Source organism: Corynebacterium sputi DSM 45148 (assembly GCF_000427865.1).
Taxonomy (GTDB): domain Bacteria; phylum Actinomycetota; class Actinomycetes; order Mycobacteriales; family Mycobacteriaceae; genus Corynebacterium; species Corynebacterium sputi.
This window is the reverse complement of the sequence record NZ_ATYV01000015.1, coordinates 1-56,517: the sequence shown is the minus strand read 5'-3', so window position 1 is coordinate 56,517 and position 56,517 is coordinate 1. Positions and strand designations below refer to the sequence as shown.

Genomic DNA, 56,517 nt, shown 5'->3' with positions numbered 1-56,517 from the left:
CTCCCACGTGCCGATCCGAAGAATCGCGCGATCGACGGCCGGCAGGCGGCGCAGGGGCCACTCCTCCGACAGGTATGACGCAATCGTGGAATCGATGCCGTGCTGCTCAGCTACGACACCGCGGACGATCTCCTCCGCGTATTCAGCCACCGGCGCAACACCCGACTGCTGATCGCGGGCAAGTTCGATGCGCTCTTCGACGACGTCGATCGCCGAAACATTGCGCTGTTCTGCCTCGAAGAGCAGGTCCACTGCTCGACGGCGGGCGCGATAACGGGCACCGCGCCGCTTGTAGTTGTTGTCCTTCATCGTCTCCCCGTGACTAGGAGTTGACGCGCGACAGGTAGGAGCCGTCGCGGGTATCGATCTTGAGGACTTCACCGGTCTCGATGAAGAGCGGAACCTGGACCTCGGCGCCCGTCTCGAGCGTCGCCGGCTTGGTGCCACCGGAGGAACGGTCACCCTGCAGACCCGGGTCGGTGTGCTGAACGACGAGCTCAACGGCAACCGGAAGCTCAGCGAAGAGCGCCTCGCCCTCGTGGAACGACACCTGCACTGGGCCGTTCTCGAGGAGGAAGCGGGCGGATTCGCCCATGATTTCGGGAGCGACGTTGATCTGGTCGTAGTCCTTGTCGTCCATGAGGACGTATTCCTCACCGTCCTTGTAAAGGAAGGTCATGTCACGGCGGTCCACGGTTGCGGTCTCGACCTTGACGCCAGCGTTGAAGGTCTTCTCAACGGTCTTACCGGAGACGACGTCCTTCAGCTTGGTGCGGACGAAAGCAGGGCCCTTGCCCGGCTTGACGTGCTGGAATTCGACGATCTGCTGAAGCTTGTTGTCGATCTTCAGAACGAGACCGTTCTTGAAGTCTGAGGTGTTTGCCACGAAACTCTCCTGGGTTGTGAAAATGGGCAGCACAGCCGCCGTCCGACGGTCACACGTTACCCCGTATGTACCGTCGGTAAAAAGCGGACTACAGTGTCTTGGTCAGCGGAACCAGGTTCTCTGGTTCTGCGTCAGTAATGATGACGGTGTCCTCGATGCGGACTCCACCGACTCCTGGGACGTAGATCCCAGGCTCGATGGTCAACGTCATACCTGCTCTGAGAGAGCCTTCCGAGCGGGTCGAGGCAAACGGCGCCTCGTGCACATCGATGCCGATGCCGTGCCCGGTTGAGTGCACGAAATACTCGCCGTAACCTGCGGCCACGATGATGTCACGGCACGCAGCGTCAACCACAGCCAGGTCGATTCCCGGGCGCGCAGCCTCCAGGCCGGCGAGCTGTGCCTGCAGTACAACCGAGTAAATCTTCCGGCGCTCCTCCCCTACGTCACCGATTCCGAGGGTGCGTGTCATGTCGGAGCAGTACCCGTCGACAAGCGCGCCGAAGTCGATTGTGACGAGGTCGCCATCCTCCAGGACGCGGTCGCCTGCTCCGTGGTGCGGACGTGCTGAGTTCGGACCCGAAGCGACGATTGTGTCGAAGCTGGGGCGTTCTGCTCCCCCAATCCTCATGCGGTATTCGAGGTCCGCCGCGATCTGGCGTTCAGTCCGACCGGCGCTGACACATCCATCGTCAATAAGCGACTGGAACGCATCAACGGCGACCTGAGCTGCTCGACGCAGTGCATCGAGCTCCTCGGCGTCCTTCTCCTCACGGAGATTCTCGATGACCTTGACCATCGGAACCGGGGCAATGTCGCCGTTATCGAGACTGGTGTACGCGGCGTAAGAGGTGTGCTCAGCCTCGAAACCGACCGTCTCGACCTCCACCTCGCCAAGGAGGGCCTGCACACACTGACGTGCGATAACACACCTCAGGTCAGGAACTTCGTTGGCCACCTGCGTGGTGTAGCGGCCATCTGTCGAGATCAACGCTTCACCGTCAGCGCTTACGAGCACGGCACCGTTAGACCCGGTGAATCCGGTAAGCCACTGCACGTGCTCCGGACGATCAATGACCGCCACATCGCACTCCAGCGTCCGCAGTTGTTCTGCTAGGGCTTCCCGACGTTCCTGGTACCGCATTTACCTCTCCTCAATAATGGAACGCAGAGCTAATTCATAGCCCTTCGTGCCACAACCGACAATGATGCCGGCGGCAATTGGAGACAGGTACGAATGGCCGCGGAACTCTTCGCGTCCGTGGACGTTCGAGATATGAACCTCGTGGAAGCCAGCGCCGTCAGCAACCTCTGCGAGCGCGTCGCGAAGAGCAATCGACGTGTGTGTCAACCCACCAGGGTTGATAATCACCGGCCAGTTGTTGTCAGCAGCCTCGTGAACCCACGTGATGAGTTCACCTTCATAGTTAGACTGGCGGAACTCCACGGTCTCACCGAACTCATCGGCGACAGCCTGGACCTTGCGAGCGACATCTCCAAGCGTCGTCGAGCCGTACACGTCCGGCTGTCGTCGGCCGAGGCGATTCAGGTTAGGTCCGTTCAACACCAGGATCATCGTGCCGAGTCCTCTTCTGCTGGATATCCGTTTTCATGGGTGAGGGCGTACGCGGCCCTAAGCGTCTCATCCGAAGGTCCGTCAATTCGCGTACAGGACCCCGGCGCTGTCAACGCGACAAAGCGTACCGTGCCCTTGCGGTTCTTCTTGTCACGGGTCATGGCATCGAAGAGCTCGTCGTAGAGTCCCTCATCATACGTCGTGGGAAGCCCAATGGACTCCATGATCGTACGGTGGCGATCCACCAAGTCCTGATCGATGAGCCCTTCAAGCTTCGCCAGCTCCGCTTCATAGACCATCCCGACCGCCACTGCGTGCCCGTGGCGCCACCGGTACTGCTCGTGCAGTTCCACAGCGTGAGCGAATGTGTGGCCGTAGTTGAGGTTCTCGCGAAGGCCGGACTCCTTGAGGTCCTCGGACACCACGTCAGCCTTGACCTGGACTGCTCGTCGGATCAGTTCCGGAAGCGTTCCATCGACGTCGACTGCCGCTTTTGGGTCGCTCTCATAGATGTCCAGAATCGCTGTGTCGGAGATGAAACCAGCCTTGATGATCTCAGCGGATCCTGCGACGAGTTCCGCATGCGGCAAAGTACGCAGGAAATCGAGGTCGACGAAGACTGCGCGCGGCTCATGGAAAGCGCCGACCAGGTTCTTACCAGCGGCGGTATTCACACCAGTCTTGCCACCCACGGCGGCGTCAACCATCGCCAGCAGGGTCGTCGGCACCTGAACCACGTCGATGCCGCGCATCCACGCAGCAGCTACGTATCCACCGAGATCAGTGGCGGCTCCACCGCCAACTGCAACAACAGCATCCCGACGTCCCAGTCCATGTTCACCGAGCTTCTCCCAGCAATCACCGGCGACAGCAAGGGTTTTTCCTGCTTCCGCATCCGGTACCTGGAGTCCGAATGCGTCAACGCCTCGATCGCGAAGCTTCGCAACGATTGTGTCGGCGGCATCAGCCACGCTGCCCTGATGGATCACCGCGACGACTCCCGCGTGCGCGGCGGCGTCGACAATGCCATCAGTCAGACCAGAACCGATCGTGACGGTGTACGGGGTCGGTCCACTCACCCTGATATCCGTGGTGTCGGTCGCGATCACGTTAGGGTCCTCTCCTCAAGGTTGGCTGCCTCCAGGAAGGACAGCACTTCAGCGACGACACGTTGCGGTGATCGCTCATCGGAACTAACCCGGTAGGTCGCTACTTCCTCGAACTGAGGATGACGTATGACCATTAGCCCTCGGTAGTGCTCGACGGGATCGTCTGCAGCTAGCACAGGGCGGTCCTGCTCACGCAAGGTGCGTCGGATTCCCTCTTCCAGGGAAATCTCTAAGTACACGACGGTGTGGCTCTGCAGTCGCTTCCGAGTGGCTTCGCTCATCACGGAGCCGCCTCCCAGGGACACGATGCCTTCTCTTTCCAAGGCGGAGGCGACTACGTCAGCCTCGAGCTCTCGGAATCGAGTCTCGCCGAGGTCGGTGAACACCTGGCCGCAGGGCTTACCCGCGAGTTCTTCGATGAGGTGATCGGAATCCGTCAGAGGCTCGTTCAAAGCGCGTGACAAGCGGCGTCCAATGGTGGACTTTCCGGCACCGGGCATGCCCACGAGCACCACGGTTGGGGTGGTCACATTCTACTCCCAATTCATACGGTCAGATATCTGCGCGAGGTATCCCTCAACGTTGCGCCGGGTCTCCCCGATGCTGTCTCCCCCGAACTTTTCCAGAACCGAGCGTGCAAGCACCAGGGCAACCATTGCTTCTGCGACGACGCCGCCGGCAGGAACTGCACAGACGTCGGAGCGCTGGTGGATGGCGGTCGCAGCCTCACCGGTCGCCATGTCCAAGGTCTTCAGCGCGCGGGGCACGGTGGAGATCGGCTTCATAGCGGCGCGCACGACTAGGGGCTGACCGTTGGTCATGCCGCCTTCGAGTCCGCCGGCACGGTTGGTGAGTCGGTCAACTTCGCCGTCGATGCGAACCATCTCGTCGTGTGCTTCGGTGCCACGGCGACGTGCTTCGAGGAAGCCGTCTCCGATTTCGACGCCCTTGACGGACTGGATACCCATGATCGCACCAGCAAGCTGAGCGTCCAGACGTTCTTCACCGGAGATGTGCGAGCCAAGTCCAACCGGCAAGCCGTGGACGATAACCTCAACGACACCACCGAGAGTGTCGCCCTGGCGCTTTGCCTTCTCAATCTCACCGATCATGGAGTCTTCTGCGTTCTTGGTGAAGGCGCGCACCGGCGATGCGTCAATGGCCTCCTGGTCCGAGAATTCCGGCATCTTGCCTTCATCCGGGGTGGAACCGCCAATGGAGACGACATGCGAGACGATCTCGACGCCGAGGGTTTCGCGCAGAATCGAGCGGGCAATGGTAGCCGCGGCGACACGGGCAGCGGTCTCTCGGGCAGAGGAGCGCTCGAGGATATTGCGGGCATCGTCGTGGTCGTACTTCAGCATTCCGTTGAAGTCGGCGTGCCCTGGGCGAGGGCGGGTGAGCTTTGCACCACGGGCGGTTCCCTCGGTGTCATCTTCAATCGGGTCAGCGGACATAACTTCAGTCCACTTTGGCCACTCGGTGTTACCGACCATGATGGCAATCGGGGAACCCAGGGCACTTCCGTGACGAACTCCTGAGAGAAGCGTGACCTCATCGGCCTCAAACTTCATTCGCGCGCCGCGCCCATATCCGAGACGGCGGCGAGCCAATTGGCGCGACACTTCCGCACTGGTTAGTGGCACGCCGGCCGGAGTGCCTTCCATCATGGCGATAAGCGCCTGGCCGTGAGATTCCCCTGCTGTGGTCCATCGAAGCATGCTGACTATTCAATCATGCAAACACTTCCCAGGGGATTCCGGGGCCAAAGAAATATGCCGCGACAACAGTTCCTGCCAGCATCGAGGGACCGTGGGCTACGGTCCGGCTGCGGGCCAAAACGCCGATTATTGCACTGACCAGCGCAGCAACAGTGATCGCGATCACAACCGCCCACACGGTATGTTCAGCGCACATCCAGCCAATCCACGCGCCGAGCCCGATGGAAAACTTCACATCGCCGCCCCCGATGACCCCGCCAATACCCATTACGAGGTACAAGGAGAACCACAGCGCTGCACCAAGCAGCGCCCAGGGCGCTCCACCCATTGCCATGGAGACAATCAGCGTGACGACGCCCCCACCCATCGTCCACACGTCCGGTAACCGACGCCGCCGGACGTCATGGACACTAAGTGCACCACTCCACACTAGAAAAACCGCCGTCCCCCACCCCATAGTCGGAGCGTAGAACGGCGGTCTTAGGAGTGCAGCGTAAAGTTCACGGAATTCAGAGGAGTTCGAAGAGCTTCTCTCGCATTTCCTTCTCCGGAGCGGTACGACCAGTGAACTGCTCAAACTGACCGAGGGCCTGGTGCAGGAGCATCGTCAGACCACCGACGGCCGGAGTGTCGGTACGTCGGGCTGCTTCAACCAGCGGAGTGGGCCACGGATCGTAGATGACATCCACAATCCGTTTGGCTCGAGCCAACTGGCCGTTGTATCCGACGAGCCCTTCCGACGGAACAGTCGACACCAGTACCTCAGCAGTGCCTGCGACATCCGCCAGGTTCTGGTCTGTGAAAGGGACCCAGTGGAAGGTCATCCCGAGTTCGGTGGCCAGCGGCTCAAGGTTATAGGCGCGTTCGGACCTTGCCACAACGATCAAATGCGTGATGCCGGCCTGCGCAAGTGCCCACACCGCTGGGCGGGCAGTGCCGCCAGCGCCCACGACGATCGCTGTACCTCCGGCGACTGATTCGACACCAACCTCACGAAGTGCGCCTGCAACTCCGTCGGCATCGGTGTTGTCGGCGAGCCAACCGGTCTCAGTGCGGACGAGAGTGTTGGCGGATCCGACCAGCCTGGCCCTCTCCGTAACTTCGTCGGCGAAGTTCAGTGCGTCGAACTTTCCGGGCATCGTGACCGAAAAACCGGCGACGGAGTCGTCAGCCGCAGACACAATTGAGGGAAGGTCACCTTCGGGACACTGGATTGCTGTGTACTCCCAGTCATCCATGCCCAGTGCTTGATAGCCGGTGTTGTGGATCAACGGTGACTTCGAGTGCTCGATGGGATCGCCCAGTACGGACGCGCGGTGGGTAATCATCGGTTCGAGTCCAAGACGCCGCCCTCAATGGACTGCTGGATGGCTGCATTGTGGTCGTCAAAGTTGTCGGTGAAGATGGTCGTACCCTCCTGGTCGATCGTGACGAAGTACAGCCACGCGCCTTCTTCTGGGTTCTCCACCGCTTGGATAGCTTCGATGGAGGGCGAGGCAATCGGGGTGGCTGGCAGCCCATCCATGGCGTAGGTGTTCCAGGCCGTTTCACGGGCGCGGTCCTCGTCGGTGGTCGCTACCTCTTGGTCCTCAAGGTCGTAGTTGACAGTGGAGTCGAACTGCATCCGCATCGGCTCTTCCAGGCGGTTGAGAATGACTCGGGAGACCTTTGCGAAGTCCTGCTGATGGGCCTCCATCTGGATCATCGACGCGGAGACGATGATCTCGTAGGGGCTCAGGCCAATCCTCTCGGAGGCCTGGAGAATTCCGGTCTCCTCGTACTGCATAGCCGAGTCAGACACGAGGCTATTGAGGATCTCAACAGCCTCTGCAGAGGGATCAAAGCTGTGGATGCCTGGTGTGATCAGCCCCTCCAAGCGACGCGGGTCATCACCGCGCGCGCCAACTTCACCCCGGGCCCATTCCGGAACACCGAGGGCATTGAGGTCAGCGGTGCCTGCAGTCGAACGCAGATCTTCGACGGTGATGCAATCCTCTTCAGAGGTGCACGACGCCTCGGAAATCATCGTGAAGATGCCCTTGCGGACATCATCCGAGCCGACCACATAGGTGTCCTCGAAACGGATTCCGGTAGGAAAGTCAACCGTTCCGGCCTGACGGGTCGGATCCAGGAGGGCATTGACGGCAGCCTCCGCGGACATGCGCTTTTCCAAGCGGTACCAGCCCGGCTGGAGCTGGTTGGCGCGCGGGTGGCCCGACGCAGCACCGGAGAATGCGGATGTGGACGCGACCACTCCGTCCCCTGCGAGCTGGTCGGCCAAGGACGAGAGAGATTCCCCGGCAGCAACATTGACCATGACGACGTCGCCATTGCCCTCGCCGGTGTAGTCACGGTCCGCACCGCCGGTAGCCCAGACGAAGCCTACGACCACAACAACCATCAGGCTGAGAATGATGGAAGTTACGTTGATCGCGACCGACGTCTGGCGGTTACGCACGCGGGTAGATCCACTCAATGGGACTCCTTGGACCGAAAACTGGACTAACTAATTCTGTACTAACTTGGTTGCTTTGTCACGTTTCGGTTACATCCTGCTTCCGCATGTCCAACCAGTTCTGCAAAATAGCAACCGCTGCAGCCTGGTCGATACGGCTGCGACCACCGCGGGAATCGATACCGGCTTCGGTCAACTGACGGGATGCGGTAACCGTCGTCATGCGCTCATCGCACAGTCGTGAAGGAACACCGAGACGGCGGCTTAACCGAAATGCAACGTCTGCAGCCTTCCGAGCGGAGGTTCCGGCAGTGCCGTCAAGCATGAGGGGAAGTCCGACGACGATCTCGACGACGTCATTCTCTTCAGCGATCTCAACCATCCGGTCAATGTCGGGGCCGTCTGGCCCGCGGCGACCGGTGGCACGAGCCACGGTCTCAACCGGCGTTGCGAGCAACCCGTCCGGATCAGAGATTGCAACACCTACCCGGACATCGCCGACGTCCACTCCGAGGCGGCGGCCACGGCCCGGATCATCGGCGCCTGGCCGCTCTGGGATGAGCTTAGCCATTGGCCAGGTGAGCCTCGACGGCCGCGAGAGCGGCATCCAGTCCGTCCGGGTTCGAACCCGAACCCTGCGCCAGCTCCGGCTTTCCGCCACCGCGTCCGCCGATGAGCGGACCCATCGTGGAGACAATGTCACCGGAGCGCAGACCGGCTGCGACACCAGCGTCGCTGACTGCGACGGCGAAGGGAACCTTGCCGCCATCGGTGCTGAGCAGCACGATGACAGCCTTACGATCACCAAAGCGTGCTCGCAGGTCATTAGCCAGAGTTCGCATGTCCTTCGCCTGGGTGCCGCTCGGGAGGGTCAAGCCGAGGAAGATGGTATCTCCCACCTCGCGGGCCTGGTCCAGATGGGCCGACACATTGTTGAGGAGCTGCTGTGCCTTGAGATCTGCGAGCTGCTTCTCGGTTGCCTTGAGCTTGTCGGCCAAGGCTGCGATGCGGTCCGGGACCTCAGCAGAGGGGGTCTTGAACTCGGTCGCCAGACGCTCAGCGAGCAGACGCTCGGTGCTGAGGTATCGGAAGGAGTCCATGCCCGAATATGCCTCAATACGGCGGGCACCTGAGCCGACGGACGATTCACCAAGCACTGAGATCGGACCGATCTGGGCGGTGCGATCGACATGAGTGCCGCCACACAGCTCCATGGAGAACGGTCCACCCATCTCCACTACGCGAACTCGGTCACCGTAATTCTCGCCGAACAGTGCCATCGCGCCCATTGCGCGGGCCTCATCCAGGGAGGTTTCGGTGGTGTTGACTGCCCAATCGGAGTCGACGGCCTCGTTGGCCATCTCCTCGATGCGTCGGACCTGATCGGCAGACAGCGGGTCAGTGTAGCGGAAGTCGAATCGGAGGTAACCCGGGCGGTTCAAGGAACCTGCCTGGACGGTCTCCGGCCCAAGGACCTCACGCAATGCACCGTGGATGAGGTGAGTGGCAGAGTGCGCCTGGCGTGCCTGGTGGCGCCACGCGTGGTCGACCGATGCCTCAGCGCGGTCGCCAACACGGACTTCGCCAACCTCGACGCGACCCTTGTGCAGCCAGACCTTCTTGCCGGCCTTCTGCACGTCGGTCACCAGGATGGTCGCACCGGACTCAGTGGTGATGACACCGTGGTCAGCCATCTGTCCACCGGACTCCGCGTACATCGGCGTGCGATCGAGGATCAGCTCGATCTCATCACCTTCAACAGCAGACACGGCAGATCCGTGATCAGCAATAATGCCGATCACCTTGGCCTCATCGCTCAAATGGCTGAATCCGGTGAACTCAGTCGGGTTCTCGTCGATGAACTGACGGTAGACGCTGAGGTCTCCGTGGTCCTTCTTCTTCGAGCGGTTGTCGGCCTTGGCACGCTCACGCTGCTCGGTCATAAGGGCGCGGAAGCCCTCCTCGTCGACGGTGAGGCCAGCTTCGTTGGCCATCTCCATCGTGAGGTCGATCGGGAATCCGTGGGTGTCGTGCAGAGCGAAAGCGTCTTCACCAGTCAGGGTGGTAGCGCCTTCTGCCTTGGTCTCGAACAGGCGGGTGCCAGCCTCGAGAGTCTTGAGGAACGCGCGCTCCTCAGCAACGGCACTGCGACGGATGCGGTCCCAGTTGTCGGTGATCTCCGGGTAAGACGGGGTCATCGTCTCGTGGACGACGTCGAGAAGCTTCTCGAGGGTCTCCCCCTGAGCGCCGAGCAGACGCGCAGAACGGATCACGCGGCGCAGCAGACGGCGCAGGATGTAGCCACGGCCCTCGTTGGACGGAGCTACACCGTCGAGCATCAGCATCAGGCCGGTGCGAGAGTGGTCCGCGATGACGCGGAAACGGATGTCGTCCTTGCCATCTGCACCGTAGGTGGCACCGGTAAGGCGCTCAGCCTCATCGATCACCGGACGCAGCAGGTCGGTCTCGTAGACATTCTCCACGCCCTGCAGCAGGAACGCGACGCGCTCGATGCCCATACCGGTATCGATATTCTTCTGCGGCAGCTCGCCGATTGGCTTGTGGCCGTACTTCGGGCTCTGCTCACCACGGATGTACTGCATGAACACGAGGTTCCAGATTTCGATGTAGCGGTCCTCGTCAGCGACCGGACCACCCTCGATGCCGTACTCCGGGCCACGATCGTAGAAGATCTCCGAGCAGGGACCACAGGGACCGGGCACACCCATGTCCCAGTAGTTGTCGTTGCCGTCGCGGCGCTGAATGCGCTCTTCGGGGACACCGACGATGTTCGCCCAGATGTTATGAGCCTCATCGTCATCGAGGAAGACAGTGACCCAGAGCTTTTCCGGATCAATGCCGAATCCACCGTCGTCGACGGAACCTGTCAGCAACGACCATGCCTGAGTGATTGCGCCTTCCTTGAAGTAAGCGCCAAAGGAGAAATTGCCGGCCATCTGGAAGAAAGTGTTGTGGCGGGTGGTGATTCCCACCTCCTCGATATCGAGGGTGCGTACACACTTCTGGATGGACGTGGCCTTGGAGTAGTCCGGCGTCTCCTGGCCGAGGAAGTAAGGCTTGAACGGGACCATGCCGGCGTTCACGAACAGCAGGTTCGGATCATCGAGCACTAGGGATGCACTGGGCACCTCGGTGTGGCCCGAATCCGTGAAGTGGTTCAGGAAGCGCTGGCGAATCTCATGCGTCTGCACGGCGGTGGGTCCCTCATTTCCGATCTATTGGATGACCACGCCATCATACTCCCCGACGGAACCCCCGGACTATCCGGCGTAGGCGACCGAGGTAGCCGCCGATGTCCTTCTCCCGCCCGTGGGAGGTCGGCTCGTAATAGTCGCGGTCGATGAGCTCTTCCGGTGGATACTGTTGCGACAGCACTCCACGGGAATCGTCATGCGGGTACTGGTACCCCACGGAGTTCCCGATTTTCTTAGCTCCGGCGTAGTGACCGTCGCGAAGATGGGTGGGAACCGCACCTGCTTTTCCGTCCCTGACATCGGCGCGGGCTGCGGCAATGGCGGTGGTCACCGAATTGGATTTTGGCGCCGTGGACAGGTGAATCACTGCTTGGGCGAGGGTCAACTGCCCCTCGGGCATGCCGATCAACTGGACCGCCTGGGCAGCTGCTACTGCAGTCTGCAATGCCGTCGGGTCAGCCATCCCGATGTCCTCGCTGGCAAGGATTACGATGCGCCGAGCGATGAAACGAGGGTCTTCCCCACCTTCGATCATCCGCGCCAGGTAGTGCAGCGCAGCATCAACGTCAGAGCCACGTACGGACTTGATGAAGGCCGAAGTGATGTCGTAGTGCTGATCACCATCGCGGTCGTAACGAACGGCAGCCCGATTGACGGAGGTTCGGACCACGTCGGTGTCCAGTTCGCCGCCATCAGGAATTCCCTCGGCAGAGGCCTCCAGATACGTCAAGGCGCGGCGAGCATCACCAGCAGACAGCGACACCAATGTCGCCAGGCCATCTTCAGTCAAGGAGATCCGGCCCGCCAAACCTCGGGTGTCTGTTGCAGCGCGAGTGATGAGGGCTTCGACATCGACGTCGGAAAGCGGCTCGAGCTGCAATAACAGCGACCGAGACAACAGTGGCGACACCACGGAGAACGATGGATTCTCCGTGGTCGCTGCGACGAGGAGAACCGTACGGTTCTCCACGGCGCCGAGCAGCGCATCCTGCTGATTCTTACTGAAGCGGTGGACCTCATCGATGAAGAGGACAGTTTGGATGCCCTCGCGGACGAGCCTGCGCTTGGCTCGCTCGATGACCTCTCGGACCTCCTTCACGCCGGAGTTCAGCGCCGACAGCGCCTCAAACTCACGGCCGGTAGAGGTCGAGATCAGACTCGCCAGCGTGGTCTTGCCGGTGCCCGGCGGTCCAAAGAGGATGACCGAGGTATCCCCTCCCCCTTCGACGAGCCTCCGGAGCGGAGTGCCCGGTCCGAGCAAGTGCTCTTGCCCGGCGACCTCCTCCAGCGTCCGCGGACGCATCCGGACAGCAAGTGGTGCGTGCGCGCCCGGACGAAAGTAGTCCGGCTCCTCTTGAGTGTCGTCGTCGAAGAGACCATCCTCCATGACGGTCAGTCCTCCGACACCAGGGCCACCACGCCCTCTGCCAACTCGACCAGACCGTCAAAGGTTCCATCGGCACAGTCGGCTGCGAACTGCGACAGCACCCGGGCGGTCTGCGCCAGGTCTGCACGCTCACGCGGGCCTCCACCGATACCGACCTCAGGGTCAATCGGCGCATCTGCATCAATGCTGAGGATTGCTTCGGCGGAACCGGAGTGCACCGCCGCAGCCGAAATGAGGAGCCAACCAAGCAGAGCAACGGTGATCCGTCGCTGTAGGTTGTCGCCTTCACCAAGATCCGGCCAGGTGCGGCGGACCTCTGCGTGCCAGGTGTCAATGAAGACCCGAGCCTCATCGCGGTCAAGCGGAGCGGTGAACGGGAACATCGGGAAACCGGCGCATACGCTCGCAACGTCGAACGCGACATCACGGAAACCAGCCCACTCATAATCCAAGAAATGGACCCGAGAGGTCATCAAAATGTTGTCCGGGCTCAGATCAAACGGAGTGAACGCACGGTGGTAGCCGGAGGCATTTCGCCGGGCTGCCTCAGCAGCAGCCTTGCGAACGCCATCGGACACTGGAACGCCCAGTGCCTCAAGCAGATCGACGCCGAGGTTGATAGACCGGATGATCCCGCGGTCACGTTCACCAGCGACCTCTGGGTCGTGACGGTGCTTGGACCACAGACGACGCAGGAGGGTATTGAAGTCCTCCTCACGCATCGCCGATCCCTCGTGCATCATGCCGAGGGCCTTGCCCAGCGAACGCACAACCGGCATGCGGTCAGTCTCGCGCTCATTTTCCGCAAGGAGGCTAGCGAAGGTGTGCGCATCGCCGAGGTCGGAGATGACGAGAAGGCGCTTATCGACGTCATAGGCCAACAACACTGGTCCGGGACGTACGTCGTCGGACAATGAAGTGGTGAACTGATACGCCACGATTTCGCGAAGCAACGACGGGTCGACCCCGGTCGCCGAGGACTCCGGCATCTGCTTCACCACAACGGAACGCTCCGTCAGGAACGGGTTGTGAGCGACGCGGAAGCGAAGGACGGTCGCGAAACCGGACCCACCCAAATCTTCCGGGTGAGACAACTGCTGGTCACCGCCAAACCGGGCGGCGAGCAGCTCCTCCGCTGACTTCAGGATCTCGTTGTGGTGTTGGTCCATGGGACTCAGTTCTTCTTGGGTTCGGGCTTCTTGGGCTTGAAGTCGAGGCCTGCTTCGCGGCGCTGCTGCGGCGTGATAGCCGCCGGAGCGTCGGTCAACGGGTCGACTCCGCCACCGGACTTGGGGAATGCAATGACTTCACGGATGGAATCCGCGCCGGCGAGGAGGGACACGATGCGGTCCCAACCGAAGGCGATTCCGCCGTGCGGCGGGGCACCGAATGCGAAAGCCTCCAGGAGGAAGCCGAACTTCTCCTGGGCTTCCTCATCCTCGATGCCCATGACCTTGAACACGCGCTCCTGAACGTCACGCTGGTGGATACGGATGGAACCGCCACCGATCTCGTTGCCGTTGCAGACGATGTCGTAGGCGTAGGCCAGGGCATCACCCGGGTTGGTGTCGAAGTCGTCCAGGTGCTCCGGCTTCGGGGAGGTGAATGCGTGGTGCACAGCAGTCCAGGCAGAGTGGCCCAGTGCCACATCGCCGGAGGCGGTTGCGTCTGCGGCGGGCTCGAACATCGGAGCGTCGACGACCCAGGTGAAGGCCCAGGCGTTCGGGTCGATGAGTCCGAGCTTCTCCGCGATGGCACCGCGGGCGGCGCCAAGCAGTGCACGGGAGCTCCGGGTATCGCCAGCTGCGAAGAAGATGCAGTCGCCCGGCTTAGCGCCGACGTGGGCGGCAATGCCCTCGCGCTCGGCGTCGGTGATGTTCTTGGCCACCGGGCCGCCGAGCTCGCCGTCTTCACCGACGAGGATGTAAGCGAGGCCCTTGGCGCCACGCTGGCGTGCCCACTCCTGCCATGCGTCGAGCTGACGACGCGGCTGGGAAGCACCACCTTCCATGACAACGGCGCCGACGTACTCGTTTTTGAACACGCGGAAGGAGGTGTTCTCAAAGAACTCGGTGCACTCGACCAGCGGGATGTCGAAGCGCAGATCCGGCTTGTCAGAGCCGTACTTCTCCATGGCCTGGTGGTAGGTCATGCGCGGGAACGGCGTCTGCACTTCGATGCCAGCGGTGGCCCACACTGCGGTCAGGACCTGCTCGGCTAGAGCGATAACGTCCTCCTGGTCGACGAAGCTCATCTCGACGTCGAGCTGGGTGAACTCCGGCTGACGATCAGCACGGAAATCCTCATCGCGGTAGCAACGAGCAATCTGGTAGTAGCGCTCCATACCCGAGACCATCAGCAGCTGCTTGAACAGCTGCGGGGACTGCGGCAGGGCGTAGAAGGTGCCCGGACGCAGACGTGCCGGCACCAGGAAGTCACGAGCACCTTCCGGAGTGGAGCGGGTCAGGGTCGGGGTTTCGATCTCGGTGAAGTCGTTGGAATCAAGGACCTCACGGGCAGCCTTGTTGACCTTCGAGCGCAGACGCAGCGCCTTGGCCGGGCCTTCACGGCGCAGGTCCAGGTAGCGGTACTTCAGGCGGGTCTCTTCGCCAACCTCGTTCGAGGAGGACTGGTCGTCCAGCTGGAACGGCAGAGCCTCGGAAGAGTTCAGGATCTCCAGCTCGGTGACGTTGAGCTCGATAGCGCCCGAATCCAAGTTCGGGTTCTCCGAACCTTCCGGACGAAGTTCCACGACACCCGTGACACGGATGACGTACTCGCTGCGCAGGGAGTGCGCCAATTCAGCGACATCCGACTCGCGGAAGACAACCTGGGCGAGACCGGAACGGTCGCGCAGATCGACGAAGATGACTCCACCGTGGTCACGGCGGCGGGCCACCCATCCGGTGAGGGTTACGGACTGTCCGGCCTGATCCGCCCGGAGTTCGCCGGCGAGATGCGTACGCAGCACTGCGTGTCCTTCCAAAGGTTCGTGTCTATACAGGGGTCGGCTACGGGTAGCCGACATTCAACCAACCAAGTGTACCCACCGAAGGTGGGTTGTGGCCGGTAGGCCCAGAAGCTGTGTCAAAATTGCAGGTATGACGTTTAAGTCGGACTTTCAAAAGGGCGGCGACCGCGCCCGTCGCTCCTCCGGTGGTGGTCGCACCGGAATCGCGGTCGGCGGTGGCCTCGGCGGCATCGTCCTTATTGGGCTATTTCTACTGCTCGGTGGAAATCCAGCAGAGATCCTGGGCCTCCAGCAGAGCGACCAGCCTGCAATCGAACAAGGCGAGGGCGACGGCGGTTTGGAACACTGTCGAACTGGCGCCGACGCCAACGAGTACACCGACTGCCGCGTGGAGTTCACCGGAATCTCCTTGGATCGCGTGTGGGAGGGCCAACTCCCAGAGCAGGCAGGCATTCGCTACACGCCTCCGGAGATCATGCTGTTTTCCGGCCAGGTCTCCAGCGGATGTGGACGAGCAACTTCCGCCACTGGCCCCTTCTACTGCCCGTCCGATCAAACCGCGTACTTCGACACGACCTTCTTTGACACACTTGTCCAGATGGGCGGAGGTAGCGGCCCGCTGGCACAGCAGTACGTCGTGGCACATGAGTTTGGTCACCATCTGCAGAACTTGGAAGGCACCTTAGGGCTGTCCGATTACAACAATCCAGGCGAAGATTCGAACGCGGTCAAGATCGAAACTCAGGCCGACTGCTACGCCGGAATTTGGGCCCATTTTGCCGACGAGGGCCCTGACGCAATTTTAGAACCGTTGACAGATCAGCAGGTGGCAGACGCTATTCAGACTGCACGAGCTATCGGCGATGACCACATTCAGCAGCAAGCCGGACAGCAGGTCAACCCTGATTCGTGGACCCATGGCTCGTCGCAGCAGCGTGTCGACGCCTTCCTCAGCGGCTACCGATCTGGCTCCATGGCCTCATGTGGGCAGATCGGTTAATCCGAACTGAGAATTGTATGTGAATTGAACTGACCTCTATTCTCATTCCGTGAATTCAGTCGCCACTTCCTCCCGGCAAAATGTGCATCCGGTTGACGAGTATCCCGGTCACGCGAAACTACTTCTTCTAGGCTTCCAGCATGTGCTGGCCGCCTATGCCGGCGCCATCGCTGTGCCCCTCTTCGTTGGATGGGCCCTCGTCGACGCCGGCAGGATGAATCCGTCGGATATCCCGCACCTGATCGCCGCAGATCTGTTTGTTGCGGGAATCGCGACGATCGTCCAGTCGATCGGTATCTGGCGATTCGGCGTCAGGCTCCCATTGATTCAGGGCTGTACGTTCGCAGCGGCAATCCCGATGGTGACGATCGGTTCCACGTACGGCGTACCGGCGATCTACGGTTCGGTCATCGCATCGGGCATCTTCATGATCCTGTTCGCGCCGCTCTTCGCGTCACTGCTGAAGCTTTTCCCGCCGCTGGTCACCGGCACCGTCCTCCTGATCATCGGAACCTCCCTGATGCCAGTGGCCGCTGACTGGATCGGTGGCGGCGCAGAGCTGGCTGGCTCCGACGAGTACGGACTGCCCCGCAACATCGGCATCGCAGCCTTCGTACTTCTCCTGATCTTGCTCATTGAGCGCTGGGGCCCGGCCTGGCTCTCCCGTATCGCTATCCTCGTAGGACTGCTAGTCGGACTTCTCGTCTGCATTCCGTTGGGCATGGTCGACTGGACCACCACTCAAGACTCCCCGATCATCGGAATCACTACGCCGTTCTACTTTGGCGCTCCTGAATTCATTTTCGCTGCCGTTCTGGCGATGTGCATCGTCTCGCTGGTGACGATGGTCGAGTCGACCGGTGACGTCCTCGCGATTGGTGAAATCACCGACTCCAAGGTTGATGACCGTCGCGTCGCGGATACCCTCCGCGCAGATGGTGCGGCCACCGTCCTCGGCGGCATCTTCAATACCTTCCAATACACCGTGTTCGCTCAGAACATTGGCGTCTTGTCCCTCACCCGCGTGAAGTCCCGTTGGGTCACCGCTGCGGCCGGCGGCATGCTGATCATCCTCGGTCTCCTTCCGAAAACCGCAGCCCTCGTCGCCGCTATCCCTGCTCCGGTTCTCGGTGGCGCGGGCCTGGCGCTGTTCGGCATGGTCGCGGCATCCGGCGTCCGCACGTTGACGAAGGTGAAGTTCACCGAGTCAAACCTGATTGTCGTCGCCGTTCCCCTGGCCCTCGGTCTACTGCCGGCGGTGTCCCCGGACCTCTTCTCCTCCATGCCCGCCTGGTCACAGACCTTCCTCGGCTCAGGCATCGTCATCGGCTCTGTGGCTGCGATCCTGCTGAACCTCATGTTCAACACCGGTAAGCTTGCCCCGCAGCTTGACCAGGAGCTCACGCACGACTCCTTCCGCAAGGGCGTCAATGTCACCGACGACGACCACGATGGTTGGGGCGACACTCCAGAAGAGCGCGAAGAGCGCCGCAATGCGGAGAACGACAAGTAGTTTTCGCCGCTATCCTGGATACATGGACCAGGAACTTTCCTCCGACACTCAGATCGGTGATGTGCCCGGTCTGTCCAATCCGGCCCGTCGGGCACTCGCCGAGCACGGGTACGGGACCCTTGGAGCCTTCGACGGCGCCGACTGGAAGACACTCGCCAAGCTTCACGGCGTAGGTCCGAAAGCCGGCGCCATTCTCAATTCGCTCCTGAGCGATCTCGGGATGACTTTGCTCAATGCCCCTGCTGCGGTGGCGCCGGTGAAGAAGAGGGCGTCGGGAAGCACGATCTCTCCCGGCAGCACTCCTAGCAACGTCTCCCCCGCTGACTACATCGCCACGTTGTCTGAGCGCCGAGCGCGCGAGGGCCTACTCCTGTTGCAAATGTTCGAGGATGTCTGCGGCGAGCCCGGAATCATGTGGGGCCCCTCAATGATCGGCTTCGGAAGCACCGAATACGCACTCGCCCAGGGCAAGACTGGCGAGACGTTCCGCGTAGGGTTCAGCCCGCGAAAGGCCTCTTTGGTCCTGTATGGGGTGCAGGATGCGGAACTGCTTCCGCGGCTAGGCAAGCACAAGGAGAGCGTCGCATGTGTGTACGTGAATTCGCTTGACGACGTCGATATCGACATCCTCCGCTCTCTCATCGACCGCGGCTGGAAATAATCTGTACCGAATACTTCCCGGTAGCCGTATAATTTTGCTATGCAAAAGATCATCCCAGCCATCTGGTGCAACGGGGATGCCACGGAAGCAGCTGACTTCTATGTCGGTGTTTTCCGCGATGCCCGTGAGCTCGCAAGGACCACCTACCCCACCGAGGGCCTTCTAGATTTCCAGAAGCACATGGCAGGCCTGCCGATGACGATTGACATCGAGGTCCACGGCCTCCGTCTCAATTTCATCAATTCCGGTGATGAATTCCGGCCGACACCATCAATCAGTTTCCTCGTGAATTTCGATCCGCTCATGTACGGCGGCGTGGACGAGGCCAAGGCGTACCTCAACGAAGTCCACGACGCGCTCCTCGCCGATGGCGGATCTGAGCTCATGGCTCTCGACGAATACCCACACAGCCCCTGGTACGCCTGGGTCGCTGACCGGTTCGGTGTCACGTGGCAACTGATGCTCACTGATGCCGATGGCGCAGAACGACCGGCGATCGTCCCGTCGTTCCTTTTCGGAGGGCCCCAGCAGAACAAGGCCGAGGAGGCCACGGAGACCTGGATCTCGCTGTTCAACAACTCCCGCCGTGGCGCTCTCATCACCTACGACCAGGAGGCCGGACCTGCGGTGCCAGGTTCAGTGATGTTCACGGATTTCCAGCTCGACGGACAGTGGTTCACAGCAATGGACTCAGCAGTTGAGCAGCAGTTCACATTTACGCCCGGTCTCTCCCTGATGGTGGGGTGTGAGGACCAAGCGGAGATCGACAAGTACTGGGAGGTGCTCTCTACGGTGCCCGAAGCCGAACAATGCGGATGGTGCCAGGATGCGTACGGGGTCTCCTGGCAGGTAGGACCATTTGGGTGGTCCGAAGAAGAACTCAGTCCCGAGGGCTACGCAGCAATGATGACGATGGGAAAGTTGGACATCGCCACGCTGCGTGCGGCGGGTGCTCAGTAGCAGCCGACCGCCCGCTAATACAACTCAGATGCTGGAAACGAGCTCCGAGACTACCGAATCCAGCGACACTGCACGCTGCTCGCGCGCCTGAAGGTCACGGAGCTGGACTTCGCCGGACTCCAGTTCGGCTTCACCGAGGACCAAGGCGTAGCGGGCGCCGGCGCGGTCAGCGCCCTTCATGGCGCCCTTGAGTCCACGGCCGCCGTAGGACATGTCAGCGCGCACACCAGCATTGCGGAGGTCGTTGATCAGAACTGCCATACGGCGGGCTGCCTCGGCTCCGAGGGCAACGCCGTAGACGTCGACACGGCGGCCGTCGGACGCCTGCTTCTTCTCTACTTCCAGTGCCAGCAGAGCGCGGTCGACACCTAGTCCGTAGCCGATGCCGGACAGTTCCTGGCCACCGAGCTGAGCCATGAGGCCGTCGTAACGGCCACCGCCACCGATACCGGACTGTGCGCCCAGTCCGTCGTGGACGAACTCGAAACAGGTCTTGGTGTAGTAGTCAAGGCCACGGACCATACGGGGGTTGATCTCGTAAGGAACACCCATATCGTCAAGAAGCCCGGTAACCGTCTCGAAGTGAGTACGGCATTCCTCGTCGAGATAGTCGAGCATGAGCGGAGCGTCCGCGGTCATTTCCCTGACCTCGGGTCGCTTGTCATCGAGCACGCGAAGAGGATTGATCTCGGCGCGGCGACGGGTCTCCTCATCAAGCGGAAGCTTGAAGAGGAACTCCTGGAGCGCCTCGCGGTATGCAGGACGGCAGTTGGCGTCGCCAAGCGAAGTCAGTTCAAGACGGAAGCCAGTGAGTCCGATCGAACGGAATGAGGCGTCTGCCAGCGCAATGACCTCAGCGTCAAGAGCCGGGTCGTCGACACCAATTGCCTCAACACCGACCTGCTGCAGCTGACGATAGCGGCCCGCCTGCGGACGCTCATAGCGGAAAAAGGGGCCAGCGTAGACAAGCTTCATCGGAAGCTGGCCACGGTCGAGGCTGTTCTCGATTACCGACCGCATGACTCCAGCGGTGCCTTCCGGGCGCAACGTCACCGAACGACCACCGCGATCCGCGAAGGTGTACATCTCCTTCGAGACCACATCAGTGGACTCGCCGACGCCCCGTGCGAAGAGGCCGGTCTCTTCGAAGATCGGCAGCTCAATATGCTCGTAGCCCGCACGATGCGCGCGCTCCTGCATCGTGTCACGCACGGCTTGGAACTCGCGGGACACCGGCGGGACGTAGTCCGGGACTCCCTTAGGGGCGGAGAACGGCTGGAACTTCTGCTTCTTCTGCTCGGTCACCAGCCTGATACTACCGGGCTACTTGACCTGGGCCAGGAACGGGTTGGACCTACGCTCTTGGCCGATGGTGGAGGTCGGGCCATGGCCCGGGAGGATCGTCAGCTCATCATCGAGCGGAAGTACACGCTCACGCAAGGAACGCATCATGTCCTCCGGATTCGAGCCTGGCAGGTCGGTGCGGCCAATGGAGCCGGCAAACAGAACGTCGCCGGAGAAAACGACTTCGTCCCCGCCATCAGTGGTTCGCAGCATGACGCAGCCGGGAGAATGGCCGGGAGCGTGGATCACCTGGAAAGCCAGTCCACCAAACTTGACCTCGTCACCGTCCTCTAGGTCGTGGAGGTCGGTGGGGATTTCCATCTCCGAAACCTGGAACATCGCACCAAGGCTGAGGCCGGCCCCGATGAGCGGGTTGTCGAGCATGAACCGGTCGTGCGAGTTCACGTAGATCGGGAGTTCATATTCCTTCTGGACGATCGTGACATCACGCGTGTGGTCGATGTGACCATGAGTCAGGAGAATCGCCTCCGGCTTCAAGTCCTTCGCCTCCAAGGTCTGCAGGATCCACTCAGCTGCTCCCATGCCCGGGTCGATGATGACGCAGGAACGGGTGTCCCCCTCGCCTTCCCCGGAAAATCCCGTGGCGATGTAGCAGTTGGTCTCCAGCGGGCCGGCGGGGAAACCGAAGATCTCCATAGACATGGTGGTGCCTCCTTGTAGGTTTTCTGACCCTGACAACCGCCGGTCCATATGGGCCGGTGGCCGGTGCCGATTTGGCACGGGTTGACGCGAGTCAAGTCCCCGGAGTGTTTTCCCAGCGCATGCGCCAAGTGAACCATCCGGGACGGTGAAGTTTTGCTCGGCCAAACATTACCAAATGTTCGGGCTCCACCCTGCCACGGAACACTGTTCACTCCTGTGGGTTTCGTGTTAACCGTCGTCGCCGCCTCAGCTTTCCGAACACTCGGTACACGCGCGAGACGCGGGCAGGCATAATGGACCATCGGTATCCGTACAGCAGTGAGAAAGGCAGACACACGTGGCTGATAATCAACAGCGTCGCCAAGAGGCGATGAAGAATCTCGACAAGTCATTGTCCCGCCGGGACCGGTCAGAGAAGCTTCAGCCGCTGGGTGTCGTCCTGGCTACGCTGGTCATTCTCACGGTGATCGTCGGCGGCATCTGGTTCCTGACCACTACCGGTGGCGATGAGAACTCGGTTAATGCTGCTGAAGAAACGAACAATGAGCAGGAGATCACCCCTCTCGCAGCTGAGCCGGTCTCCGGCGAGCCTCTGCCGATGACTCGTGACGAGGAGCTCCCAGAGACCGTCACGTGTGAGTACCCTGCAGGTGCCGCAGCGGCTAAGGAAGTTTCCGCTCCTTCAAGCGAGGACGTGCCGGCGCGTGGCATGGTCACCGTGACCCTGAGCACGAACTTCGGAGATATTCCGATGGAGCTGGACCGCGAGGTCTCCCCCTGTGCCGTCAATGCGATTTCTCATCTCGCTGACGAGGGTTACTACAACGACACCGTCTGCCACCGTGTCACCGGCGGTGGCCTGAACGTGCTGCAGTGTGGCGATCCGAGCGGCACCGGTTCCGGCGGACCGGGCTTCACTTTCCCTGACGAGTGGCCGGTCGGCGACGTTGATGAGTCCTCAAACGTCGTTTACCCGCGTGGCTCCATCGCTATGGCGAACTCGGGTCCGGACACCAACGGTTCCCAATTTTTCCTCAACTGGGCTGACGGCGCTCTGCCGCCGGCCTACACGCTCCTCGGCATGATGACCGATGAGGGTATCAGTACCGTGGAAACCATCGCGGACAACGGAGTTGTTCCGAGCATGGGCGCCACCGACGGCACTCCGGCAGAAGAGGTCACCATCGAGTCGGCCTCCGTTAGTTAGTCGGGGACAGTTCAACCCCCGTCCGTTTTCGGACGGGGGTTTTCTGCTGGGCTGGAAAAGCTGACAGCGCTTTACGACGCCGTCAGCGTCCCACTACTTCTACGCCGCACCGGTCACTCGGAAGACGTCGTAGACGCCTTCGATGCTCCTCAGCACCGAGATGATGTAACCCATCTGCTTGGTGTCGGAGACTTCAAAGGTGAACCGCATAACGGCCACCCGGTCCTCGGCCGTGTGCGAGGACGTGGAAATGATCGACACCTTTTGGTCCGAGATCAGTCGAGTGATCTCAGAGAGAAGTCCGTGGCGGTCCAGCGCCTCGATCTGGATGGTGACGGTGAAGACCGCGCCGACCGCATCCTTGAGCCACTGCACTTCCACGAGCCGGTGAGTCTCTTCCTTGAGCTTCGCGGCGTTGGTGCAATCCTCACGGTGCACCGACACTCCGCCACCTCGGGTAACGAACCCGAAGATCTTGTCGCCGGGAACAGGAGTACAGCACTTGGCAAGCTTCGCCATCATGTCGGTGGAGCCCTCGACCAGAACACCGGCGCCATCGGCGCGGTTGGTTACTGTCGGAGGCTGCAAGCGAGACGGCGGAGTCCGCTCGGCGAGCTGGTCCTCGGCGTCGTCCCGCGAGGTGAACTGTGCCATCAGACGGTTTGTCACGTGACCAGGCTTGACCCTGCCTTCGCCGATCGCCTTGTATAGCGAATCGACGTCTGGGTAGTTCAGCTCATTGGCGATGGACTTCATCGACTCCGGAGTGAACAAACGGTGCATCGGCAGACCACCGCGCTGGATCTCAGCGGCGAGTGCGTCACGGCCGGTCTCCAGCGCCTCTTCACGACGCTCCTTCGCGAACCACTGGCGAATGTTCGTCTTGGCACGGGGCGACCTGACGAAGCCCTCCCAATCCTTCGAGGGACCGGACATGGAGTCCTTGGAGGTAAATACCTCGACCCGGTCGCCTGTCTTGAGCGGAGACTCAAGAGCAACGAGCTTTCCGTTAACCTTTGCGCCAATGCAGCGGTGCCCGACCTCGGTGTGAACTGCATATGCGAAGTCGACGGGTGTTGCGTCGGTCGGCAAAGTGATCACGTCGCCCTTAGGCGTGAAGACGAAGATCTCGGTGGAGGCCAAGTCATACCGCAGCGAGTCGAGGAACTCGTTCGGATCCGCAGCCTCGCGCTGCCAGTCCAGGAGCTGGCGCATCCACGCCATCTGGTCGACCTCGGTGGACTTGCCCTTGTGGGATCCCTTGGTTTCCTTGTAGCGCCAGTGAGCGGCAATGCCGTATTCGGCGTTGTAGTGCATCTCGTGAGTACGGATCTGTACTTCAAGAGGCTTGCCACCGGGGCCAATCACCGTCGTGTGCAGGGACTGATAGACACCGAAACGCGGTGAGGAGATGTAGTCCTTAAAACGACCGGGCATCGGCTGATACAGCGAGTGCACCGCGCCCATGGCGGCGTAGCAATCCTTCACCGTGTTTACGAGGACTCGGATACCAATGAGGTCAAAGATCTCATCGAACTCATGCCCGCGGACGATCATTTTCTGGTGGATTGACCAGTAGTGCTTGGGTCGACCCTGCACTTCGGCGTCGATGTGCTGCATGCGCAGGTCCGCAAGGATCTGCGTGCGAATTTCCTTGAGGTACTTATCGCGTTGCGGCGCCCGATCAGCGACTAGTCGCACCAGCTCTTGGTACTTCTTCGGATGCAGGATAGCGAAGGAGAGGTCCTCGAGCTCCCACTTCACACTCGCCATGCCGAGGCGGTGTGCCAGCGGCGCGATGACCTCAAGGGTTTCGCGTGCCTTCTTGGCCTGCTTCTCCGGCGGCAGGAAGCGCATGGTGCGCATGTTGTGCAGGCGGTCGCAGACCTTAATGACGAGGACTCGGGGATCCTCAGACATAGCGACGACCATCTTGCGGACCGTCTCTGCCTCTGCCGCAGAGCCGAGTGCTACCTTGTCGAGCTTGGTCACTCCGTCGACGAGTCGGGCCACTTCGGGCCCAAATTCACGGGTCAGGTCATCGAGGGAATAGTCAGTGTCCTCCACCGTGTCGTGCAGCAGCGCAGCGATGAGGGTGGTGGTGTCCATGCCGATTTCCGCAGCGATGGTCGCGACGGCAAGCGGATGAGTGATGTACGGCTCACCGGACTTGCGCTTCACGCCCTCGTGCAGCCGCTCGGCGACGGCGTAGGCGTGCTCCAGTTGAGAGAGATCAGCCCGTGGGTGAACTTCCCGGTGGATCGCGATCAGCGGATCCAGTACTGGATTGGTCCGAGTCCTGGACCCGGTCAGGCTTCGTGCGAGTCGTGCGCCGTATCTACGGGCTGATCGTTCAGGACTCACTGGGAACCTCCATTGACAACGTGAATCGGGAGGTCACTGAAACGTTCATGCCCATTCAGGTCCGGGACCTGAAGTACCACAGCCACGCCGACAATCTCGGCTCCGCAGTCCTCTAGCAGCTGACGTGCTGCGCAGAGGGTGCCTCCGGTGGCCAGAACGTCATCAACGAGAACAACACGGCGTCCACTGAGCTCAATTCCCGATGCCGGGACTTCCAGAGCAGCAGAGCCGTATTCGAGTTCGTAGGTAGCGTTATGGACCGGAGGCGGCAGCTTGCCGGCCTTGCGAACCGCGAGAATTCCCTGTCCATTGGCGTAAGCGATGGCTGAGCCAAGCAGGAAACCGCGGGCGTCGAGGCCAGCAATGATGTCCGCATCGAAACGTCGGCAGGCGTCCGCCAGATCGTCGACGAGGAGTTTCAGCCCGACTGGATCCGCGAGCACCGGTGTGAGGTCCTCGAAAAGAACCCCCTCAACAGGGAAATCTTCGACAAACCTGGTGAGGCCCGAAAGGGCCTCTTGTGCGGTGCTGAACGTCACGGATACCTCCAGAATCTTGGGTGTTCCTTAACGATACCCGTCGATCAGTTGGACCCTGGACGCCACGTCAACGGACCGTCGTATCGCTCAGCGGGAGCAGGCTCGGTAGCCTTCTCCGGCTCACGGTCAAGATCCTCCGGCTCCTCGGACTTACCGGTACGGGCACGCTCAACCTCACGGTCGTGGTCCGTGTACTTCTTCTGCAGCCGCTTAATCCACACCAGGACAGGAGCAGCCAGGAAGATCGAGGAGATCGTTCCCTGGATCGCACCGATGAACTGAATGATCGCGAGGTCCGCCAGGTTTCCGACACCCAGTGCCCACACAGCGATGACCAGAAGCGCGAAGATCGGCAACAGGGTCGACACTGTGGTGTTGATGGATCTCATAATGGTCTGGTTGACCGCGAGGTTCACTTGTTCGGCGTAAGTACGTCGTGTTGAGTGTTCAAACCCTGAGGTGTTCTCCTCGACCTTGTCGAAGACCACCACCGTGTCGTACAGCGAGAACGACAGCACCGTCAGCAGACCGATGATCGTCGCCGGGCTGACCTGCAGTCCCAGAAGCGAGTAGATGCCCATGATCACGATGCCGTCAATGAAGAGAGTTCCGACGGCCGCGATCGCCATGTCCCGGGAGAACCGGAACATGATGTAGATGAAGACCACGACGAGGAACACCGCCGCAGCCTTCAGCATCTGTTCGGTGATCGATGAACCCCACGATTCGGACACGGTGGAATCACCGATAGCATCCGCTGAGGGTTGACCGAGCTCGTCGACCGGCTCAAAAGCATCGTTGAGTGCGAGGCGTGCCTCTGCGATTTGGGTGTCGTTGAGGCTCTCGGAGGTGATCTCCAGGATGCGGGCGTCACCCGCGCCAACAATCTGAACCTGGTCCGGCTCGACATCGGTGGCACCGACGAAGACCTCTTCAGCTGCTTCTTCGGAGATCTCGGCGGCCGGGATGGTCATCCTGGTGCCGCCCTCGAAATCGATGCCGAGGTTGAAACCGCGGAACAGCATCGCGCCGAGGGCGACGAGCATGATCACAGCGGTGATGATGAACCAGGTCTTAGACCGGCCGATGATGTTGAATCCGCCCGAGCCTGAGTACAAACGGGAGAAGAAGCCACTGCCGGCCTTTTCGGTGTTCCTGGCGTCGTCAGGAGCGATCGAGTTCGTCATGCTACTTCGCCTCCTCGAGGGAGTAGATCGTGTTCGCGTCCACGTCGGCAGGCAAGGTTTCGCCCTGCTCACGCCGGGACTGGGCCAACCTCATGATCGAACCGAAGCCATTCCACGCCGGCTTCGCCATCTTGGGGCTCCGGGAGGCGAGGATGACCAGCGGTGCGGTCACAATGAAGGTCGTCAAGAGGTCGAACAAGGTGGACAGGCCGAGGGTGAAGGCAAAGCCACGGACGTCGCCAATTGCCATCGTGTACAGCACTGCCGCAGCGATCAGGGACACCATGTTGCCGGTCCAAATCGTGCGCTTGGCTCGGTTCCAACCGTGCTGGACTGCCGAACGGTACGTTCTTCCGTCTCTCAGTTCATCCTTGATGCGTTCGAAGAACACGATGAACGAGTCGGCGGTGGTACCGATCGAGATGATGATACCGGCGATGCCAGCGAGGTCGAGACTGTAATCAATCCAGCGACCCAAAAGCACCAGGGTGGCGTACAACAACGCGAACGATGCAGCGAGCGATCCAACGGCAATAACACCGAGACCGCGGTACAGGACGATCGCATACAGGACGATCAAGACCATACCGATCAGACCTGCGATGAGGCCCGCCTGCAGAGCAGCCGAACCCATGGTCGGCGGAGTCGTAGTGACCGTTCCGCCTGCTTCTCCGTCCTCACCCGCAAAGCTCAGTGGGAGGGCACCGTACCGGAGGTTGTTCGCCAGGTTCTGCGCTTCCTCAATGGAGAAGTCACCAGTGATGGCGGTAGCACTTCCGACAGGAGTTGCGCTCTGAATCGTCGGAGCGGAGAGCACCTCAGAGTCCAGGACGATCGCGATCTGGCTGCCAAGGTACTCGTTGGTCAAGGCGCTCCACGTAGCAGCGCCTGTGGCACCACCGGAGGAGTCGAATCGGAATGAAACTTCGACCTGACCTGACTCCTGGTTGTAGCCGCCGTTGATGGCAGAGTCGGTGTCGATGTCGTCACCGGACAGGCGATCACCGTCCTCCCCTTCGCCCTGAAGAAGCGGCGCCGGATCGAGGACGATAATTCCGCCACCGTCCGCGTAGGGGTCACAGGTGACCAACGGCAACGTCGGATCGTCGGACCCTGCAAGAGGATCAGTTCCCTCCGCGGTACACGACATCAAGGTGCCAGCAGCGACTTGCGTGGTCGGGTCCTCCGACTGACGGCCAGCGAGGTACGCATCGCGAACCTGTTCACGGCGGTCCGATGCCTCCAGCGAGTTGGCTGGCTCAGCCGGCGCCTCCGCGGTCACCGTCTGCACGGGGCCAATGTCCGGGGCTTCAGTTTCCATGGCCTCAGACTGCTGTGCCAGTCCTGCAGAGATATCCCCGTGGAGCTCACTGAGTACCTGGTTCGCGTCGTCAACGGAAATTGCTCCCGCTGCGACCCAGTCGTTCGCGAGGTCGATGGTGACGTCGTAAAGCGTCTCCATGTTCGGGTTCGCGCCCTGCGCGACCGGACGGAAGAAGAGCTGCGAGGTCTGCCCTAGGGCACGTGCCTCCTGGGTGTCAGAGCCGGGCACTGTGATAACAAGGGTGTCGCCGTCGGTGATGACGTTCGCACCGGAAACGCCCATGCCGTTGACGCGGTTCTCCAGAATCGCCCGAGCCTGGGAAAGCTGGTCACTCGTCGGATCCTCGCCTTGAGGAACGAGGGTCACACGGGTACCGCCCTGGAGGTCGATACCGAGCTTCGGGAGCGGATCCCTGTCACCAGTGAAGAAGACGAGGGAGTACAGAACCACCAGTAGCACTCCGAAGAGTGCCAGTGCCCACTGGGGCCTTTTACTGCGCGCACCGGTCATAGACCGGCTTTTCGAGGTCGCCAAGAAGGGAGCTCCTGCCGTGAGATGCGAAGTGGGATGTTACTGCAGCGGCTGCTGAGGCTGGTTTCCGACGGCCTCGCCGGCAGCTTCACGAGTCAGGTTACGCAGGACCGCGGACTTCTCCCAACGGGTGATTACACCCTCGGAGATGGTGATCTCGACAGTCTCGTCGTTAACGCCGGAGACCACGCCGCGCATACCTGCACCGGTCAGCACCTCGTCACCAACGGTGATCTGGCTCTGCATCTCGCGGATCTGGCGGATCCTCTTGTTGTGGCGGAAAGTCTGCCACAGCGGCAGGGACAGAAGAACGAGCATCAGGATGATGAGGACAACAGGTTGTGACATAGGTACGCAGTCTAACCAAAGTTGCCGATAGAACCTTCTGGTGGGTCCAATTGCAGATGCCGCCAGGCCGCGGCGGTGGCGACCCGACCCCGTGAGGTCCGAGCGATCATCCCGGCTCTAACGAGGAATGGTTCACATACCTCTTCCACCGTGGACGGCTCCTCCCCCACCGCAACGGCGAGAGTGTTCACACCGACAGGCCCTCCGCCATGTCCGTGAATCAATGCTCCGAGCACTGCGCGGTCCAGTCGGTCCAGGCCCACCTCGTCGACGTCGAACACCAGCAGAGCTGCGCGGGCCGCGCCCAAATCAATGACGCCACCGGTGTGGACATCCGCGAAGTCACGGACCCGTCGCAGAAGTCGGTTGGCGATTCGCGGGGTCCCCCGAGAACGAGACGCGATTTCCGATGCCGCATCCGCTGAAACATCCACGCCAAGAATTCCTGCTGCACGAGTGACAACCTCGGTGAGGTCCTCCACGTCGTAGAACTCCATTTGCGCGGTAAACCCGAAACGGTCTCGCAGCGGACCGGTGAGCATGCCCGAGCGCGTAGTGGCGCCGACGAGAGTGAAGGGCGGCAACTCCAATGGAATTGAGGTCGCACCAGGGCCCTTACCGACGATGACGTCGATACGGAAGTCCTCCATCGCCATGTAGAGCATTTCCTCAGCGGGACGCGCCATGCGGTGGATCTCGTCAATAAAGAGGACATCCCCCTCCATCAAGTTCGACAACATCGCCGCTAGGTCACCTGCTCGCTCGAGGGCGGGACCAGACGTCATCCGGAGTGACGTTCCCAACTCTTGGGCGACAATCATTGCCATCGTCGTCTTGCCCAAGCCAGGTGGGCCCGCCAGCAAGACGTGGTCAGGAACCACACCACGGTTTTTAGCGCCGGAAAGAACGAGATCCAACTGGCTGCGAACCTTCGGCTGCCCAATGAACTCGTCGAGAGACCTAGGGCGCAGACTCACTTCAGCGTCAACTTCGGCAGGCTGGACCTCCGGAGTCACCGGACGGGTGACATTAAACTCAGTGCTTTCCAGATCGGACATGGTTACCTCCCCAGCAGTTTCAGTGCAGCACGCAAAGCGTGCGAGGTATCGACCGACGGGTCAGTGGCGACGACGGAAGCCACGGCAGACTCTGCTTCCGGCTCTTTGAATCCGAGTCCAACCAAAGCGCCGATCACCTGAGCGGTGTCGATCTGCCCTGCAGTCGGCGTATCGGCCACTAGTTCACCCTGCTCGATCGGAGCATCGTCGAATCCACCGAGCTTGCCCTTCAGTTCGAGGACCATGCGTTCCGCCAACCTCTTGCCTACACCGTTCGCTTTCGACAGTGCGGCGACGTCATTGGTCGCCACGGCCGCGGCGATCCGAGGAGGGTCCATGACCTCTAAGACAGCGAGGGCAATACGAGGGCCAAGCTTGGAAACCTTCTGCAGCTCGGTAAACATCGCGCGCTCCTCTGAGTTCTGGAAACCATAGAGAGTCAGTGCGTCCTCTCGCACGATCAGATGTGTGGGGACGTACACCTCCTCTCCTCTCGGAAGAGTTGCGGACGTTCGACCAGTGACATGCACAAGCCGGCCGATCCCATGGGTCTCAATCACGACGGAGTCGAGGGTTTTGTCGACGACAACACCCCTCACGGATGCGATCACAGTGGATTTTCCCTTCTAACGCTTCCCGACGTCCTGTACTGCAGCCCTCCAGGCCGCAGCTGCCGGAGCCGCCGTATCTTTTTCTAGCTTCTTGAACTTCTCTCGCTGACGCTCAGACTGCTCAGCCGCTGCCTTCTCCCGTTCAATCATCGGAGCACGCCAACAGTGGCAGACAGCCAGGGCAAGAGCGTCCGCGGCATCGGCAGGTTTAGGTGGCTCAGCTAGACCGAGGACTCGGGTCACCATCTGCGTCATCTGACTTTTGTCAGCCCGACCGTTGCCGGTCAACGCCTTTTTCACTTCAGAAGGCGTGTACTGGTGCACCGGGATCCCCCGCCTGGCTGCGGCGAGCATGATGACTCCCACTCCATGGGCGGTTTGCAGGACCGTGGAGACGCTACCGCGCTCAAACAATCGCTCGATCGCCACGACCTCTGGGTCATACTTGTCAATCCACTGTTCTACTGCGTTCGACAGACGCAGCAGCCGATCTTCAATTGGCAGATCCGATGGGGTGCGAACAACACCGACTGCGACCGGAGTGACCTGTCGCCCCGATGCGGAGTCCGCAACTGAGAGACCACACCTGGTCAGGCCAGGGTCCACACCCATCACTCTGAGTTGATTTGCCGACATACCGCCTCCTCCGCACGACTGAGCATACCCGATGTACCGAACATGTGTGCGTTCCCCTATGTGCGGTACGTTGTAGCCGTGACACCAGGAATACTCCATAAAAGACTGTCCCAAATCGAAGCTTTCACCTGGGCCCTACTGCTGCTCGGAATGTTCGCCCGTTATGTCCTCGACCTCGGCCAATGGGGAGTGAGCATCGGCGGTGGACTGCACGGCTTCGCTTTCCTTAGCTATTGCGCCGTGACCCTTATCGTGTGGGTGAATCTCAAGTGGCCGGCCAAGCTCGGTATCACCGCATTGGTCATCTCGATCATCCCGTTCGCCACGCTCCCCTTCGAGAAGTACGCCGGAAAGAACGGCTACTACGAAGGACCGTGGCGGTTCACCGATCAGACTGAGATCCCGAAAACCGTCCCGGAGCGGGTATTGGCAACGATTGTTCGCCACCCGGTGTTCTCCGCGACAGCAGTTTTCGTGGCTGTGGTGGTTCTGTACTTCGTGCTACTCCTCGCCGGCCCCCCGACCGGCTGGTTCTAGCTCTTAGTCATCCAGTTCCGCGAGGACATCCTCCGGGATGTCCATGTTGGTGAAGATGTTCTGCACATCGTCGGACTCATCGAGGCTGTCGATGGTGCGCAGCATCTTGCGAGCACCCTCAGCGTCGAGAGTCATCTCAACGTTGGCACGGTAATCCGGATCAGCAGACTCGTACTCAATGCCTGCTTCCTTCAGCGCATCGCGGACCTTCATCAGGTCGGTGATGTCTGACACGACCTCGAACTCCTCGCCCAAGTCGTTGACTTCTTCAGCGCCGGCTTCGAGAACGGCCATGAGGACGTCGTCCTCTTCCATATCGTTCTTCTTCAGCACAACAACGCCCTTGCGCTCGAACTGGTAGGCCACCGAACCGGGGTCGCCCATGCTGCCGCCAGCCTTGTTCATGCGGGAACGAACCTCGGAAGCCGCACGGTTTCGATTGTCGGTAAGACACTCGATCAGCATCGCAACGCCGCCGGGGCCATAGCCCTCGTAGACGATGGTCTCCCAGTCCGCGCCGCCGGCCTCTTCACCGGAGCCGCGCTTGCGGGCGCGTTCGATGTTGTCGTTGGGTACGGAGGTCTTCTTCGCCTTCTGGATGGCGTCATACAGGGTCGGGTTAGCGGAGGGGTCTCCCCCGCCACTGCGGGCAGCGACCTCGATGTTCTTCACAAGGCGGGCGAATTCCTTACCCCGCTTGGCGTCATTAGCCGCCTTCTTGTGCTTGGTGGTTGCCCATTTTGAGTGTCCTGCCATTGTGTGGACCGACTCCCTGTCATATCAGCGTGCAGTTAACGTGACCAGTATAGGTCCTGGATATTACGACGAGGTTTCCCGGAGGGAAGATCAAATTCCCACGCATTCGCGCAGGAATAGCTCGTGGAGCCGCTTCTCCCCCGGCATCGCCTCCGGATGGAAGCTCGTCGCCATGACGGAACCTGACCGCACCGCCACGATTGCGCCGGTGTGCTCGCCGTGTCCTTCCGGAACCCGCGAGAGTACCTCAACATTGGGGCCGGTCTGTTCGACCCAGGGCGCCCGAATGAACACGGCGTGAACCGCATCCTCGATACCTGCGACATCAAGGTCCGTCTCAAATGAGTCGACTTGACGTCCGAAGGCGTTACGACGGACCGTGACATCAAGGGCGTGGAAGTTCACTGCGTCCTCTCGGGTGTCCCGGACGACGTCTGCCAACAGAATCATTCCCGCACATGTTCCGAATGCAGGCAGTCCCCCATCAAGAGCCTGCTGCACGGGGTCGCGCATCCCCTCGACGTTGAGAAGCTTCGACATCGTCGTGGATTCGCCGCCCGGGAAGACCAGGCCGTCTAGACCGTCGAGATCCCTCGGACGGCGAACCTTGCGGGTCTCCACCCCGAGTTGGGCTAGCGCATGCTCATGTTCGCGGACCGCTCCTTGCAGAGACAGCACGCCGATCACAGTGGACATTATTCCTCCGGTGCCTTGTGCGGCACGTTCTTTGCACCCGGACGCAGGGTACGGGTCAAACCTTCTTGCGTTACGACGGCCACCAGCTCACCGCTTCGATTGAACAAGCGACCGTGAGTCAACGCTCGACCTGCGTGGGCTGACGGCGACACCTGGTCGTACAGCAACCACTCGTCCGCACGGAACGGACGAAGGAACCACATTGCGTGGTCAAGTGATGCCTCTTGGAGCTTTGCCTCTGGGTGCGGCACCAGTGCGGACGTCAACAGCGTCATATCTGACATGTACGCCAAAGTGCAGACATGCAGGGTGGGATTATCCGGCAACTCGGACCTAGAACGGAACCAGACCTTCTGCTCAGACGCCCGGTACGGATCGTGGTCAATCCGCTCCGGAGGAACCGGCCTGATGTCCCACTCCGCCCACTCATCGAAGAGCAGCCGAGTGACAGAAGGAAGCTTGTCGGTGTCGACGAAGATCTCTTCCGGATCTGGCACCGGACGCATCTTGTCCGAATGCTCGATGCCCGAATCTCCAGTTCGGTGGAAGCTGGCCTGCATCACGAAGATTGTGTTGCCGTTTTGGACAGCTTTCACGTGACGTGAGACAAACGAACGGCCGTCCCGGATCCGGTCCACCAGGAAAACGGTGGGAACATCCGGGATACCGGGGCCGACGAAGTAGGCATGCAACGAGTTGACCTCGTAGCCTTCTTCTACGGTCCGGGTGGCCGCCACCAGGGACTGCGCGGCCACCTGGCCGCCGAAGGTTCGCTGCAGGATCGACTCGATAACCGGACCTCGGTAAATGTCCCGATCGATCCGTTCGAGGTTCAGAATTTCTCTGATGCCGGCCATGGTGCTACTACCAGCCGCGCTCTGCGAGGCGGTGCGGCACCGGGATGTCGTCGACGTTGATGCCAACCATGGCGTCGCCCAGTCCACGGGAGACGTCGGCGATGACATCCGGGTCGTCGTAGTTCTGGGTTGCGCGAACGATAGCCTTGGCGCGCTGCTCCGGGTTTCCGGACTTGAAGATTCCGGAACCGACAAAGACGCCCTCGGCGCCGAGCTGCATCATCATGGCAGCGTCGGCCGGGGTAGCGATGCCACCGGCGGTGAACAGCACGACGGGCAGCTTGCCCTTCTCAGCGACCTCGACGACGAGGTCGTAAGGAGCCTGAAGCTCCTTGGCTGCCACGTACAGCTCGTCCTTCGCCATGGAGGTCAGCTTGCTGATCTCGGCGCGGATGGTGCGCATGTGAGTGACGGCGTTGGAAACGTCACCGGTGCCGGCCTCACCCTTGGAACGGATCATCGCAGCACCCTCGTTGATGCGGCGCAGGGCCTCACCAAGGTTGGTCGCACCACAGACGAACGGAACATCGAAGGAGAACTTATCGATGTGGTTAAGGTAATCAGCCGGGGTCAGGACCTCGGACTCGTCGATGAAGTCGACTCCCAGGGACTGCAGAACCTGCGCCTCAGCGAAGTGGCCGATGCGGGCCTTGGCCATAACGGGGATCGAGACAGCGTTGATGATGCCGTCGATCATGTCCGGGTCAGACATGCGGGACACGCCACCCTGGGCACGGATGTCGGCGGGAACCCGCTCGAGAGCCATAACTGCGGTAGCGCCGGCATCTTCGGCGATTTTGGCCTGCTCCGGAGTGACGACATCCATGATGACGCCGCCCTTCATCATCTCGGCGAAACCACGCTTAACGCGCGCAGTGCCCTGACCGGGGGTGTTCTCAGAGGTGGTCAACGAAGCCTTCTCCCTGTTGGTTGTTAAGAGTTTCCCGCCGGAACCGACGGGAGTCGAATTAATGATAGACGGACGGTTTACTCGACATCACCACGGGCGACGGTGTCGAAATATTCCGGCACCGGCGCGGTACCCGCCAGTCGCAGAATCCGGACCAAAGGCCGTCTCCGCAGCGCCTTGGTGTCGGTGACAGCGTCGTTGTAGAAACGTCGTGCCAGATCCACTCTCGTTCGCGAATCTCGCAGTTCGGCGGCAATCCCCTGGTCGAGGTCAGCCCTCTCCACGTCGGCGACGGCGACAGCGAGTCGATTCTCCGCATCCGCGCGCACCCCGACGATACCGCTAGCCAGTGGGACCGCTTCTGCGGCGACGGTCAATTCAGAGACCTCCGGGTAGGCAGTTCTCAAAATCGCCGCCCGACGCCCTAGTGCTGACTCCAGGCTCGCCCTCGCCAGGTCACAGCGCACATGCATGCGGTTGAGCCTCGTGGCAGTTGCTGAGGCGAGCATTCCGATGATGAGGATCACCACCGCAACGATCGCGAGAATCAAAGCCCACAGCGGAATGTTGACCATCAGTCGACCACTACCCTTTCTCCGGGGGTACGCACAGTCTGATAGACCTGCAGCACCCGATCAGCTATCGACGACCAGTCGAAGTCCCAGGCCCTACTGGAACCTGCAGTGACGTATGAGGCCCGCAGTTCGTCGTCGTCGAGCAGCATCGCTATCTTTCTCGCCAGATCCGCAGAGTCACCATTGCGGAACAGCACACCGGACTGGCCCTCGGACAAGACCAGCCGGAACGCGTCTAAGTCAGAGGCGAGCACGGCAGTTCCGGCGGCCATGGCCTCAACCAAGACGATGCCGAAACTCTCGCCGCCTCGTTGAGGCGCGATGTAGATGTCGGCCGACGCGAGGATCGCGGTCTTTGCCTGTTCCGATACACGTCCGACAAAGTTCAGAAGTGGAGCGTGCTCCCCTGCCTTCGCGATGGCACTGTCTCGGTCCCCGTCGCCGATCACCACAATCTCGATATCCGGGTATCGCTGGGCGATCTCTGGCAATGCGTCGAGGAGGACCGACAAGCCCTTGCGCGATTCATCAAAACGTCCAAGGAAAACGAGGCGCTTGCGTCCCGGTTCAGTCGGGCCGATGCCGGCGTCCGCCGCCATCGCGGGGTCGTCCAGACCAGCCGCTCTCACATAGGTGCCGACATTCACCCCATTAGGGATCAGAACCGGATCACCACCGAGCTGCTCAACCTGCCAGCGACGGGCGACCTCAGAGACAGCGATGCCTCCGCGGATGCGCTCAAGCACTGGACGCAACAATGGCAATGCGACCTTCAGGACCCGCGACCGAGTCGCCGCTGAATGGTACGTCGCCACAACCGGGCCAAGCGCTGCGTTCACCGCGAGCATTGAGTAACTCGGCGAGTTGGGTTCATGAACGTGGAGGACGTCAAAATCGCCCTTCTTAATCCACCGACGAACCTTCCATGCTGTGACGGGGCCAAATGCCAGCCGCGCCACGGATCCGTTGTACGGGATGGGAATGGCGCGTCCGCCACGTTCAACGAAGTCCGGGAGATCAACGTCTTTACCGGCTGGCCCAATCAGACTGACCTCGTGGCCACGGCGACGGAACTCCTCGCACAGGTCCAATGCGTGAATCTGGACCCCGCCCGGGAAATCGAAAGAATAGGGCGACACCATTCCGATTTTCATCTGTGTCGCCTCCGGGTCTTACGGTCCCGCTTCCAAAAAGGCTGCAATACGTGCCAGTCAGCGGGGTGATTCCGCACAACTGATTCGATGTCGCGAGCCTGGTCAGCGACGATGTCCTCGATCTCACGGCCCTGAGTCGGGATTTCCGGGTACAAGTCGATGCCCCAATCCCCTTCCTCTGGGAAGTGGCACGAGACCACGATCAGAGCAGCACCGGTTTCCCGAGCCAATAGAGCCGATCCACGCGGCATGGTGGTTTCTTCGCCGAAGAACGTCACTGGCACGCCGTCCCCGGCGATGTCACGATCTCCCAGCAGGCAAACGACGCCTCCATCGAGGAGAGTCTGCCGCAGTTGCCCCAGCGGGGGTTCCCCACCGGTCAAAGGTAGGACGGTGAAACCGAGGGATTCGCGGTAGTCGACGAAAGCGTCGTAAAGCGCTTCAGGACGGAGCCGTTCGGCGACGGTCGCGAAACCACCTACCTCGTTCGCAAGCCAAATGCCTGCCATATCCCAGTTGCCCGAGTGGGTGATGACGAGAACCACGCCTTTGCCTCTGGCAACGGCGTTGTCCAGGATCGACCGATCGTTAATCCCATCTCCCACCTGGCGGAGCAGAGCAGGCGCCACGATGCGAGGAAGGCGAAACGCCTCCACCCAATACCTCAAGTACGAGCGCATCGAGGCTCGGACCAGTTCCTCGCTGGGCTCGGAGCCAATCACACGGGAGAGATTCTTACGCAGCTGCTTCGTCGACCCCTCAGGATCAGCGGCAATCTTGTCCGCGATCCGATACGCGACCTTCATTGTCAACCGCTCTGGAAGAGCGCCAACGACCTTCCAGCCGGCGATATAACCCAACGCCGTCCACTGCTCAGAATTACGGGGAATGAACATCAGGCCCCTTCCGGAGGTGCGATGGTGTCTTGTGCCCCCGGCTGCTTCGCCACAATCAACACTCGCTGGACGACGGTGCAAACGGTGCCCACAGCAAGAAGCCAAATGGCGACATCGATCGCGTACGGAACGCCAAGGCCCTGCAGGCCGATACCGACCAGGCCGAGGATCAAACGCTCCGGGCGTTCGATGAGGCCACCAGAGACGGTGAAACCAGAAGCCTCGGCGCGCGCCTTGACGTAAGAAATCGTCTGGGAGCCGATGAGGACCGTGAGACAGGCGACTAGCAAAGGTGCCGACGCGTCGTAGCTGTAAGCGAGCCACCAGAAGATGGCCGCAAACAAAGCGCCGTCAGTGATGCGGTCGCAGCTTGCATCGAGGACTGCACCGAATTTCGTGCCACCGCCGCGAAGGCGCGCCATCGTTCCGTCGATCATGTCGAAGGCGGTGAAAACTCCGGCCAGCAGAGCTGCCGCGAAGAGGTGCCCCATGGGGATGAGCACTACCGAGGCGGTAACGGCGGCGATCGTTCCGATCACCGTCATTACATTCGGAGTCAAGCCCACAGCATTGGCGCCGCGTGCAATCGGATCCACAATCGGGGCGACCGGTCCCCGGCCCTTCGAACTCAGCATCAGGTTCTCTCCCAAGCCTCAGCCAGCAGCGAACGGGTCTGTCGCAGTAGTTGCGGCAGAACCTTGGTCCCATCAAGGACCGTCATAAAATTGGAGTCCCCACTCCATCGGGGAACGACGTGCATGTGGACGTGCTCAGCGACCGATCCACCCGAGGCACGGCCGAGATTAAACCCAACGTTCACTGCATGCGGATTCGAGACGCGCTTGAGTGTCCGGATTGCTTCTTGTCCAAAGGCCATCATCTCAGCCATCTCGTCAGCAGTAACCTCTTCGAGGTTCGCTACTTCCCGGTACGGCACAACCATCATGTGGCCTGCGTTGTACGGGAACAAGTTGAGGACGCAGTACACGAGCTCACCCCGAGCGACGATGAGAGCCTCTTCGTCGTCGAGGGACGGCAGATCGATGAACGGGTTACCGCCGGCTTTGCGGTCTGCGATGTAGCTCATGCGGTACGGCGCCCAGAGCCGGTCCAGCCGGTCTGGGGTGCCGACGCCTGAGTCGGTGTACCCGTCCACGTCCGCGTCAGCGCCGTGCGGCAATGTTCTCGCCGTTCGGCTGCTCGTTGACCCGGTCCTTCACCCAGCCTTCGATGATGTCGGCTGCTTCAGCCACCGGGATTCCGTTGACCTGGCTGCCGTCGAGGAAGCGGAAGCTCACTGCGTCCGCCTCGACGTCGCGGGCGCCGGCCAGAACCATGAAGGGAATCTTGCCGGTGGTGTGGTTGCGGATCTTCTTCTGCATACGGTCATCGGAGACATCCACGTAGGAGCGCAGTCCGCGGGACTTCAGCTCCTTGTTGAAGGCGTCCAAGTGCGGGACAAAATCGTCCGCAACTGGGATACCGACAACCTGATCGGGAGCCAGCCACGCCGGGAACGCACCTGCGTAGTGCTCCAGGAGCACTCCGAAGAATCGCTCAATGGAGCCGAAGAGCGCGCGGTGGATCATGATCGGGCGCTTTTTGGATCCATCCGGGGAGGTGTACTCCAGCTCGAACCGCTCCGGCAGGTTGAAGTCGAGCTGCACCGTGGACATCTGCCAGGTTCGGCCGATCGCGTCCTTCGCCTGCACAGAGATCTTCGGGCCGTAGAACGCGGCGCCGCCCGGGTCTGGAACAAGATCGAATCCGGAGCGCTCGGCAACGTTGCGGAGAATCTCGGTCGACTTCTCCCAGACGTCATCCTCACCAACGAACTTCTTCTCGTTTTTGGTGGACAGCTCCAGGTAGAAGTCGTCCAGACCATAGTCGCGCAGCAGCGAGATGATGAACTCGAGGACGTCGGTGAGCTCCTGCTCGAGCTGTTCCTCGGTGCAGTAGATGTGCGCGTCATCCTGGGTGAAGCCACGGGCACGGGTCAGACCATGGATAACACCGGACTTCTCGTAGCGGTAGACGGTACCGAACTCGAACATGCGGATCGGCAGTTCGCGGTAGGAACGTCCACGCGTGGCGAAGACCAGGTTGTGCATCGGGCAGTTCATCGGCTTGACGTAGTAGTCCTGCGGCTGCTTGGTGCAATTGCCGTGCTCGTCCCACTCGCCATCGAGCTGCATTGGGGGGAACATGCCGTCGGCGTACCAGTCGAGGTGGCCGGACTTCTTGAACAGATCACCCTTGGTCACATGCGGCGTGTTCACGAAGTCGTATCCGGCTTCGATGTGACGGCGGCGCGAGTGCGCCTCCATCTCGTTCCGAATGATCCCGCCCTTGACGTGGAAGACCGGCAGTCCGGATCCGAGCTCGTCCGGGAAGCTGAACAGGTCCAGTTCGGATCCGAGACGACGGTGGTCGCGCTTTTCTGCCTCCAGGAGCATGTCCAGGTAGAGATCCATCTCTTCCTTAGACTCCCAGGCCGTACCGTAAATGCGCTGCAGGTCCGCGTTGTCCTGGTCACCGCGCCAATAAGCAGCAGAGGACCGGGTCAAAGTGAACGCCGGAATGTACCGGGTGGTCGGCACGTGCGGGCCGCGGCACAGGTCGGACCAGACGGTATCGCCGGTCCGCGGGTTCACGTTGCGGTAGCCGGTCAGCACAGCGCCGCCGACGTCAACGTTCGCGTCCTCGTCATCCTTGACTTCGCCCTTGGACTTGTCAGTGATGAGCTCGAGCTTGTACGGCTCATCCGCCAGGTCCTGGACAGCTGCCTCAGGGGACTCGAATACGAAGCGCTCGAAACGCTGGCCGGACTTGATGATCTTCTTCATGCGCTTCTCGATGCGCTTGAGATCCTCCGGAGTGAACGGCTCTGCGACGTCAAAGTCGTAGTAGAAGCCATTGTCGATCGCCGGGCCGATGCCGAGCTTCGTTCCGGGGAACTCCTCCTGGACGGCCTGAGCCATCACGTGAGCGGTCGAGTGGCGGATCACGCCACGACCATCCTCGGTGTTGGCCGGGACCGCTTCGACAATCTCGTCGGTCTCTGGCGCATAGGCCAGATCCCGCAGGGCGCCGGACGAGTCCCGGACGCAGACGATGGCGTCAGGGCCCTTGTTCGGCAGTTCCTGCTCGCGCATTGCCTCACCGGCGGTGGTTCCTGCCGGTACGAGGAACGACACGGCGGAGGCTAAGGGGGTGGACACTGTGAAGTGCTCCTTCTCTGTTGAATTCGGAAGCCGCATACCCGGCGACTTCCTTGACCGAGAACACCTTACCCCTGACGGCCATGCTGCAATAGGGTCGGCACGCCGCCGTAACCCCTATTCGCCCTCGAGCAGATCCTGCGCCCAGTATTCGTCGGACATTGTCCCGCGTGGCAGGACAAACGCCGCCGCGCCTTGGATATCCACCCAATTACCGAGCAGGTTCGCCTCCGTGAGTCGCTCCTCCACGGGAACGAACTGGGTCTCTGGGTCCTTTTGGAAGAGCACCTCAACCTCGCCTTGGGCCACTGCCTCATCGAACGAGTACGGACGGGCGAGCATCCGCTGATTCGGCGACTCCTCTGGAGGCTGCCGCAGGGCGGCCTCGCCGCCACCATTGGGCTGCCCGTCTTCAATTGCGACACCGAGCAATTCCTCGCGTGTGGACCGCGGTACCGCGTCCCACGCCGCCATATCGATTGCTTTACGACGCACAACTACACTAGTTCCGCCCCTCAACCAGGCCGGGCCTTCCTCAAACCAGACTGTGCGATCAAGGTCGACACCTCCGATGGGGTTTTCCAACCCGGTGGGAGGTCCGAACATTCCGCGGGGGTTCTCGCCTGGGCGCAGGGAACCGTCGGGAAGCGAAAATCCGTCTTGAATCCACTGCACTTCCGTGTGCACCGAACCCTCGCGAATGAGCAGACGCGAGCAATGCGAGAGGGTCATCGGGTCATCGCAGCAGATCTGCAACAGCAGATCCGCGCCAGCCCACGGATTTTCCTCCCCTTCCTCGAATAGGCCGAGCCACTCAGGCGCCTCGTCCTCACGCTCCGCCACGGCGAATGCGCCGGCACCGAAACCGATAGTGACCGTGAGATTCGCGGTGACCTGACCGAGCTCAGGAACCAAGTCCGACGACACCTCGTCGCCTTCACACAGCTGCCGAGCAACGCCCGTCCACGCACGCATCAGGTTGCGGAGCCCCGGGCGTTCCACACCTTCGAGCAGATTGAACCCAATGAAGCGGGCGTTGGTCTGCCGTTCGGTGCTGATGCCTGCCTGGTGAACGCCGTCGAATCGGATCACAGAGTCCTGCAACGGAGGCGTGTCATCTTCTTCCGGGCTGGGGAAGGACAGAGCGTTCGCCGAGGCCGGAGCAAACAGCGCCGCTGCACCGACTCCGGCGCCAACTCCTGCCGCTCCAGTCAGGAAGCGCCTACGAGGAAACTTTGGGTTCATGAGGTCTCGCCGTCGGCCTCGTCGCCGTTCTCCCCATGGTCTTCGCCGAGTTCGTGGATGTCACCGTAATCCTCTTCACCGGACGGCTGAACGCGAACCGGGACGGTCACGGTGAGCTCGGATCCGTCATCGAATCGCAGCACCAGGGTGAACTCTTCGCCGGGCTCCAGTGCCTCATCGTTGTTCATGACCATCAGGTGCAGGCTGCCAGGCTCCAGCTCTGCTTCAGAGTCAGCCGGCACATCGAATCCACCATCGACCGGTCGCATCACACCGTCAGCGACCTCGTGGAGCTCAAAGACAGTTCCCTCAGCAAGCCCTTCGATCTCGAAGCTCTCCAGCACGAGATCGTCGTCAGTGTTGTTGACGATCGAGCCGAATACCGCAGTCATGTCGTTGTCCGCGGCCTTTTCCCGAATGTATCCATCGACGAATGCCACAGAGTTGGCGGTGGCCTCGTCTGCGGAGTCCTCCTGGACCGTGTTCTCGGCGTTGTTGCCGTTGGTGAGGGACACCTCATCGGTGCCACATCCGGTGATCACCAGTGATGTCGCTGCTCCAATCGCGACCAAGAAAGATGCCCTGCGGTTGATTGTCATCTTGTGTCCTTTCATTCGGCGAGGAGATCCTCGCCCCAGTATCCGTCAGAGGTGGTCCCCGGGGGGATCACAAACACAGCGGATCCGATGTGCCGGATCCACTCATTGAGTCGGTCAGAATCATCCAGACGCTGCTGGATCGGGTGATACTGCTCCAGAGGGTCCTTCTGGAACGAGATGAACACCAGCCCGGTATCAGGGGTGACCCCGTCAGTTGGCGGTATGTCGTAGGTGTAGGGCCGTCGGAGCACCTGGAGCCCGGGCTTGCCGTCTGCGGGCATCGAGCGGGCGACGTGGCTGTTCGCGTCAATCACCGGAAGTCCATAACTATCCCGACGGTCCAAGTCGACCACGTCATGCTCGTGGTCCATGCCCAGCGGTGCACCTGAAGCCAGGTGTCGACCAGTGGATTCCTCGCGGCTAACGCGATCGAGGATTTCCCAGGTCTCAATCTCCATATGGATACGCCGAACGACCATTGAGGTACCGCCGATGAGCCATTTTGGCCCATCGTTGATCCACACGATGTCATCGAGTTCGTCAGTCGAACGCGGGTTGACCGTGCCGTCGAGCTGTCCAAACCGGTTCCTCGGGGTGGCGCCAGGCTCATGCACCCCTGCTCCGTGCGCAAATCCTGTCTGAACCCAGTGGACGTCCGCAAACGGCTCCGCATTGCGGATCATGTACCGCGCCACGTGGGAGAGAGTCATGGGGTCGTTGCAACAGATCTGCATTACGACGTCCCCATCCCCCCACTTCTCCTCCAACTGATCGAGGGAATATTTCGGCAGTGGTGCGAGCCATTCTGGACGCTGCTCCGGTAGGCCAATGACATCGAAGAAGCGGGGACCAAACCCGACCGTGAACGTCAGGTCTGATGGCGTAGCGATCATCTCCGGTTCCAATTCGGCGATAGCCGGCTGCCCACGAGACATCCTTCTGGCGTCGTCTGTCCAGGTCCGCATAAAGCCGCGGACCCGCGACCGGTCCAGTCCAGGCTTAAGCGTGAAGGCCAGCATCCACATTGCCGCTTGTTCCGGAGTGGAAATGCCTGCCTGGTGACGACCATCAAAGGCGACAGTTCCGTCGCCAATGGACTGCGCGTCCTGCGCCTCAGCAGCCTGTTCCCTGCCCATTCCATGAGCCAAGGGCGTTCCGGTCGCTAATGCCGCAGCGCCAGCACCTGCTCCGACTCCGAGCCCAGTGAGAAAACGCCTCCTGGAGTACCCGACCTCGGCCATCGTCAGCCCTTCTTCCGCGTGACGGCCGCCACCCCCGCCACGACGGCGACGATTAGCACCACGACTCCGACACCGACACCGATCGCCCATCCCGGGATTCCGCTGTCGTCTTCTTCGACGAGCGGTTCGACGTCGCTTTCTTGATCATCGGCTTCCGCAGAGGCTGAGGCGCCCTCTACCGAAAATCCGACCTGCCCGCGGGTGGAGTGCCCGTCAGAGGAAGTGATCTGGAATCCGACCTGGTAATTTCCATCGCCCGGATCGAGATCCTCTGGGAGGTCGATATGGATGAGGCGCCCATCAAGCGTCGGCTCTCCGGTGAACAGAACTTCCTGGGTATCTGTGTCGCTGATGGCAATGGTGTTGAAGTTAGGACGTGGCTCAGCCGAGAAGTTCAGCTCGACCTCATCGGGGAACTCCGTGAGGGCATCCCCCTCGGCCGGGACCGAGCTGATGACCCAGTCGTGGGCCTGGGCGGTGGCCGGGGCCACGAGACTGGCCATAGCCATCACCGTGACTGCGGCGAAAGCCCGCCGCATGTTGTGAACCTTCATTGATCTTCCGAATCCTTCGTTCGACGACCGCGTTCTGTCAGACAGAACCCGCTACTTCTCAAGTAGTCGAACTCGTCCGAGGGAAAGTTCCCGATTCATACAGAGTCAGTAATCACAGTTGACACTCAAAGACAGTGGATGCACAAAAACCCGCGCCTAATGGTGCGGGCCTTGGCGGTAGCTCCAACTGGGTTCGAACCAGCGACCTTTCCGGTGTGAACGGAACGCTCTTCCACTGAGCTATGGAGCTATACAGCGCGCCGAAACGCGATTCGCTGAGACAGAAGTTAGCACGGAAGGCACAGACAATGAAATTCAGGGGCTGTACAGGCGTCGAGATGGATTCACACGTGCTCCTCCGCGGGATTCATTCACTTCCCATTCATCGGAATGCAAGCGGAATAGTGAACAACCTGGGGATTTGTTCACATTCAGCGAATTACGCTACTGTTCTTCTCGCACCGCAAGCCGGTCGGGCAACGGAAACGTTCCCTCCAGCATGCAGGTGCAGAAATGCGGATGTGGCGCAGCTGGTAGCGCATCACCTTGCCAAGGTGAGGGTCGCGGGTTCGAATCCCGTCATCCGCTCTGGTTTTACTTTTACGGGCTCCGGCAAGTAGAGTACAGACCTTGAAGGACAGCCGTAAGGCAGTTCTCGCATGCGCGTTTAGCTCAGCGGGAGAGCGCTTCCCTGACACGGAAGAGGTCACTGGTTCAATCCCAGTATCGCGCACAGGTTTACTGTGTTTCATAGTCAACCAATGCGGATGTGGCGCAGCTGGTAGCGCATCACCTTGCCAAGGTGAGGGTCGCGGGTTCGAATCCCGTCATCCGCTCAAGCCTTCCCGGAGGATTCCCGTCCCCCGGAGATGGCTAGAGGCAGAAATGCCACGGTGGAATGGCCGAGTGGTGAGGCAACGGTCTGCAAAACCGTGCACACGGGTTCGATTCCCGTTTCCACCTCGTACGATCAAGCGCGTTTAGCTCAGCGGGAGAGCGCTTCCCTGACACGGAAGAGGTCACTGGTTCAATCCCAGTATCGCGCACAGGTTTACTGTGTTTCATAGTCAACCAATGCGGATGTGGCGCAGCTGGTAGCGCATCACCTTGCCAAGGTGAGGGTCGCGGGTTCGAATCCCGTCATCCGCTCCATTTAACCCGTCGACTTCGGTCGGCGGGTTTTTGCATTGCGCTCCCCCACTGCCGTTCTGGGCCAAGGGAGGATTAAGAGACGCAACACGCTGGGCCCGCCGACCCCGGGAGCACAATCAGCCAGTAGGCCCGTCAGGATCCCCCGTGGTGGAAGCAGCCACCTCTGCGCGTGCGCCGAACACCCTGTGGTCGTTGCATACCCGAGTCCACTTCGCAACAACCAGAGGGTATTAGGGCCACGCAGAGAAGGCATCCCCGTGTGAGACGCCCAACGAGCTTCCGCCGGGCGCAGTTCAATCGCAACTCACTGTCAGTCTTAGATAATTATCACATCGGAAGGCGCCCCTGGTCCATGCGGACTCGGCAGTGGCGATACGGTTCATAACAATTAGTTAATGGATGATGTCGGTGACATGAAGAAGCCCCACAGGGTGGCTGACCCTGTAGGGCTTGGTGAAGCACGGACGGTGGCGTCCGGGCGTTCTAGCGAGAGCTGAGCTCGTCGTCGACGCGAAGGACGCCGGATCCTTCGTTGCCCACGATATTGAGACGACCGATGATGGTACGGACGGTGTCCTCCTCTTCGATCTGCTCGACGAGGAATTCGTCGAGCAGCGGACGGGAGTCGACGTCGCCCTCATCGTCGGCGAGCTTGCGGAGCTTGCGGATGGCCGCAGAAACGGTCTCCTCGTGCTCCAGGGCGATACGGAAGGCGTCGATCGGCTGGGAGATCTTGACGTCCGGCTTGGGGATGTCGCCAATCTGAGCGCGGTTGTCGCGAGCGTCGAGGTGCTCGATGAACTTCTGAGCGTGCTCGATCTCTTCCTGGGACTGCTTGCGCATCCAGGCGGCCATGCCGTTGAGGTCGAGGAGGTCCAGTTCGATAGCAAGCTGACGGTAGACGCTGGAAGCAGTCAGCTCGAGGGTGATCTGATCATTGAAGGCGGTTTCGAGGGTGTCGTTGAGTCGCATGACCCCACTATAAGACGACCTTTTAAGTCTCTGCAAGAATGGACATATACACTATCAAAGGTGCACCTTACCTTTAATGGGTACCCCTGACTGGGAAACTTATTGCTCACCACTCCTAACCCAAGCCCTTCGTTTAGGGGGCGGAACGGTACGGTGGACCACGTGAAAACACCGATAGTCGGAAGCCCCCGCGCCCCCAGGAACACCGGATCCAGGAACTCAATCCTGCTCCGTGTGTTCTGGCCCATCGCCGTGCTCACCATTCTTCACCGCTCGATCTTTGTGGGCACGAACATGGGGAACACGGACGACTTCACCACGGTCTTCCGTGCCGTGCGCGGCTTCGTTGATGGCAATCCGATTTACCAGCAGGACTACCAGAGCGTTGAGCCTCACTTCCTCTACTCCCCTGGTGGAACTCTGCTGATCACTCCGCTTATCGGCTACACCGATGATGTAGACGTGGCGCGGCACGTCTTCCTAGCAGTACAAGCAATTGCGATCATCGCAGCGATCGCACTTCTCATTCGATGGATGGGAGTATCCCTGCGTTCCTGGGTGTTCCCGGCGTCGCTTGCTGCCGTGTTCATCACTGAATCGGTCACCAATACGATCCAGTTCACGAACATCAATGGACTTCTTCTCCTGATGCTGGTCGGCTTCCTCATCTTGTTGCTGAAAGACCGTGGCATTTGGGCGGGTATCCTTCTCGGACTTGCGATAGCGGTGAAGCCGGTCTTCGCACCCCTGCTGTTCCTTCCGTTCGTCCGGAAGCAGTTCTCCACGATCGGTTCCGCTCTTGCGGTGCCTGCACTCGTGAACATCATTGCCTGGCCCATGATGAACTCGCCGCGTGAGTACATTGACCTGACGATGCCGTACCTTTCCGAGGTTCGCCTCCACGCCAATGTCTCCCTTGCCGGACAGTTCGAGTACTTCGGAGTATCCGAACGGTGGCTGACCCTATGGCAGGCAATTATCGCCCTGGCGATCATCGTGGGCCTCGCACTGACGCTGCGATGGGTCAACCGTGATCCGATCTTCTGGGCCGCCACTTCTTCGGGGCTTCTTTTCCTCGCAGGGTTCCTTCTGCTGTCTCTCGGCCAGATGTACTATTCGATGTTCCTGTTCCCCATGATCTTCACACTGATTCGAGTGCTGGAAGGCCGCCGAGACCTTGAGGGACGACCCGTCCGCAGCGTCATGGCCTCGTGGCCCGCCTGGGTTGCTATGGTCCTGATCTTCGGATTCATTGGTTGGTGGACTGACCAGTGGGCAATGGGTTCGTTCTGGTGGGACGTCGGACGCGGAATGATTGGCTGGACTCTGCTAGCCGTCTCCGTCACTGGAATTTTGGTCAAATGGACCATTGACGAGGTTGCCGCCGGCGGAGACCTCATCCCCGGCCGTCCGATGAAGCGTAGGATCGCGGCACCGGAAACCGCTTCACCGAAGGGAGCATGACATGAGCGAGAACTGGAACCTGTCTGACAAAGAGTGGCAGGAACGTCTCAGCGCAGCCGAATTCGATGTCCTCCGCCGTGGCGGCACCGAACCCGCCTTCGTCGGCGAATACACCGATACCGAGACCGAAGGCATCTACCGGTGCCGTGCCTGCAATACCGAATTGTTCCGCTCGACGGAGAAGTTCCATAGCCACTGCGGGTGGCCGTCATTCTTTGATCCCGCTGACTCGGACGCAGTCATTCTGAAGGAAGACCGCACGTTCGGAATGGTCCGCACAGAGGTCCTCTGCGCGCAGTGCAATTCTCACCTCGGCCACGTCTTTAAGGGCGAGGGATACAACACGCCAACCGATCTCCGGTACTGCATCAATTCGGTGTGTCTGACTCTGGAAGCGGCCGGCGACACCGCCTGATCTCCCCCACGTAACCCTCTTCATCGACCCACGCGCGCTGGACATCTCCCAGCCAGTTGGGACGATATTTTTCTACCTGGTGACCAGCGGCAGCAGACACTGGAGACTGGGTGACGCAGCATTCGTCGATGAGGCCTGACTCAGCAAATTTCTCGAACAACCCAGGGCCTCCCTCGAGGAGAACTCTGCGGAATCCACGGCGCTGTAACCAGGCCACGAGATCATCAGCCCACAAGTCACCGAGTACTGGATGTACCCGCGCTCCAACTGATCGTAAGCGGGCGACGTCAGCCGGATCATCTGTCGACTGAACGACGATGTCGGTTGGCACAAGGATATCCTTGATGAGACTGGAGTCTTCTGAAAAGTTCCGCGCGGAGGTAGCTACAACCACCAGGGCTGGGACGAGATCAGTCACTGCAGAGCGTCGTGCCCCTGAATAGTCCTCTGCGCGGGCGGTTCCGCCGCCAACGACAATCACGTCCGCTGTGTCACGCAGATAGATAAACAACGCCCGATCGGTCTCGTTGCCCAACGCCCCCGACACCCCGTCGACGGTCCATAACCAGTCCGCCCCGAGTATGAGATTTCCCCGGACCCAGAAGTCCGGGGACTCAGGCCACCGATAGTGGCTTGCCGGGAATATCCGGCTCAATTCGGTGGTCATGGTGCTCTTAGGGCAGCGTGTTGACCAGTTCGGCGATGTCATCGACCTTGCAGCCGGTGAAGAACGGAACTTCTTCGCGGACGTGGAGACGGGCCTCGGTGTAGCGCATCTTCCACATCAGTTCGACGATGCGGCCGAGGTCTGGGCCCTCGAAGGCGAGAATCCACTCGTAATCACCGAGTGCGAAGGACGGCACGGTGTTCGCACGAATGTCGGGGTAATCGCGGCCGGCCATTCCGTGCTCGGCGAGGATACGGCGGCGATCGGCGGCGTCCATGAGGTACCAATCGTAGGAACGAACGAACGGGTACACGCAGATATAGCGCTCGGCCTCTTCACCCATGATGAAGCTCGGCAGGTGGGACTTGTTGAATTCTGCCGGGCGGTGCAGCGCTGCATTCGACCAGAACGGCTCAGATGCCTGACCAAGGGCCGTTTCCCGCAGGAAGCGCTTGTAGAACTCCTGGATGTCCTCGATCTTCTCTGCGTGGATCCAGAACATGTAGTCAGCCTCAGCGCGCAGACCGGCGATGTCGTAAATTCCGCGGATTTCCAGGTCGGCGTCCGCGTAGGAATCCACGAAGGCACGTGCTTCCTCGACGGCGGCGGAACGGTCATCACCCAGGCGACCGGGGGTGACCTTATAGGCGGTGAACATCTCGTATCGCTGCATCGAGTTGAGCTTGTCGTAGTCGAGCTTGGCCATTGCCAGTTTCTCCCCTTGTGAGATTGTGTACCTGAGGGCTGAGCCTACCCTCAGTCGAAAAGTGCGTCGGCGACGGTATCGGCTGCCCGTCGCGCGTCGGTAATGCAGGCAGGTACGCCAGGCCCGCGGTGCCAGGCGCCTGCGGCTGCGATGCCGGTGACTTCGTCCATCAGGCCGTCGACGGCATCCATCGCTTCGGCGTGTCCGGCGTCATATCGCGGAAGCCCGCCCCACCACCGTTGAACATAGGTTTCGGCCGGAGGCGTCGAGAACCCCGTAGCTGTTGCCAAGTCGGTCACCGCGAGGTCAATGAGTTCCTCGTCGGAAAGCTGCACCAGCGAGTCATCCCCGAACCGGCCGAACGAAGCTCGGACGATCGCTCCGCCACGCTCACCCAGGTGCGGCCACTTGCGGGAGGAGAACGTGAAGGCCTTCGCCGATAAGCCACCATCAACGGCGACGAGCACTCCGGAGTTTTCAGGCAATCCAGCATCGTCGTCGAAGCGCATGGCTACGACAGCGGAGCTGGCTAGGTCGACATTGCCGATGATTCCGGCAGCGTCACGTGCGACCAGTTCTAGCAGTTCAGCGGCATACGGAGCAGGTGTTGCCACAACTACCGCGTCCGCGTCCCCTACGCCCGGCACGTGGAATCCGCCGGCGTTGCGCGGCACGATGCGTCCGGTCTCGGTTCCCATCCTCAGGTCGGGTTCGGTGCGTTCGAGCAGGGCGTCGATAAGCACGGCATAACCGTCGCGGAATGTGCGGAACACCGGCACCTTGACGCCTCCGGTGGAGGCGACACGAGCTTCATTCGCTTCCCGACGCTCACTCAACACCCTCTCCACCGCGCCCGTCAGAGTGACGTCGGCACCATCAGCAGCAAGTGCATCAAGGGCATGAGCCAACTGTGGGACTGTCGCCCGGATGCCCAGATGGTCGGCGCGAGTGGAATAAACGCCACCAAAGAGAGGTGTCACCACTCGGTCGACTACTTCCCTGCCCATTCGTTCGGCGACAAGTTCACCAAGCAGACGGTCTTCGCCGGGAGTCCAGGTGAAGGAGGTGTGGACCTCAGCGTCGATAAGCGAGCGCCCTTCATCCGACACCAAATCGCCGACCGCCTCCGAAGAGGCGGGAATTCCCATCACCGTGTCCCGAGGCATTGGGTGCGTGCCGCCGGCGGAATACACCGTCGAAGGCAGACCCGAAGGCTCAACTAGTTGATCGGCAAGTCCGAGCTGCTCGAAGTACTCAGTCGCATCGGCTCGGAAAGCCAGATACGCCTCAGCGCCTACTTCGACCGGCCCCGACTCCATCATCACGCTGCGAAGTTTTCCACCGGGCTCGTCAGCCGGGTCCGCGATGATGATCTCAGCATCCGGGCCGAGCCTTTCCCGCAGTCGGTGAGCTGCGACAAGGCCGGTCAGGCCTGCTCCCAGCACGACGATGGTCGGGGTGGTCTCCTGCATCGCGTCTCCTCGTGGATGTCCGAAAAGTGGTGCGACTACCGCTGCAGCGGCTCGATCGCGTGAACCATCTCAACGGTACGCGCGATGGCTTCCGGGTCAGTGTTCGGCATGACCCCGTGGCCGAGATTGAAGATGTGACCACGAGCAACGCCCTCAGAAATTGCGCGATCCGTCTCCTCTGTGATGCGAGTGACCTCAGACCGCAGCGCATCATCGCCGGCGAAGAAGAGAGCCGGGTCGAGGTTGCCCTGCAGTGCGCGGGCCTGCTCTCCCCTGCCATCGCCGGAGTTAACTCGGTCCAGGGAATCAGCGATACGGTGCGCGGCCTTGTCCATCGGCACTCGCCAGTCCACACCGACGACCTCGGGGCCGGCCTCTGCCATTGCTCCAAGGAGCTCACCGGTGCCGACGCCGAAGTGGATCCGCGGGATACCTGCGTCGGCCACCGAATCCAGAATGTTCGTCGAGTGCGGCAGAACAAATCGACGGTAGTCACGCTCTGTGAGGAAGCCAGCCCAGGAATCGAACAACTGCAGTGCATCGATGCCTGCATCGATCTGCGCGCGGAGGAAGCCCGAGATCAACGGGGTGATCTTTCGCATCAAACGGTCCCAGGTCTCCGGCTCGGAGTGCATGAGTGCCTTGGTGCGCTCATGGTTCTTCGAAGGGCCGCCCTCGACGAGGTACGAGGCCAAGGTGAACGGTGCGCCGGCAAAGCCAATGAGAGCCTGCTGATCCGTGAGTTCACTCAGGATGATCGAGATACCCTCCTGGACCTTCTCCACCTGCTCCGGAGAAAACTCCGGAAGAGCGTCAATGTCAGCAGCGGTACGGATGGGCTCAGCAACAACCGGACCACGGCCCGGCACGATGTCCAAGTCAACACCCGCTGCCTTCAGTGGCACAACGATGTCAGAGAAAAGGATTGCAGCGTCGACATCATGACGACGCACCGGCTGCATCGTAATTTCAGCCAGTAGTTCGGGCATGAAGCACGAATCCAGCATGGGGATGCCTTCGCGGACCTGGCGGTACTCCGGCAGAGACCTGCCAGCCTGTCGCATGAACCAAACCGGACGACGGCTGGGAGTTCGTCCTGCGGCTGCATCGAGAATCGGGGCATCAGTCAGTTCACGGCGAAGAGTCATGCGTCAATCATGCCCCATCCGGCGCGCCTTCCGGCTCCGGCCCACCCGAAACGATAGATTGCCGCATGTGACCGACAACGGGGATGCACCACAGAGCTTCACTGACGCCGTTGCGTCCATGAACGCCGCGCAGATCCGGCGGGACATTACCGCCTCAGAGATCCCGGCTCCCAAAAACCTCGCGCCCTGTTCATATGCGCTGGGCCTTGAGGTCGAACGCCAGGATCCGATGGACCAGGAAGGCGACGCCTTCGGCCGCCTAATCCTCCTTCATGATCCGGGCTCTGCCGCCGATATGCGATTAGTTACCTACATTCAGGCAGACATGGATCTGGCCCTATCCCAGGATCCGCTGCTGCCGAGAGTCACCTGGCAGTGGCTACAGGAAGGTCTGGACTCCGAGAACACGCAGTACGACGGCCTCGGCGGCACCGTCACATGCACCAATTCGGTGACGTACGGGGACATTGACGGCGCCCAAGAGGCGTCGCAGTTGGAACTGAGGGCCTCGTGGACGGTGACCTCAGGAGATCTGGCGAGCCACGTTCAAGCCTTCGCTACGGTTCTGGCTCATGTCGCTGGACTACCTCCAGAAGGAATCACCGCCCTCGGCGCTTCCGCGGGGTGACCATCGGAACGAAGAACTTCCCACATTCCGGTACCCCTATATTAGGTTAGACTCACCGAATAACCCTTCAGGGTCTTCTTTTTCGGGTTTCCTCAGGCGTATCTTCAGATCTGCCTCACCATGGAGGCGATCAAGTGTTCCCGATGTGGCCTCTGACCACTACGGACACCTGCCTGTAAGAAGACACAAATGTTCTTCGCTTCCTTCCTCATCGGTGTGCGCGAAGGCCTCGAAGCTGCCTTAATTATCGGAATCCTGCTGGCCTACGTGCAGCGGCAAGGGCGCCCTGAGGCCCGCCAGAAAATCTGGTCCGGGGTGCTGGTCGCGGTAGTGCTCTCTGTCGCACTGGGAGCGGTCTTCACGTTTGGCCGGAGCTCTTTGAGTTTTCGCGTCCAAGAGATGATCGGCGGTTCCATGTCGCTACTCGCCGTCGTGATGATCACCGGAATGATCTTCTGGATGCAAAAGGCCGGCCGGAACATGCGGAAAGACTTGGAGACCAGCGCAGCAGCGAAACTGGGGCTCGGGGCTTGGGGCATGTTTTGGCTCGCATTCATCACGGTGGGCTGTGAAGGCATCGAGACCACACTTCTGTTGTGGGGATGGATGACGGATCCGGCTGCGATCATAGGCGCCCTAGTCGGAGTAGCAGTCGCCGTGGCGCTGGGTGTTGCCATCCATCACGGAGTGCTCCGCTTCCCTTTCAGCACGTTTTTCACCTGGTCCGGCGCGTTCCTGATCATCGTCGCCGCGAGGATCCTGGCGTACGGCATTCACGACCTTCAGGAGGCTGCGTTCCTTCCGGGGCCCTTCTCCGGGGCTCCCATCGCGCCAACGCACCCTCGCACCGGAGAGGTCCTCACCGGATTCACCGCGTACCCGTTCTGGGGTGCCGCCTACCCGTTCGGATGGGCGTTCAATCTCGAGCATCTCATTGACCCAGCAGGTCCTCTCGCTGCCTTCCTCAAGGGAATTTTCGGGTTCGTACCGCAGATGACCTGGCTCGAAGTGACTGCCTGGGCAGGCTACCTGACCATCATCGTTCCCCTCTTTATCTCCAAGGTCCGCACGGCTCGCCGCAGCTGACCTCCCATTTCCCAAGGAGTGTTCTGATGAACAACCGATACACCTCTCTCACCGTCCTGGCAGTCTCGTCCACAGTCCTTTTGACTGGTTGCTCTGATACAGGCAACTCCGCAGACTCCAACGCCGACACAATCACGGTGACCTCGACCGCCGACTCTTGTGAAGTCTCCGCGGATTCTGTCGAGAGCGGAGCGCACACCTTCACGATCACCAACGAGGGTGACAAGGTCACCGAGTTTTACCTTCTCGGCTCTGACGGGCTGCGAATCGTCTCGGAGCTGGAGAACATCGCCCCGGGATCTTCCGCCGAACTGACGGTCGCCATTCCTCCGGGCGACTACTACACCGCTTGCAAGCCGGACCTTCGTGGCGCCAACATCGGCCAGGCCTCATTCACAGTCACCGGAGAAGCACTACCGGTATCGGAAAGCGATCAGGAGCTTTTCGACGGCGTCGTCAACGATTACATCGCTTTTGTAAAGAACGAGGTCTCCGAACTTGTGCCAAACGTCGAAACATTCGCACAGGCTTACATGGACGGGAACGACGCAGAGGCACGCGACCTCTACGCAACGACCCGAATCAACTATGAACGGATTGAGCCGATCGCGGAGGCTTTGGGCACATTGGATCCACGCATCGACTACCGAGAGGTCGACTACCTCGCTGAGGCCGACCAACTAGAGGCTGACGACCCCGAATTCACTCAGTGGACCGGATTTCACAGAATCAAGAAGGACCTGTGGCCTCCGGCCGAAGGTGACCGCAATGCAGATGGCGCACCCGCTACCGAAGGATGGACGGAAAGCTCCCCGGAGGAGCGCCAGTTCATTGGTCAGAGCCTCATCGACGACGTGAACACTCTCTATGACACCGTCAACGACCCGAACTTCATCGAGGACCAGGAAATCAACATCTCCAGTGTCTCGAATGGAGCGATCAGTCTTCTCGAGGAAGTGGCAGTCACCAAGGTCACAGGTGAAGAAAACTGGTGGTCTCACTATGACCTGTGGGATTTCCAGGCCAATATCCAAGGCTCTCGTATCGCCTTTGATCTGGTCGCTCCGATCGCAAAAGGCAAGGGTGATGAGGGCCGGGAACTAGTCGAGGAGATCAATCGTCAATTTGACGATCTCCAGGCACTTCTCGACGAATATGGCGACCTCGATTCCGGTTTCACCATGTATGACGAGGTTACTGCTGCACAGCAGGCTGAACTGACCCGCAAGATCGATGCACTGCGCGAACCGCTCTCCCGCCTCACCGGAACCGTCCTAGGCATCGAGGGCTGAGCAATGAGCGACCACGACTCAACTGCCTCACGTCAGAGAATCAGCAGACGTTCGATGCTGGGGCTCCTCGGTGCCAGCGGAGTCGGGGTCGCGATCGGCGCCAGTGGTGGAATCGCTGTCGACCGGCACATTCGGTCACCTGAGGTCACCGCCACTATTACCGACACCAATGAAAAGACCTACGATTTTGACGGCCCTCATCAGGCCGGAATCATTACTGAGGCGCAGGACCGGCTTCACTTCGCCGCGTTCGACTTCGATGAGGGAGCAACCCGGGAAGCCGTAATAGACCTCCTCGAGAGGTGGACCGCCGCCGCCCGACGTCTCACTCTCGGTGGGGAGACCAGCGCCCGTGGAGCCTTCGGTGGTGGACCGAACTTTCCTCCAGATGATTCCGGGGAAGCCTTCGACCTCGGGCCCTCTGGTCTGTCTCTGACATTCGGCTTTGGACGAACCTTCTTCCGAACCGCAGATGGAACTGACAGGTTCGGAATCGCCGACCGTATGCCTGCGGATTTCACTGAACTTCCCGTGATGGCCAACGACTTCATCCAACCTGAGCTTTCCGACGGTGACCTATGCATTCAGGCCTGTGCCGACGATCCACAAGTGGCCTCTCACGCAATTCGCAATCTCACGCGCATGGCGGTGGGAACCGCAGTACTCCGATGGTCCCAACTTGGGTTCGGACGGACTTCGTCGACCACGGTCTCGCAGAAGACCCCACGAAACCTGTTTGGACAGAAAGACGGTACGGCCAATATCAAGGCGGAAGAGTCTGATCGGGTCTGCTGCACGTGTAGGTGACATCTGAGTTGGCTTGCCCGGGAGGGTGGGCTGGAAGGATGTCATTGTGCCGAAGCCCTATCCCCGAGAGTTCCGTGACGACGTTGTGCGTGTTGCGAGGAGTCGTGAACCAGGTGTGACGATCGAGCAGATTGCGAAAGATTTCGGCGTTCACCCGATGACCCTGCAGAAATGGTTGCAGCGCGCCGCGGTGGAGGACGG

The 56,517-nt window shown here is 60.7% G+C and carries 57 protein-coding genes and 7 tRNA genes (1 of these 64 only partly in view); 19 read left to right on the top strand and 45 right to left on the bottom strand.

Annotation, left to right across the window (positions count from 1 at the left end; all coding sequences use genetic code 11):
* The 15 genes from nusB to aspS form a co-directional block, all read right to left on the bottom strand.
* On the bottom strand, positions 1-309 hold the 5' portion of the coding sequence (gene nusB, locus YWU_RS16080; protein ID WP_034647596.1) for a transcription antitermination factor NusB. 189 nt of this gene lie to the left of the window's left edge; 309 of the gene's 498 nt are visible here — the first part of the coding sequence; it begins with the start codon at positions 307-309; its stop codon lies off the left edge, out of view.
* A gap of 13 nt (positions 310-322) precedes the next feature.
* Entirely contained in the window at positions 323-886 is a 564-nt protein-coding gene (gene efp / locus YWU_RS0109070) for an elongation factor P (protein WP_027020227.1), read from the bottom strand.
* 88 nt (positions 887-974) lie between these two features.
* A complete protein-coding gene (locus YWU_RS0109065) occupies positions 975-2,030 on the bottom strand; it encodes an aminopeptidase P family protein (protein ID WP_027020226.1) in 1,056 nt (351 codons plus the stop codon).
* Positions 2,031-2,462 (bottom strand): type II 3-dehydroquinate dehydratase, encoded by a 432-nt coding sequence (gene aroQ, locus YWU_RS0109060; RefSeq protein WP_034647595.1) that lies wholly within the window; start codon positions 2,460-2,462, stop codon positions 2,031-2,033.
* On the bottom strand, positions 2,459-3,571 hold the full coding sequence (aroB, locus tag YWU_RS0109055; RefSeq protein ID WP_027020224.1) for a 3-dehydroquinate synthase: 1,113 nt from the start codon (positions 3,569-3,571) through the stop codon (positions 2,459-2,461). The genes aroQ and aroB overlap by 4 nt, the downstream gene beginning before the upstream one ends.
* Positions 3,568-4,071 carry a shikimate kinase gene (locus tag YWU_RS0109050; RefSeq protein ID WP_051260218.1) on the bottom strand — a complete coding sequence of 168 codons (504 nt, stop codon included), beginning with the start codon at positions 4,069-4,071 and terminating at the stop codon, positions 3,568-3,570. Before YWU_RS0109050 ends, aroB begins: the two co-directional genes overlap by 4 nt.
* Before the next feature lie 33 nt (positions 4,072-4,104).
* On the bottom strand, positions 4,105-5,292 hold the full coding sequence (aroC, locus tag YWU_RS0109045; RefSeq protein ID WP_027020222.1) for a chorismate synthase: 1,188 nt from the start codon (positions 5,290-5,292) through the stop codon (positions 4,105-4,107).
* Positions 5,293-5,305: 13 nt separating this feature from the next.
* A complete protein-coding gene (locus YWU_RS16075) occupies positions 5,306-5,749 on the bottom strand; it encodes a prepilin peptidase (protein WP_084142020.1) in 444 nt (147 codons plus the stop codon).
* Positions 5,750-5,801: 52 nt separating this feature from the next.
* Positions 5,802-6,620: a shikimate dehydrogenase gene (locus YWU_RS0109035; RefSeq protein WP_027020221.1), complete on the bottom strand. Its 819-nt coding sequence runs from the start codon at positions 6,618-6,620 to the stop codon at positions 5,802-5,804.
* Positions 6,617-7,768: an endolytic transglycosylase MltG gene (gene mltG / locus YWU_RS0109030; protein ID WP_027020220.1), complete on the bottom strand. Its 1,152-nt coding sequence runs from the start codon at positions 7,766-7,768 to the stop codon at positions 6,617-6,619. The genes YWU_RS0109035 and mltG overlap by 4 nt, the downstream gene beginning before the upstream one ends.
* Before the next feature lie 58 nt (positions 7,769-7,826).
* Positions 7,827-8,318, bottom strand: a complete 492-nt coding sequence (gene ruvX / locus YWU_RS0109025; RefSeq protein ID WP_027020219.1) for a Holliday junction resolvase RuvX — start codon at positions 8,316-8,318, stop codon at positions 7,827-7,829.
* Positions 8,311-10,959: an alanine--tRNA ligase gene (alaS, locus tag YWU_RS0109020; protein WP_027020218.1), complete on the bottom strand. Its 2,649-nt coding sequence runs from the start codon at positions 10,957-10,959 to the stop codon at positions 8,311-8,313. Before alaS ends, ruvX begins: the two co-directional genes overlap by 8 nt.
* Before the next feature lie 43 nt (positions 10,960-11,002).
* The gene (locus tag YWU_RS0109015; RefSeq protein ID WP_034647593.1) at positions 11,003-12,349 is read right to left on the bottom strand and encodes a replication-associated recombination protein A; all 1,347 of its coding nucleotides are present in this window, start codon (positions 12,347-12,349) and stop codon (positions 11,003-11,005) included.
* Between the two features lie 5 nt (positions 12,350-12,354).
* A complete protein-coding gene (locus tag YWU_RS16070) occupies positions 12,355-13,518 on the bottom strand; it encodes a phosphotransferase family protein (protein WP_034647591.1) in 1,164 nt (387 codons plus the stop codon).
* A 5-nt stretch (positions 13,519-13,523) separates the two neighbouring features.
* Entirely contained in the window at positions 13,524-15,320 is a 1,797-nt protein-coding gene (gene aspS, locus YWU_RS0109005) for an aspartate--tRNA ligase (RefSeq protein WP_027020216.1), read from the bottom strand.
* A gap of 130 nt (positions 15,321-15,450) precedes the next feature.
* On the opposite strand from aspS, the gene ypfJ reads away from it, so the two are divergent.
* Genes ypfJ through YWU_RS0108985 form a run of 4 tightly spaced genes read left to right on the top strand, consistent with a single transcriptional unit; the run spans position 15,451 to position 19,454 of the window.
* The gene (ypfJ, locus tag YWU_RS0109000) at positions 15,451-16,320 is read left to right on the top strand and encodes a KPN_02809 family neutral zinc metallopeptidase (protein WP_027020215.1); all 870 of its coding nucleotides are present in this window, start codon (positions 15,451-15,453) and stop codon (positions 16,318-16,320) included.
* Between the two features lie 49 nt (positions 16,321-16,369).
* Positions 16,370-17,833, top strand: coding sequence for a nucleobase:cation symporter-2 family protein (locus tag YWU_RS16065; protein ID WP_051260215.1), 1,464 nt, complete (start codon positions 16,370-16,372; stop codon positions 17,831-17,833).
* 22 nt (positions 17,834-17,855) lie between these two features.
* The gene (locus YWU_RS0108990; RefSeq protein ID WP_034647590.1) at positions 17,856-18,494 is read left to right on the top strand and encodes a hypothetical protein; all 639 of its coding nucleotides are present in this window, start codon (positions 17,856-17,858) and stop codon (positions 18,492-18,494) included.
* A 39-nt stretch (positions 18,495-18,533) separates the two neighbouring features.
* Positions 18,534-19,454, top strand: a complete 921-nt coding sequence (locus YWU_RS0108985) for a VOC family protein (protein WP_027020213.1) — start codon at positions 18,534-18,536, stop codon at positions 19,452-19,454.
* 24 nt (positions 19,455-19,478) lie between these two features.
* On the opposite strand, the gene hisS is transcribed toward YWU_RS0108985, so the two are convergent.
* Together hisS and YWU_RS0108975 are read right to left on the bottom strand one after the other, a co-directional pair.
* The gene (hisS, locus tag YWU_RS0108980) at positions 19,479-20,759 is read right to left on the bottom strand and encodes a histidine--tRNA ligase (RefSeq protein ID WP_027020212.1); all 1,281 of its coding nucleotides are present in this window, start codon (positions 20,757-20,759) and stop codon (positions 19,479-19,481) included.
* Positions 20,760-20,777: 18 nt separating this feature from the next.
* Positions 20,778-21,461, bottom strand: coding sequence for an MBL fold metallo-hydrolase (locus YWU_RS0108975; RefSeq protein WP_240484099.1), 684 nt, complete (start codon positions 21,459-21,461; stop codon positions 20,778-20,780).
* Between the two features lie 337 nt (positions 21,462-21,798).
* On the opposite strand from YWU_RS0108975, the gene YWU_RS0108970 reads away from it, so the two are divergent.
* Positions 21,799-22,668: a peptidylprolyl isomerase gene (locus YWU_RS0108970; RefSeq protein WP_027020210.1), complete on the top strand. Its 870-nt coding sequence runs from the start codon at positions 21,799-21,801 to the stop codon at positions 22,666-22,668.
* Positions 22,669-22,767: 99 nt separating this feature from the next.
* Here YWU_RS0108970 and YWU_RS0108965 read toward each other — a convergent pair whose 3' ends face one another.
* The 8 genes from YWU_RS0108965 to ruvC are packed head-to-tail and all read right to left on the bottom strand — an operon-like array spanning position 22,768 to position 31,266.
* A complete protein-coding gene (locus YWU_RS0108965) occupies positions 22,768-25,032 on the bottom strand; it encodes a RelA/SpoT family protein (RefSeq protein ID WP_027020209.1) in 2,265 nt (754 codons plus the stop codon).
* On the bottom strand, positions 25,029-25,571 hold the full coding sequence (locus YWU_RS0108960; RefSeq protein WP_027020208.1) for an adenine phosphoribosyltransferase: 543 nt from the start codon (positions 25,569-25,571) through the stop codon (positions 25,029-25,031). Before YWU_RS0108960 ends, YWU_RS0108965 begins: the two co-directional genes overlap by 4 nt.
* Positions 25,572-25,615: 44 nt before the next feature.
* A complete protein-coding gene (secF, locus tag YWU_RS16060; RefSeq protein WP_051260214.1) occupies positions 25,616-26,758 on the bottom strand; it encodes a protein translocase subunit SecF in 1,143 nt (380 codons plus the stop codon).
* A gap of 1 nt (position 26,759) precedes the next feature.
* Positions 26,760-28,592 (bottom strand): protein translocase subunit SecD, encoded by a 1,833-nt coding sequence (gene secD, locus YWU_RS16055; RefSeq protein ID WP_051260213.1) that lies wholly within the window; start codon positions 28,590-28,592, stop codon positions 26,760-26,762.
* A gap of 60 nt (positions 28,593-28,652) precedes the next feature.
* Entirely contained in the window at positions 28,653-28,961 is a 309-nt protein-coding gene (locus YWU_RS16050) for a preprotein translocase subunit YajC (RefSeq protein ID WP_051260212.1), read from the bottom strand.
* 11 nt (positions 28,962-28,972) lie between these two features.
* Positions 28,973-30,019, bottom strand: coding sequence for a Holliday junction branch migration DNA helicase RuvB (gene ruvB, locus YWU_RS0108940; protein WP_027020207.1), 1,047 nt, complete (start codon positions 30,017-30,019; stop codon positions 28,973-28,975).
* Positions 30,020-30,021: 2 nt separating this feature from the next.
* Entirely contained in the window at positions 30,022-30,618 is a 597-nt protein-coding gene (ruvA, locus tag YWU_RS0108935; protein WP_338025281.1) for a Holliday junction branch migration protein RuvA, read from the bottom strand.
* A gap of 27 nt (positions 30,619-30,645) precedes the next feature.
* Entirely contained in the window at positions 30,646-31,266 is a 621-nt protein-coding gene (ruvC, locus tag YWU_RS0108930; RefSeq protein WP_027020205.1) for a crossover junction endodeoxyribonuclease RuvC, read from the bottom strand.
* A 78-nt stretch (positions 31,267-31,344) separates the two neighbouring features.
* On the opposite strand from ruvC, the gene YWU_RS0108925 reads away from it, so the two are divergent.
* On the top strand, positions 31,345-31,803 hold the full coding sequence (locus YWU_RS0108925) for a DUF3817 domain-containing protein (protein ID WP_027020204.1): 459 nt from the start codon (positions 31,345-31,347) through the stop codon (positions 31,801-31,803).
* Positions 31,804-31,806: 3 nt separating this feature from the next.
* Here YWU_RS0108925 and YWU_RS0108920 read toward each other — a convergent pair whose 3' ends face one another.
* The 15 genes from YWU_RS0108920 to YWU_RS0108850 all read right to left on the bottom strand — a co-directional run bounded on the left by YWU_RS0108920 (position 31,807) and on the right by YWU_RS0108850 (position 44,757).
* Positions 31,807-32,559, bottom strand: a complete 753-nt coding sequence (locus YWU_RS0108920; RefSeq protein WP_027020203.1) for a YebC/PmpR family DNA-binding transcriptional regulator — start codon at positions 32,557-32,559, stop codon at positions 31,807-31,809.
* Positions 32,560-32,649: 90 nt separating this feature from the next.
* Entirely contained in the window at positions 32,650-33,255 is a 606-nt protein-coding gene (gene pdxT / locus YWU_RS0108915) for a pyridoxal 5'-phosphate synthase glutaminase subunit PdxT (RefSeq protein WP_027020202.1), read from the bottom strand.
* Entirely contained in the window at positions 33,255-34,112 is an 858-nt protein-coding gene (locus YWU_RS0108910; RefSeq protein WP_027020201.1) for an acyl-CoA thioesterase, read from the bottom strand. Before YWU_RS0108910 ends, pdxT begins: the two co-directional genes overlap by 1 nt.
* 7 nt (positions 34,113-34,119) lie before the next feature.
* Positions 34,120-35,022, bottom strand: coding sequence for a pyridoxal 5'-phosphate synthase lyase subunit PdxS (gene pdxS, locus YWU_RS0108905; RefSeq protein ID WP_027020200.1), 903 nt, complete (start codon positions 35,020-35,022; stop codon positions 34,120-34,122).
* Between the two features lie 77 nt (positions 35,023-35,099).
* A complete protein-coding gene (locus YWU_RS0108900) occupies positions 35,100-35,597 on the bottom strand; it encodes a LemA family protein (RefSeq protein WP_034647588.1) in 498 nt (165 codons plus the stop codon).
* Complete coding sequence (locus YWU_RS0108895; protein ID WP_027020198.1) at positions 35,597-36,751, bottom strand: glycosyltransferase family 4 protein; 1,155 nt, start codon at positions 36,749-36,751, stop codon at positions 35,597-35,599. Before YWU_RS0108895 ends, YWU_RS0108900 begins: the two co-directional genes overlap by 1 nt.
* Complete coding sequence (locus YWU_RS0108890; protein ID WP_034647587.1) at positions 36,748-37,647, bottom strand: phosphatidylinositol mannoside acyltransferase; 900 nt, start codon at positions 37,645-37,647, stop codon at positions 36,748-36,750. The genes YWU_RS0108895 and YWU_RS0108890 overlap by 4 nt, the downstream gene beginning before the upstream one ends.
* Complete coding sequence (gene pgsA, locus YWU_RS0108885; RefSeq protein ID WP_027020196.1) at positions 37,647-38,282, bottom strand: phosphatidylinositol phosphate synthase; 636 nt, start codon at positions 38,280-38,282, stop codon at positions 37,647-37,649. The genes YWU_RS0108890 and pgsA overlap by 1 nt, the downstream gene beginning before the upstream one ends.
* Entirely contained in the window at positions 38,282-38,827 is a 546-nt protein-coding gene (locus YWU_RS0108880; protein WP_027020195.1) for an ATP adenylyltransferase, read from the bottom strand. Before YWU_RS0108880 ends, pgsA begins: the two co-directional genes overlap by 1 nt.
* Positions 38,811-40,907 (bottom strand): threonine--tRNA ligase, encoded by a 2,097-nt coding sequence (gene thrS, locus YWU_RS0108875; protein WP_156892781.1) that lies wholly within the window; start codon positions 40,905-40,907, stop codon positions 38,811-38,813. Before thrS ends, YWU_RS0108880 begins: the two co-directional genes overlap by 17 nt.
* Before the next feature lie 78 nt (positions 40,908-40,985).
* Complete coding sequence (locus YWU_RS0108870; protein WP_027020193.1) at positions 40,986-42,113, bottom strand: Dyp-type peroxidase; 1,128 nt, start codon at positions 42,111-42,113, stop codon at positions 40,986-40,988.
* A complete protein-coding gene (locus YWU_RS16045) occupies positions 42,110-42,712 on the bottom strand; it encodes a copper chaperone PCu(A)C (protein ID WP_169718899.1) in 603 nt (200 codons plus the stop codon). Before YWU_RS16045 ends, YWU_RS0108870 begins: the two co-directional genes overlap by 4 nt.
* Positions 42,713-42,723: 11 nt before the next feature.
* A complete protein-coding gene (locus YWU_RS0108860) occupies positions 42,724-43,953 on the bottom strand; it encodes a Dyp-type peroxidase (RefSeq protein ID WP_027020192.1) in 1,230 nt (409 codons plus the stop codon).
* 2 nt (positions 43,954-43,955) lie between these two features.
* Positions 43,956-44,507 (bottom strand): copper resistance CopC family protein, encoded by a 552-nt coding sequence (locus YWU_RS0108855; protein WP_034647585.1) that lies wholly within the window; start codon positions 44,505-44,507, stop codon positions 43,956-43,958.
* A gap of 178 nt (positions 44,508-44,685) precedes the next feature.
* A tRNA-Val gene (locus YWU_RS0108850) sits at positions 44,686-44,757 on the bottom strand.
* Between the two features lie 265 nt (positions 44,758-45,022).
* On the opposite strand from YWU_RS0108850, the gene YWU_RS0108845 reads away from it, so the two are divergent.
* The 6 genes from YWU_RS0108845 (at position 45,023) to YWU_RS0108820 (ending at position 45,659) form a co-directional block, all read left to right on the top strand.
* Positions 45,023-45,095: transfer RNA gene (locus YWU_RS0108845), tRNA-Gly, on the top strand.
* A 73-nt stretch (positions 45,096-45,168) separates the two neighbouring features.
* Positions 45,169-45,240 (top strand) — tRNA-Val (locus YWU_RS0108840).
* Between the two features lie 30 nt (positions 45,241-45,270).
* Positions 45,271-45,343, top strand: a tRNA-Gly gene (locus tag YWU_RS0108835).
* A gap of 56 nt (positions 45,344-45,399) precedes the next feature.
* A tRNA-Cys gene (locus YWU_RS0108830) sits at positions 45,400-45,470 on the top strand.
* An 11-nt stretch (positions 45,471-45,481) separates the two neighbouring features.
* Positions 45,482-45,553: transfer RNA gene (locus YWU_RS0108825), tRNA-Val, on the top strand.
* Between the two features lie 30 nt (positions 45,554-45,583).
* A tRNA-Gly gene (locus YWU_RS0108820) sits at positions 45,584-45,659 on the top strand.
* Between the two features lie 483 nt (positions 45,660-46,142).
* Here the strand turns inward: YWU_RS0108820 and YWU_RS0108815 are convergent.
* Positions 46,143-46,631, bottom strand: coding sequence for a ferritin (locus YWU_RS0108815; protein WP_027020190.1), 489 nt, complete (start codon positions 46,629-46,631; stop codon positions 46,143-46,145).
* Positions 46,632-46,793: 162 nt separating this feature from the next.
* Here YWU_RS0108815 and YWU_RS16040 point away from each other — a divergent pair, with 162 nt between their 5' ends.
* Positions 46,794-48,095: a glycosyltransferase family 87 protein gene (locus YWU_RS16040; protein ID WP_156892780.1), complete on the top strand. Its 1,302-nt coding sequence runs from the start codon at positions 46,794-46,796 to the stop codon at positions 48,093-48,095.
* A 1-nt stretch (position 48,096) separates the two neighbouring features.
* Complete coding sequence (msrB, locus tag YWU_RS0108805) at positions 48,097-48,510, top strand: peptide-methionine (R)-S-oxide reductase MsrB (protein WP_027020189.1); 414 nt, start codon at positions 48,097-48,099, stop codon at positions 48,508-48,510.
* Here the strand turns inward: msrB and YWU_RS0108800 are convergent.
* From YWU_RS0108800 to hemE, 4 genes are read right to left on the bottom strand one after another with little or no spacing between them, the layout of a single operon-like run.
* Positions 48,464-49,177 carry a dihydrofolate reductase family protein gene (locus tag YWU_RS0108800; RefSeq protein WP_169718898.1) on the bottom strand — a complete coding sequence of 238 codons (714 nt, stop codon included), beginning with the start codon at positions 49,175-49,177 and terminating at the stop codon, positions 48,464-48,466. The genes msrB and YWU_RS0108800 overlap by 47 nt on opposite strands.
* Positions 49,178-49,184: 7 nt before the next feature.
* Positions 49,185-49,883 (bottom strand): hydrogen peroxide-dependent heme synthase, encoded by a 699-nt coding sequence (gene hemQ / locus YWU_RS0108795; protein WP_027020187.1) that lies wholly within the window; start codon positions 49,881-49,883, stop codon positions 49,185-49,187.
* Between the two features lie 50 nt (positions 49,884-49,933).
* Positions 49,934-51,355: a protoporphyrinogen oxidase gene (locus YWU_RS0108790; protein ID WP_027020186.1), complete on the bottom strand. Its 1,422-nt coding sequence runs from the start codon at positions 51,353-51,355 to the stop codon at positions 49,934-49,936.
* 35 nt (positions 51,356-51,390) lie between these two features.
* Positions 51,391-52,503: a uroporphyrinogen decarboxylase gene (hemE, locus tag YWU_RS0108785; protein ID WP_027020185.1), complete on the bottom strand. Its 1,113-nt coding sequence runs from the start codon at positions 52,501-52,503 to the stop codon at positions 51,391-51,393.
* 67 nt (positions 52,504-52,570) lie between these two features.
* On the opposite strand from hemE, the gene YWU_RS0108780 reads away from it, so the two are divergent.
* From YWU_RS0108780 to YWU_RS18920, 5 genes are all read left to right on the top strand, one after another.
* Positions 52,571-53,131, top strand: coding sequence for a DUF3000 domain-containing protein (locus YWU_RS0108780; protein WP_027020184.1), 561 nt, complete (start codon positions 52,571-52,573; stop codon positions 53,129-53,131).
* 189 nt (positions 53,132-53,320) lie between these two features.
* Entirely contained in the window at positions 53,321-54,217 is an 897-nt protein-coding gene (efeU, locus tag YWU_RS16035) for an iron uptake transporter permease EfeU (RefSeq protein ID WP_034647584.1), read from the top strand.
* A gap of 26 nt (positions 54,218-54,243) precedes the next feature.
* Positions 54,244-55,509: an iron uptake system protein EfeO gene (efeO, locus tag YWU_RS0108770; RefSeq protein WP_027020183.1), complete on the top strand. Its 1,266-nt coding sequence runs from the start codon at positions 54,244-54,246 to the stop codon at positions 55,507-55,509.
* Between the two features lie 3 nt (positions 55,510-55,512).
* Complete coding sequence (locus YWU_RS16030; protein WP_084142011.1) at positions 55,513-56,316, top strand: Dyp-type peroxidase; 804 nt, start codon at positions 55,513-55,515, stop codon at positions 56,314-56,316.
* Positions 56,317-56,341: 25 nt separating this feature from the next.
* On the top strand, positions 56,342-56,517 hold a 176-nt coding region (locus YWU_RS18920; RefSeq protein WP_205618314.1), incomplete at its 3' end, for a helix-turn-helix domain-containing protein.

Coding starts and splice junctions, on each gene's coding strand:
- YWU_RS0109065 (WP_027020226.1), bottom strand. CDS start 2,030: ATGCGGTACCAGGAACGTCGGGAAGCCCTAGCAGAACAACTGCGGACG.
- aroQ (WP_034647595.1), bottom strand. CDS start 2,462: ATGATCCTGGTGTTGAACGGACCTAACCTGAATCGCCTCGGCCGACGA.
- YWU_RS0109050 (WP_051260218.1), bottom strand. CDS start 4,071: ATGCCCGGTGCCGGAAAGTCCACCATTGGACGCCGCTTGTCACGCGCT.
- aroC (WP_027020222.1), bottom strand. CDS start 5,292: ATGCTTCGATGGACCACAGCAGGGGAATCTCACGGCCAGGCGCTTATC.
- YWU_RS16075 (WP_084142020.1), bottom strand. CDS start 5,749: ATGGGGTGGGGGACGGCGGTTTTTCTAGTGTGGAGTGGTGCACTTAGT.
- YWU_RS0109035 (WP_027020221.1), bottom strand. CDS start 6,620: ATGATTACCCACCGCGCGTCCGTACTGGGCGATCCCATCGAGCACTCG.
- ruvX (WP_027020219.1), bottom strand. CDS start 8,318: ATGGCTAAGCTCATCCCAGAGCGGCCAGGCGCCGATGATCCGGGCCGT.
- YWU_RS0109015 (WP_034647593.1), bottom strand. CDS start 12,349: ATGGAGGATGGTCTCTTCGACGACGACACTCAAGAGGAGCCGGACTAC.
- YWU_RS16070 (WP_034647591.1), bottom strand. CDS start 13,518: ATGGACCAACACCACAACGAGATCCTGAAGTCAGCGGAGGAGCTGCTC.
- ypfJ (WP_027020215.1), top strand. CDS start 15,451: ATGACGTTTAAGTCGGACTTTCAAAAGGGCGGCGACCGCGCCCGTCGC.
- YWU_RS0108990 (WP_034647590.1), top strand. CDS start 17,856: ATGGACCAGGAACTTTCCTCCGACACTCAGATCGGTGATGTGCCCGGT.
- YWU_RS0108985 (WP_027020213.1), top strand. CDS start 18,534: ATGCAAAAGATCATCCCAGCCATCTGGTGCAACGGGGATGCCACGGAA.
- YWU_RS0108975 (WP_240484099.1), bottom strand. CDS start 21,461: ATGTCTATGGAGATCTTCGGTTTCCCCGCCGGCCCGCTGGAGACCAAC.
- secF (WP_051260214.1), bottom strand. CDS start 26,758: ATGACGAACTCGATCGCTCCTGACGACGCCAGGAACACCGAAAAGGCC.
- secD (WP_051260213.1), bottom strand. CDS start 28,592: ATGACCGGTGCGCGCAGTAAAAGGCCCCAGTGGGCACTGGCACTCTTC.
- YWU_RS16050 (WP_051260212.1), bottom strand. CDS start 28,961: ATGTCACAACCTGTTGTCCTCATCATCCTGATGCTCGTTCTTCTGTCC.
- ruvB (WP_027020207.1), bottom strand. CDS start 30,019: ATGTCCGATCTGGAAAGCACTGAGTTTAATGTCACCCGTCCGGTGACT.
- ruvC (WP_027020205.1), bottom strand. CDS start 31,266: ATGTCGGCAAATCAACTCAGAGTGATGGGTGTGGACCCTGGCCTGACC.
- YWU_RS0108920 (WP_027020203.1), bottom strand. CDS start 32,559: ATGGCAGGACACTCAAAATGGGCAACCACCAAGCACAAGAAGGCGGCT.
- pdxT (WP_027020202.1), bottom strand. CDS start 33,255: ATGTCCACTGTGATCGGCGTGCTGTCTCTGCAAGGAGCGGTCCGCGAA.
- YWU_RS0108910 (WP_027020201.1), bottom strand. CDS start 34,112: ATGGCCGGCATCAGAGAAATTCTGAACCTCGAACGGATCGATCGGGAC.
- YWU_RS0108900 (WP_034647588.1), bottom strand. CDS start 35,597: ATGGTCAACATTCCGCTGTGGGCTTTGATTCTCGCGATCGTTGCGGTG.
- YWU_RS0108895 (WP_027020198.1), bottom strand. CDS start 36,751: ATGAAAATCGGAATGGTGTCGCCCTATTCTTTCGATTTCCCGGGCGGG.
- YWU_RS0108890 (WP_034647587.1), bottom strand. CDS start 37,647: ATGTTCATTCCCCGTAATTCTGAGCAGTGGACGGCGTTGGGTTATATC.
- pgsA (WP_027020196.1), bottom strand. CDS start 38,282: ATGCTGAGTTCGAAGGGCCGGGGACCGGTCGCCCCGATTGTGGATCCG.
- thrS (WP_156892781.1), bottom strand. CDS start 40,907: ATGCGGCTTCCGAATTCAACAGAGAAGGAGCACTTCACAGTGTCCACC.
- YWU_RS0108870 (WP_027020193.1), bottom strand. CDS start 42,113: ATGAACCCAAAGTTTCCTCGTAGGCGCTTCCTGACTGGAGCGGCAGGA.
- YWU_RS16045 (WP_169718899.1), bottom strand. CDS start 42,712: ATGACAATCAACCGCAGGGCATCTTTCTTGGTCGCGATTGGAGCAGCG.
- YWU_RS0108860 (WP_027020192.1), bottom strand. CDS start 43,953: ATGGCCGAGGTCGGGTACTCCAGGAGGCGTTTTCTCACTGGGCTCGGA.
- YWU_RS0108855 (WP_034647585.1), bottom strand. CDS start 44,507: ATGAAGGTTCACAACATGCGGCGGGCTTTCGCCGCAGTCACGGTGATG.
- YWU_RS0108815 (WP_027020190.1), bottom strand. CDS start 46,631: ATGCGACTCAACGACACCCTCGAAACCGCCTTCAATGATCAGATCACC.
- msrB (WP_027020189.1), top strand. CDS start 48,097: ATGAGCGAGAACTGGAACCTGTCTGACAAAGAGTGGCAGGAACGTCTC.
- YWU_RS0108800 (WP_169718898.1), bottom strand. CDS start 49,177: ATGACCACCGAATTGAGCCGGATATTCCCGGCAAGCCACTATCGGTGG.
- hemQ (WP_027020187.1), bottom strand. CDS start 49,883: ATGGCCAAGCTCGACTACGACAAGCTCAACTCGATGCAGCGATACGAG.
- YWU_RS0108790 (WP_027020186.1), bottom strand. CDS start 51,355: ATGCAGGAGACCACCCCGACCATCGTCGTGCTGGGAGCAGGCCTGACC.
- hemE (WP_027020185.1), bottom strand. CDS start 52,503: ATGACTCTTCGCCGTGAACTGACTGATGCCCCGATTCTCGATGCAGCC.
- efeU (WP_034647584.1), top strand. CDS start 53,321: ATGTTCTTCGCTTCCTTCCTCATCGGTGTGCGCGAAGGCCTCGAAGCT.
- efeO (WP_027020183.1), top strand. CDS start 54,244: ATGAACAACCGATACACCTCTCTCACCGTCCTGGCAGTCTCGTCCACA.
- YWU_RS16030 (WP_084142011.1), top strand. CDS start 55,513: ATGAGCGACCACGACTCAACTGCCTCACGTCAGAGAATCAGCAGACGT.